The sequence below is a fragment of the Microlunatus aurantiacus genome (genome assembly GCF_039536605.1).
In the GTDB taxonomy this organism is placed as follows: Bacteria; Actinomycetota; Actinomycetes; order Propionibacteriales; family Propionibacteriaceae; genus Microlunatus; species Microlunatus aurantiacus.
The window spans coordinates 343,099-398,089 of the sequence record NZ_BAAAYX010000013.1 but is presented as its reverse complement, the minus strand read 5'-3'; the positions used below and the strand labels follow the sequence as shown (position 1 = coordinate 398,089).

Below are 54,991 nucleotides of genomic sequence, written 5' to 3'. Positions count from 1 at the left end.
CTCGAACTCCTGACGGTTCTTCACCGGCACGTCGAAGGTCAGGATGACGGGCATCCCCACGCCGACCTTGCTGCCCTTCAGCGGTTGCAGCTGGGCGAACGTCTGCTGCTTCAGGGTGAGGTCCTGGGTCTTGAAGCTGGACTTGGTGGTGACCGCGGTCCCCTCCGGGTTGGTCCCGGTGACGGCCAGGGTGTACGTGGCCGACGGCTCGAGCCGCTCGCCTGCGGTCCAGCCCGACTTGTCCTTCGCGAGGGTCCCGTCGACCGTGCCCGAGACAGCCCTGCCCTTGGTGTCCTTGCCCGCGTAGCTGAGCTTGACCTTGGCCACCGTCCCGTTGGCGGCGGCCACCGAGACCAGGGTGCTGACCTTCACGTTCTTGGCGCCGTCCTTCACGTTCGGAGTGAGCGTAACGGGATCCGGGGTCGGGGTGCTGGTGGGAGGTGCGCTCTGGCCGCCGCCTTCCGACGGCTGGGCGGCCGTCGGCCCGGAGGACGATCCGGCCTGACCGCCGGGAGCGGTCGCGCCGCCGGCCTGCGGGATGGTGCCGCAGCCGGCCAGGGCGAGCGCGGCGACCAGGGCGGTCGCGGGAAGGATCCGGCGACGGTCGAGTAGGGACATGCGGGGGACCTATCCATCGGGGGAAGTCGTCGTACGGCTACGGGACCGACGACTCCGGCGGGTTCGTGCAGAAAGACACTCCCAATGTGCCACGAGCGAGGAGCGGATCCGGGATCAGGCTCCTCGCTCCATGGTCACAACTGGGCGACGACGCCACCAGATCTCCCGCGTGTCGTCCTCACCCCGTCGGTGCCTGACCGTGACCTAGGCCGCCTCCACCGGAGCCGAGGGCTCCCGGCCCTGGAGCGGACGCTCCCGCATGGTCAGGGCGATCACGAAGGCCACGGCCATGAACGGCACGGCCACCAGGAAGACGTCGTCCATCGCCTGGGTGAAGGCGGTCAGGACCCAGGTCTTGACCGGCTCCGGCAGGCCGTGGATGGCGGTGATGTCGTTCATCGACGAGGCGGCTCCACCGAGCTGGCTCTGCGCCGAGGCCGGCACGACCTCGGCGAGGTGGTGGGCCAGCCGGGTGTTGAGGATGGCCCCGAACAGCGCCGTACCGACCGCCCCGCCCATGCTGCGGAAGAACGCGACCGACGCGGTGGCAGCACCGAGGTGCTTGCGCGCCACGCTGTTCTGCACCGCGGTCACCACGACCTGCATGGTGAAGCCGAGGCCCGAGCCGAAGAGCAGCATCAGCAGGGCCAGGTGCCAGTACGGGGTGTCCACCGCGAGCCCGGACAGCAGGAAGAGCGCGGTGCCCACCAGCAGCGAGCCGGTGATCGGCATCCACTTGTAGCGACCGGTCCGGCTCATCAGCTGGCCGCTGCTGATCGAGGTGGCGAACATGCCGACCACCATCGGCAGCATGGCCAGACCCGACTGGGTGGCGGTGAAGCCCTTGACCGCCTGCAGGTAGATCGGCAGGTAGATGAGACCACCGAACATGCCGACGCCCATGATCATCGCGAAGCTGATGTTGGAGACGAAGGTCCAGTGCGTGAACAGCTCCGGGGGCAGGATCGGCTCCTTCACCCGCTGCTCGACGTACGCGAAGGCCAGGGCCAGCCCGACGAACGCGACCAGCAGACCGATGCCGATCGGGGAGGTCCAGCCCTGGTCGGGGCCGGCCCAGCTGAGGTAGAGCACGAGGCTGGTGACCGAGCCGACGATGGTGGCCGCGCCGAGGTAGTCGACGGAGGCGTCCCGCTTGACGTACGGCAGCTTGAGCGCGATCGAGGTGACGACCAGGGCGGCGATGCCGATCGGGAGGTTGATCAGGAAGATCCACTGCCAGCCGAGGTGATCGGTGAACAGGCCGCCGAGCAGCGGTCCGGCGACCGAGGAGATGCCGAAGACGGCACCGAAGAAGCCCTGGTACTTGCCGCGCTCCCGCGGCGGGATGATGTCACCGATCACCGCGAGGGCGAGCGACATGAGACCGCCACCGCCCAGGCCCTGGATGGCCCGGCCGAGGATCATCACCTCGATGTTGGGCGACATCGCACAGATGACGGAGCCGACCAGGAACACCACGATCGCGGCCTGGAAGACCGGGCGGCGACCGCGCAGGTCGGAGATCTTGCCCCACAGGGGCGTCGCGGCCGTCGAGGTCAGCAGGTAGGCGGTGACGACCCAGGACAGCTTGTCCAGACCACCCAGCTCCGAGGTGATCCGGGGGAGGGCGACACCGACGATGCTCTGGTCGAGGGCGGCCAGGAACATGCCGGCCATCAGACCGCCCATCACCACCAGGATCTGCTTGTGGCTCAGGTAGCCGTCACCGCTCGGCGTGGGGGTGCCCCCGGCGTCGGGCACGGGCGCGCCCTGCCCGGCGGGGGTCGGGAGGGTGGGGCCGGGTGGCGCGTCCTCGATCAGGGCGCGGCGAGGCGCTGGTGGCATGGTGGTCATGAGGGGTCCTTCAGGTTCTCGGAGTTGATGCCGGAGACGAACTTGGCGAGCAGCCGCTCGAACTCGGTGATGTCGGTGGTCTCCCACCCGGACAGGGTGGACTCGAGCAGGGCGCGTCGCCGCTGGAAGGCGTCGTCGAGCAGCTGCTGGCCGTCATCGCTGATGCCGACCAGCTGAGCCCGGCCATCGGCCGGGTCGGGCGTCCGGACGACGAGTCCCGTCCGCTCCAGCTGGGCCACGTGACGGGAGACGGTGGAGACGTCCAGGTTCACGGCGGTCGCGAGCTCGCTGATCCGCAGCGGACCCGTGTGGGCGATCGTCTTGATCAACCAGAAGGTGCCCGGATCGACGTGGTCGTCCGCCTGGCGCTGCCGCATCAGACGGCCCACGGTCATCAGCGCCGACAACATGGCGTCGGCCGCCGGCTGAGCTGTTTGCATACTGCAACGATACGCTTAGTTGCATGCTGCATCCAAGTGGTTGCCGGGTGACCTGAGGCACAGGCCGTCGTACCGGCGTGCGAGCGGCTCAGCCGGGGTTGAACATTCCGTCAGTCGACGAGTTCCGGTGGCCCTGTTGGGGTTGGGGGCCGGAAGATTCCGTCAGTCGACGGCATGTTCGAGCCGCTGGCGGGCCGGGTGCGCGGAAGTCGTCGAGTGACGGAATGTTCGAGCCGGGGGCCGGTCGGGCGCGCGGAAGCCGTCGAGTGACGGAATGTTCGAGTCGGTGGCGGGCCGGGTGCGCGGAAGCCGTCGAGTGACGGAATGTTCCAGCCGGAGGCGGGCCCGGCGCGCGGAAGCCGTCGAGCGACGGAATGTTCGAGTGGCCGCGGGCGCCGTGGGTCGGCGAAGCGGGCGATCAGTGGGCCCGCGGGATGCGCGGGTCAGCCCTGACTAACCCCTGAAGTCGAAAGCGAGACCTTCCATTAGTGAAAGGTCGGGTTTACGTTCGTTCCATGACCACCGATCCGCGGATGACCGCCATCTTGGAAGACCTCGCCGCCGGCCGCATGGACGCTGCAGAAGCCGCACGCCGCATCGACGCCCTCAAGGCCGAGCAGCACCACCACGAGCCCGCTACGCCGGACGCCCCGCCCGAGCCGAGCAACGAGGACCTCGCGGCCCAGGCCGCCGCCGCCGGGACCGCCGCCGGGGTCGGGACCGACGACACCGTCGTCGACCCGTGGGCCGCGAGCACCGACCGTCCGCAGCGGGCCACCCACACCACCGAGAGCTTCGCCCCGGCCGAGCACGTCACGCCCGAGCACGCTTCGTCGGACACCTCCCGGACCAAGCCGGTCAACACCAACGGGGTCGACAAGATCACCGTACGGGCGATCGGCCGCCGGGTCCGGATCGTGGGGGAGTCCTCGGTCGCCACCCTGGCCGCCGACGGTCCGCACGTGCTGCGCCGCAACGGCTCGGTGCTGGAGGTCTCCAGCGACGGTGAGCTGGGGGCGTCGCTGGACGGCTTCAGCATCCTCAAGGCGCCCCGCAACCTGGATGAGTTCCGCTCGCTGGGTCTGGGCAAGGAGCTGTTCCTGCGGGTCAACCCCGCCATCGAGGTCGACGTCGAAGTCACCGGAGGCAGCCTCACCACCGAGCGCGTCCCGCACCTGGGCAAGGTCCGGCTGACGGCCGGGTCCGCGAAGCTGCTGGACGTCGAGGAGATCAAGGACGCTCTGATCCAGGCCGGTCAGGCCACCGTGAAGGGCACCATCACCCGCGGCCGGTCGCGGATCCGGGCCGAGTCGGGCAGCCTGTCGATCCAGCTGGGTGACGCGTCCAACGTCACCGTGCGCGGGGAGTCGCAGCTGGGCAAGGTGAGCTGGTCCGGCGGTCACAGCGGTGCCGGCGACGAGGTCGTGATGGGCAACGGCAGCGCCCGCCTCGACGTCGAGGTCGTGATGGGTCACGCGTCGGTGAAGGTCGGCAGCGACCAGCCGGCCGAGGACCTGCGCTGAGCGGGGGGAGGACGATGACCACCGCCGATCGTCCCCGGTCGTCCCGCCGCCCCGCCGAGCGGGACCGCCACGAGCACCGGGCGCCGAGTGACTGCCCCGTCTGCGGCCACCACCTGGCCGTGACCCGCCTGGGGTGCGCCTCCTGCGGGAGCGAGCTCGCGGGAGTGTTCAGCACCTGCGAGTTCTGCGCCCTCAGCGACGCCGACAACGACCTGCTCCGGGTGTTCCTGTCCTCCCGGGGCAACCTGCGCGAGGTCGAGCGGCACCTCGGTGTCTCCTACCCGACGGCCCGGCTGCGCTTCGACCGCCTGCTGGAGAAGCTCGGACTGGCCGACGAGCCCGAGGACGTGCCGTTGAACCGGGAGCAGATCCTCTCCGAGGTGGCGTCCGGGGCGCTGCCGCCCGAGGAGGCCGCCCGGCTGCTCGCCGCCCTGTGAGCGGGTGAAGTCGGCCCGCACCAGGACCCGGCCCGAACAGCGACGAACCCGGCTCGATCACCGAGCCGGGTTCGTCTGCGTACGGGGGGAGGGGTCAGCTCTTGAACGGTTCGACGGCGACGATCGTGACCTCGATGGCCTTGCCGTTGGGGGCGTCGTAGCTGGCGGAGTCACCCTTCCGCTTACCCAGGATCGCCGCACCGAGCGGCGACTGCGGGCTGTAGACGTTGGTGGAGTCGACCGCCTCGTCCAGGCCGAGCAGCTCGCGCGAGCCCAGCACGAAGGTGTCGGTGTCGGACTCGTCGCCGAAGAAGGCGACGGTGACCTGGACGCCCGGGGCGACGGTGTCGACGTCGGTCGGGGACTCGCCGACCTCGGCCCGTCGGAGCATGTCCGCGAGCTGGCGGATCCGGGCCTCCTGCTTGCCCTGTTCCTCGCGGGCGGCGTGGTAGCCACCGTTCTCGCGGAGGTCACCCTCCTCGCGGGCGGCGGCGATCCGCGCGGTCACCTCGGCACGCCCAGGGCCCGACAGCTGGTCCAGCTCGGACTGCAGCTTGTCGTACGCCTCCTGGGTGAGCCAGATGACCTCTTGAACGTGTTCAGGCATCGGACAAGCCTAGCAAGACCCCGCCCGGCCGACGAGGGCTCAGGGCCGTCAGGCCGGTGAGCACTCCCGGATGACGGCGGTGGTGGCCCGGCGCAGCGTGGTGATGGAGACGTCGACGTTGACCACCCGGTCGGTCGTGGCCTCGACCGGCAGGTTGAGCTCACCGACGGGCTGGAAGTCCTCCGCCTGAGCCGAGACCCGGCACACGACCGGTACGGAGGGGTCTGTGCGGTCGATGGTGACGGTCGCGTCGATCCGGCGGTCGGACACCACCGTGTACGCCGCCACGTTCGCCGACACCACCGGTCGGGCGTGGATCAGGCCGGTCCAGATCAACCAGGTCAGCGAGGCGGCCGCCACCACCGCGACGATCGCGATGAGGGCCGGACGGGGCAACCGCGGTGCCGGGTAGCGACGGGCCAGGCGCTCCCGGTCGGCGATGCTGAGCTCCGGTCGCGTGGAGTCGCCCCGGGGTCGCATGGTGACCATTGTGGCCGAGGCGCCTCCGAACACCGATTCGTCGTGGCGGCGCAGTGCCCCCACCGCCCTCGCGCCCTCCCCGGACGCCCGTCCGTCTCGCCGGACCGGGCGGTGGTCGGCGGAACGGTCGGGTCAGTGGCAACATGGGCGCCCATGGAACGACCCCCGCTGCGGTTGGACGCCGCCGGCGAGCGCCTGCGACTGCTGCACGTCCACGCCCATCCCGATGACGAGTCGAGCAAGGGGGCGGCGAGCACGGCCAGGTACGTGGCCGAAGGGGTCGAGGTGATGGTGGCCACCTGCACCGGTGGCGAACGCGGCTCGATCCTCAACCCGGCCATGGACCGCCCCGACATCCTGGCCAACATCGGTGAGATCCGGCGGGCCGAGATGGACCGGGCCCGCAGCATCCTCGGCATCGAGCAGGTCTGGCTCGGCTTCGTCGACTCGGGACTGCCCGAGGGCGACCCGCTGCCGCCGCTGCCGGAGGGCTGCTTCGCCCTGGTCGACCTCGACGTCGCGGTGGGGCGGCTGGTGGAGGTGATCCGCCGCTTCCGCCCGCAGGTGATGACCACGTACGACGAGAACGGCGGCTATCCCCACCCCGACCACATCCGCTGCCACGAGATCAGCGTGGCGGCCTTCGACGCGGCCGCCGACCCCGAGCGCTATCCCGAGGCGGGGGAGCCGTGGCAGGTCGCCAAGCTCTACTACCACCTGTCGTTCCACTGGCACCGGTTCGCGGCGCTCAACCACGCGATGATCGAGGCCGGTCTGGAGTCGCCGTACGCGGAACGGCTGGCGACCTGGGAGCGCAAGCCCGAGGACGAGCAACGGCTCACCACCCGGGTCGAGTCCGCCGACTACTTCGCCGTCCGCGACCAGGCGCTGCTGGCCCACGCCACCCAGATCGATCCGGAGGGCCCGTGGTTCTCGGTGCCGCTGGAGATCCACCGACACGCCTGGCCGACCGAGGACTACCAGCTCGTCCGCAGCGTCGTGGACAGCCCCCTGCCCGAGGACGACCTGTTCGCCGGGGTGGCGGTCTCCGCGGACGGCAGGGTGCCGTCGGCCGCGAGTAGGGTGCCCACATGATGTTGCTGGAGGTCGATCCCAACCTGGTGCGGCCGGGGTGGACCCCGCTGGTGGTCATCGTGCTGCTCGGCGTGGTGCTGTTCTTCCTCGGGCGCAGCATGATCAAGCAGTTCGGTCGGATCGACGTGCCCGACGCAGCCGACGTCGACCCGGACCCGACCGGTCCGGCGACCGGGACCGGGGTGCCGACCGCGGTCGACCCGGATCCCTCCACCCCCGCTCGCGACTCCGACGGGGCGGCCCCGCGTGAGGCCGGTCCGCCCGCCGCGAGCGCCCCCGGCCCGAGGATCCCCGACCTGCGGTCGCGGACCCACGAGGGCGGGCGCACGGCTCCGCCGGATCAGCGCTGAGTCGCCGGTGAGCGCGGCGCGACCGCCCGGGATGCACGACGTCGCCAGAGTGGCCGGGGTGTCCCACCAGACGGTGTCGCGGGTGCTGAACGACCATCCGAGCGTGCGTCCGGAGACCCGGGAGCGGGTCCAGTCCGCGATCAGCCAGCTGGGATACCGGCGCAACCCGTTCGCCCGGGCCCTGGTCACCCGCCGGACCCACACCATCGGGGTGCTCGCTCCGGCCTCCAACCTGTTCGGGCCGTCCTCCCTGGTCATCGCCGTCGAGCAGGCCGCTCGCAGCCGCGGGTGGTACGTGTCCCTGGCCAGCCTGTCCGACTTCGACCCGGGCTCGGTGGCGGCAGCGATCGACCACTTCCTCGGTCAGCAGGTCGACGGGTTGGTGGTGGTCGCGCCCGTGCCGAGCGCGGTCGAGGCGTGCTCGGACGCCGCCCTGGGGGTGCCGACGGTCATGGTGGCGACGGACGCCACGCCGGCCGACGGCTTCGACGTGGTGGCCATCGACCAGGAGCAGGGGGCCCGGGCAGCCGTCCGGCACCTGCTCGACCTCGGCCACGACAGCATCGCCCACCTGGCCGGCCCCATCGACTGGCTGGACGCGGCGGCGCGGTTGCGGGGCTGGCGGCTCGAGCTGTCCGAGTCCGGTCTCGCGGTCCCCGACGTGCTGGCCGGCGACTGGTCGGCGGCCAGCGGCTACCGGGTCGGCCAGGAGCTGGTCGCAGGCGGTGACCTGCCGACAGCGGTCTTCGCGGCCAACGACCTGATGGCCATCGGACTCATCCGGGCGCTCACCGAGGCCGGGGTGTCGGTGCCCGACCAGGTGTCGGTGGTCGGCTTCGACGACATCGACGCGGCCGGCTTCACCCTGCCGCCGCTGACCACCGTCCGGCAGGACCTGGTCACGCTGGGCCGGCTCGGGGTGGACCGGCTGCTGGCCCGGATCGACGGCGCCGACCCGGCCGACCCCGTACGCCAGCCGCCCGAGCTCGTGATCCGGGCGAGCACCGCACCCCCTCGCTGATCCCGGGCCGTCCGAGGGTCGGCGTGTAGCCAGCCGTGACGCCGACTCGACGGCCTGTTACCGTTAACACGCCGTCGGAGGTCCCGCTCCGAGCCGTCCGGATCGGAGGAACACGATGAGTCTGACCGCCGAGGTCGACGCCACCATCCGGCGTCTGCGCGTGGAGGTCGCCGCCCTGCACGCCGAGCTGCCCCGCAACGAGCTGGTCGTCTGGACCGCCGGCAACGTGTCCGCCCGGGTCCCCGGCCGCGACCTGCTGGTGATCAAGCCGTCCGGGGTGAGCTACGACGATCTGACCCCCGAGTCGATGGTGGTCACCGACCTGCAGGCCAACCTGGTGGAGGGTGACCGGGCGCCGTCGTCGGACACCGCCGCGCACGCGTACGTCTACGCCCAGCTGCCCGAGGTCGGCGGGGTGGTGCACACGCACTCCACGTACGCGACCGCCTGGGCCGCGCGCGGCGAGGAGGTGCCCTGCGTACTCACGATGATGGCCGACGAGTTCGGCGGGCCGATCCCGATCGGGCCGTTCGCGCTGATCGGAGACGACTCCATCGGCCGCGGCATCGTGGAGACCCTGCGCAGCAGCCGGTCCAAGGCCGTGCTGATGCGCAACCACGGCCCGTTCACGGTGGGCGCCGACGCCAAGGCCGCCGTCAAGGCCGCGGTGATGGTCGAGGAGGTGGCCCGCACGGTCCACATCTCCCGCCAGCTGGGCGAGCCGATCCCCATCCCGCAGGCCGACATCGACCGCCTGTACGACCGCTACCAGAACGTCTACGGACAGTCCCGAGGAGAGAAGCGATGAGTGGTTCACCGGTGTGCTGGTTCCTGACCGGCAGCCAGGGTCTCTACGGCCCCGAGACGCTGGACCAGGTGGCCGACCAGTCCCGGACCGTGGTCGAGGGCCTGAACGCCGCCCTCGACACGACAGTGGTCTGGAAGCCGGTGCTGACCGACTCCGACGCCATCTACCGGCTGATCCTCGAGGCGAATGCCGATCCCGACTGCATCGGCGTGATCGCCTGGATGCACACGTTCTCGCCGGCCAAGATGTGGATCCGCGGTCTGGACGCCCTGCAGACCCCGTTGCTCCACCTGCACACGCAGGCGAACGTCGAGCTCCCCTGGGAGTCGATCGACATGGACTTCATGAACCTCAACCAGGCCGCCCACGGCGACCGGGAGTTCGGCTACATCCAGACCCGGCTCGGGGTGGCCCGCAAGACCGTGGTGGGGCACGTGTCCGATCCGGCGGTCATCGGCCGGGTGGCCGCCTGGCAGCGCGCCGCCCTGGGCTGGTCGGCGATCCGCAACCTCAAGCTCGCCCGCTTCGGCGACAACATGCGCAACGTCGCGGTCACCGAGGGGGACAAGGTCGAGGCCGAGCTGAGGTTCGGGGTGTCGGTGAACACGTACGGCGTGAACGACCTGGTGGCGGTCGTCGACCAGGTCGACGACGGCGCGGTCGACCAGCTGATCACCGAGTACGGCGATCTCTACGACCTCGACCCCGTGCTCGCCCCGGGCGGCGACCGGCACGAGTCGCTCCGCTACGGCGCCCGGATCGAGGCGGGGATGCGCGCGTTCCTGACCGAGGGCGGGTTCGGCGCCTTCACCACCAACTTCGAGGACCTGGGCGGTCTCAGGCAGCTGCCGGGACTCGCGGTGCAGCGGCTGATGGCCGACGGGTACGGGTTCGGTGGCGAGGGGGACTGGAAGACCTCGGTCATGCTGCACACCCTCAAGGCGATGGCGCCCGGTGGGCCGACGTCGTTCATGGAGGACTACACCTACGACCTGACCGGGACCCCGCGGATCCTCGGTTCGCACATGCTCGAGGTCTGCCCGACCATCGCGGCCGGGCGACCCCGGATCGAGATCCACCCGCTGGGCATCGGCGACCGCGAGGACCCCGTCCGGATGGTGTTCGACTCGGTCACCGGTCCAGCGGTGGTGCTCGGGATCTGCGACGTCGGCGACCGCTTCCGGTTGGTGGCCAACGCGGTCACCGTGGTCGACCACCCGGAGCTGCCGCAGCTGCCGGTCGCCCGCGCGGTCTGGGAACCGCAGCCCTCGCTGGCCACCTCCGCGGAGTGCTGGTTGGAGGCCGGTGGCCCGCACCACACCGTCTTGTCGGCGGCCATCGGGGTGGAGGAGCTGACCGACTTCGCCGCCATGGTCGGCACCGAGCTGGCTCTGATCGACGCGGACACCACCCACCGCGCCTTCCGCAACGAGCTGCGCTGGAACGCCGTGGCGTACAGGCTGGGCCTGTAGGACTCACAGTCCGCGGGCGGCCAACCACTGCCGACCGCGGTGGGTCGACGCCTGAGCGAGCCAGGCGTCCTGGATGACCTCGGCGAGCTCGGCGTACGTCAGCTCGCCGAGCCGGCTGGCCCGGACCAGCACCGACGGGTGGCCGTCGAAGTGCGGGGTGCTGAAGAACGGGCTGGTCAGGTCCTCCACCAGGGCGAGCTTGTCGGCCTCCGAGCCGACCCAGATCATGATCACGTCGTCGTACCGTTCGCCGGTGTCGGGATCGACGGCGTCCGGTCGTGGCGTGCGGAAGAAGACGAAGGACTTGCCCCCCACCTGGTAGACCGGATTGCCCTTCGGGCCGTGGATCTCGGAGACGAAGGGCATGGCCGCAGCCACGGCATGAACGTCGGCCAGGGCCGCCTTGCGCCTCCTCATCGGGCCAGGCTAGGCCGTCGGCGAGCGTCCCGGCCCGTCGGTCACGGGCCGTCGTAGGTTGGCGGCATGCCCAACCGCCTGGCCGATGCGACCAGTCCCTACCTGCGTCAGCACGCCGACAACCCGGTGGACTGGTGGCCGTGGGGCGACGAGGCGTTCGCGGAGGCGCAGCGCCGTGACGTGCCGGTGTTCTTGTCGGTGGGGTACGCGGCCTGCCACTGGTGCCACGTGATGGCGCACGAGTCGTTCGAGGACGCCACGACCGCCGAGGTCCTCAACGGTGGGTTCGTGGCGATCAAGGTCGACCGCGAGGAGCGTCCGGACGTCGACGCGGTCTTCATGGCCGCGACCCAGGCGCTGACCGGGCACGGCGGTTGGCCGATGAGCGTCTTCCTCACCCCCGACCGCCGACCGTTCTACGCCGGCACCTACTTCCCGCCCCGGGCTGCGCACGGGCTGCCCGCCTTCACCGACGTCGTGGACGCGATCGCGGCCGCCTGGCGAGATCGGCGCGACGAGGTGCTGACCAGCGCCGATGACATCAGCGGCCAGCTGGCCGCGCGCCACGCCCCGAGGCTGCCCGGTGAGGTGTCGGTTGCCGAGCTGGACCTGGCCCGGGCCGAGCTCCGGCGGGAGTTCGACGAGGTGCGCGGGGGCTTCGGCGGGGCACCCAAGTTCCCGCCCTCGATGGTCCTGGAGGGCCTGCTCCGGCTGGGCGACGACGACTCGCTGAGCATGGTCGACGCCACCTGTCGGGCGATGGCCCGAGGAGGCCTCTACGACCAGCTGGCCGGCGGATTCGCCCGCTACAGCGTGGACGCCGGCTGGGTGGTGCCGCACTTCGAGAAGATGCTGTACGACAACGCCTTGCTGCTCGGTGTCTACACGCACTGGTGGCGGGTGAGCGGGGATCCGCTCGGCGAGCGGGTGGTCGCCGAGACCGTCGACTGGCTGACCACCGAGCTGCGGACCCCGGAGGGCGGCTTCGCGGCCAGCCTGGACGCGGACAGTCTCGATGATCATGGTCACTCGGCCGAAGGTGCCTTCTACGCCTGGGATCCCGCCCAGCTGGTCGAGGTGCTCGGAGCCGAGGACGGCGCCTGGGCCGGCGAGGTGTTCGCCGTCACCGGGACGGGCACGTTCGAGCACGGCCGGTCCACGCTGCAGCTGGTCGGTGACCCCGAGCCGGAGCGGCTGGCGCAGATTCGCTCGGCGTTGCGGGCGGCCCGCGAGGAGCGACACCGGCCCGGCCGGGACGACAAGGTGGTGGCCGCCTGGAACGGCTGGCTGATCCACTCCCTGGTGCAGGCGGCCGGCGTCTTCGGGCGCTCCGACTGGTTGGCCCTGGCCCGGGACGCTGCCACGTTGATCTGGGAACAGCACTGGGTCGAGGGTCGGCTGCGGCGGACCTCCCGGGACGGCGTGGTCGGTGACGCGCCCGGGGTGCTGGAGGACTACGCGGCGATGATCATGGCCGCGGTCGCTCTGGCGGGAGCCGAGGCGGACGGGGTCTGGTTGGAGCGGGCCGATCTGCTCGCCGCGGTGATCACCACCGAGTTCGCCGACGGCGACGGCTTCTTCGACACGGCCGCGGACGCGGAGAGCCTGTACCTGCGACCACAGGATCCCAGCGACAACGCAACCCCCTCGGGCTTGAGCACGACGGTGCACGCGCTGGCCCTGCTGGGGGAGGCGACGGGCCGGCCGGAGCTGCGCGCACGGGCCGCCCGGGCGGCCGCCACCGCCGGCGGTCTGGTGGACCGCGCTCCCCGGTTCGCCGGCTGGCTGCTGGCCGACGCGGCGAGCCGTCTGGTGCGGCCGCCGGTGGAGGTGGCCGTCGTCGGCGATGCCGTCGACGCCGCGACGACCGAGCTGGCCAGGGTCGCGTACCGCCGCGCCCCGGCCGGCTCGGTGATCATGGTCGGGTTGCCCGACACCCCGGGGCTGGCGCTGCTGGCGGATCGTCCGCTGCGCGACGGGAGACCGACCGCGTACGTCTGTCGGGGGTTCGTCTGTCGGCTCCCCGTCACCGAGCCGGCGGACCTGGCCGATCAGCTCTGAGGTGCGCCGTCCGGGAACGTGCGTTTCCACACCCGGTGCAGTTCGCACACCGTGCCCGATGGGCGAGGAGGTGGGAGAGGCGAACGCCGGTGCAGGATCAGCCGGCGAACATGGCCAGCGAGATGGCCACGAACTGGGCCGCGAAGGCCAGGATCGTGCAGGCGTGGAAGATCTCGTGGTAGCCGAACCAGCGCGGGGACGGGTCGGGGGACTTGCGGGCGTAGACGACGGCGCCACCGCTGTAGAGCAGCCCGCCGACCATGATCAACGTGAACACGGCGACCCCGCCGTTGGCCAGGATCTGCGGCAACCAGAACAGCGCTCCCCAGCCCATGGCCAGGTAGAGCGCGGTGTAGAGCCAGCGCGGGGCGCTCAGCCAGAAGAGCCGGAACAGCAGCCCGGCCAGGGCGGCCGACCAGATGATCGTGAGCAGGGTGGTCGCCGACCGTGAGCTCAGGGTCAGGACGGCGATCGGGGTGTAGCTCGCGGCGATGAACAGGTAGATGTTCGCGTGGTCCATCCGCCGGAGGACGGCATCGCCACGCGCACCCCAGGTGAAGCGGTGGTAGATCGCGCTGGTGCCGAACAGCAGGAGCGAGGCCGCCAGGTAGATCGCTGCGGCGATCCGCGCACCCTGGTCGGGGGCGAGCGCGACCAGCACGATGCCACCGGCGGTGGCCAACGGGGCCATCCCGGCGTGCAGCCAGCCGCGCAGCTTGGGCTTGACCTGGGCCACGACCTCACCCAGGGTGTCGGTGGCACGCTCACCGTCCTCGGTGGACGGACGCTGATCCGATGGGGCCACGGTGCTCATCAAACTCCTCTCTCCTGTCGGCGATCCGCGAGGGCCCGCTCGAGCGGGCCGCGCGAGGGAACTTTACTCGGCGTAAGTTACGGTGCCGTAGGTTCTAGCGTACGACCGGGCGGCCGAGAACTGAACGGCTGCCGGCTGTGAGGGTGCACACGGCGCTGCCCCCCGGCGTCGGACGGGGCGGCGTTACAGTGCCCCCATGCCCCGACTCCCTCGTGGCCGCCTCGAGCGGCTCAGAGAGGTCGCCGATCGGCTGCACCCCTCCGGGCTGCTCTACGCGACGTACGAGCACCGGCTGATCGCTGAGCTGGACCCGGAGCGGCGGCCGCAGCACGTGGCGGTCCTGGCCGACGGCAACCGGCGGTGGGCCCGAGCCAACGCTCCCGGTCAGCCGTTGGTGGCCGGCTACCAGGCGGGCGCGGACAAGCTCAAGGAGTTCGTCGAGTGGTGCGACGAGCTGGACATCCCCGTGGTCACCTTGTGGGTGCTGTCCACCGACAACTTCCAGCGCAGCGGGGCCGAGGAGATCGGGCCGCTGCTGGACGTGATCGAGGCCATGGTCACCGAGCTGGCCGCCGCGCAGCGCTGGCGGATCCACCCGGTCGGCGCCCTCGACCTGCTGCCGCCGGACACCGCTGCCGCGATGAAGGCGGCCGACGTCCAGACCGCCGGCATCGACGGGACGGTGGTCAACATCGCCGTCTCGTACGGCGGCCGGCATGAGCTCCGGGACGCGGTCCGGTCGCTGTTGGCCGAGCACGCCCACAACGGCACCTCGATCGAGGAGCTGGCCCAGACCCTGGACATCGACGAGATCGCCGAGCACCTCTACACCCGCGGCCAACCCGACCCCGACCTGATCATCAGGACCTCGGGGGAGCAGCGGCTGTCCGGCTTCTTGATGTGGCAGTCGGCGCACAGCGAGTTCTACTTCTGCGAGGCGCTGTGGCCGGACTTCCGCAAGGTCGACTTCATCCGGGCGCTGCGCGCGTACGCGGACCGGGAGCGCCGGTTCGGCGGCTGACCCGACGAGGTCCGTTCGCGGGAAATGTTGACACCAGAAGTCGATCTCATGACATCCGGCGTGTGTCGTCGGCGACGAGCCCGATCGGACGTACGTTGCGAGTGCGGGGCGTGGGGAAGCGGCCCGCACGGGAGGCGCTCCATGATCCTTCGCCAGACGAGGGGGATCCTTCGCTCCGCGAGGGAGATCCGTCACCTGACGCAGACCTGCAGACCGGTTCCGGTCTGCGCATCCCGGCCAACCACCTAGGTGTGAGGCCGGGCGCGTAGGGCGTCGCGGCCTCCAGAAGGGGACATCGCATGTCTTCTGCACACATGGCTTCGACCTCGGGCCGCCGCACCTACGTCATCGACACCTCGGTCCTGCTCAGCGATCCCCATGCGCTGCGCCGGTTCGCGGAGCACGACATCGTGCTCCCGATCGTGGTGATCACCGAGCTCGAGGGGAAACGCCACCACGCCGAGCTCGGCTACTTCGCCCGGGTCGCGCTGCGCCACCTGGACGACCTGCGGATCGAGTACGGGCGGCTGGACGCCCCCGTCCCGGTCAACGACGTCGGCGGCACGCTGCACGTCGAGCTGAACCACACCGACCCGGCGCTGCTCCCACCGGGTTTCCGGCTGGGCGACAACGACTCGCGGATCCTGGCCGTCGCGCTCAACTTCCGCGCCGAGGGCCACGACGTCACGCTGGTCTCCAAGGACCTGCCGATGCGGGTCAAGGCGTCCGCGGTGGGGCTGACCGCCGAGGAGTACCGGGCCGAGCTCGCCGTCGAGTCCGGCTGGACCGGGATGACCGAGCTCGAGGTGGGCTCGGAGCAGGTCGACGCCCTGTACGAGCACGGTTTCCTGGATCTGGAGGCGGCACGGGACCTGCCCTGTCACACCGGGGTGGTGCTGATCGGCGGCCAGGCGTCGGCGCTGGCCCGGGTGACCCCGGCCAAGGACCTCAAGCTGGTGAAGTCGGACCGGGACGCGTTCGGGCTGCACGGGCGGTCGGCCGAGCAGCGGGTGGCGCTGGAGCTGCTGCTGGATCCCTCGGTCGGCATCGTGTCGCTCGGCGGTCGGGCCGGCACCGGCAAGTCCGCCCTGGCGCTGTGCGCCGGACTGGAGGCGGTGCTCGAGCGTCGGCAGCACGCCAAGGTGGTGGTCTTCCGGCCGCTCTACGCGGTCGGCGGCCAGGAGCTCGGCTACCTGCCCGGCACCGAGGGGGAGAAGATGGCGCCCTGGGCCCAGGCCGTCTTCGACACGCTCGGCGCGGTGACCTCCAAGCCGGTGATCGAGGAGGTGCTGGAGCGGGGGCTGCTGGAGGTGATGCCGCTGACCCACATCCGCGGTCGGTCGCTGCACGACGCGTTCGTGATCGTCGACGAGGCGCAGTCGCTGGAGCGCAACGTGCTGCTCACCGTGCTGAGCCGGATCGGGCAGGACTCGCGGGTCGTGCTGACCCACGACGTGGCGCAGCGCGACAACCTGCGGGTGGGTCGGCACGACGGCGTGGTGGCGGTGGTGGAGAAGCTGAAGGGGCACCCGTTGTTCGCCCACGTGACCCTGCACCGCTCCGAGCGCTCCCCGATCGCGGCGCTGGTGACCGAGATGCTGGAGGAAGTGCCCCTGTTCTGAGGCACCCGCCCGCAACCGCCCTTGACCCGCTCTCGCTCGGGACAGCGCCTCTCGCTCGGGTTGCCACCCGAGCGAGAGGCAGCAACCCGAGCAAGGGCGGGGCCCGGGTCCGTGTGGTCTTGCTCACGAAAGGTCACGAAAGCGCCATACCAGCGCCCTCACTGGTGTGAGGTTGATTTCGTTTCGATAACGACCGCGTGGCAGAGTCGCGCTCGTGCGCCGAATCGTTCGTCATGCCATTGCCGGAGTCGCTGTGTCCGCCGTCGCCGCCGGGGTGGCGGTCACCGGACTGACCGGTGGTGCCGTCTTCGGGGCGAGCGCCCCGGTCACCGCCGCTCCCAGCACCGCGGTGAGCGTCGACACCTCCGTACGGGACCAGCGGGTGACCCGCGGCGACCTGCGGCCCCAGATGGCCACCACCGAGCAGCGCCGGCAGGCGGCCCAGCGGGTCGCGGAGCTGGGCGAGGAGGGTGCGTCGATCGAGGTCCGCGAGGCCAAGCTGGAGGCCAAGAAGAAGGCGGCGGCGAAGAAGAAGGCGCTGGCCAAGAAGAAGGCCGCGGCCGAGAAGAAGCGCAAGGAAGCCGCGGCGAAGAAGGCGGAGCTCGCGCGGATCAAGGAGCTCGGCTACGAGCCCGGCACCAGCAACCCCCGCGACATCGCCAAGCAGATCCTGAAGAACAAGTACGGCTACGGCAACGACCAGTACCAGTGCTTCAACAACATCATCATCCGCGAGAGCAACTGGGACATCGACGCCACCAACGCCTCCTCGGGTGCGTACGGCATCCCGCAGTCGCTGCCCGGCAACAAGATGGCCAGCGTCGGCGACGACTGGCGGACCAACCCGGCGACGCAGATCACCTGGGGCATCGAGTACATGAAGGACCGGTACGGCTCCCCCTGCAGCGCGTGGGGCTTCAAGAGCTCCCACGGTTGGTACTGAGCCACATCACGGGTCCCTGACCTGCAAGTAGGGTCAGCGGGCTCTCGGCGAGGGCCGACGCCCGGACAACCATCCGCCCTCGCAGGCTCGGGCTCCCGCCAGGCCCATCCACGTCCGGGCATCGTCCCTCGCCGAGATCCCGCCTCGGCGCCTGCTCGGACGACGCGTCGGTGGCTCGGTGCCGACCGGGGGAGCTGCTGGGCTGGGTGACTCGGAGTGGTGCACCACCTTCTCGCGCCTGCACCCTCCCCACGACCGCGCACCGTCTGGCCGCTGGGGCACCGTCCATGGCGGGTGCGCGTACGGCGGGCGGGTGCAGCTGGGTCGTGGTGTCAGCGGGGAAGGCCGAGGGCCTCGCGCAGGTGGCTGTCCGCCCCGTCGAGCTCGAGGGAGGCGGCGGTCCGGTCCACCGACCGCTGGGACGGCCAGACGTGCACGACGAGCAGGTTGAGCGTCACCGCTGCGCCGAACAGCACCAGGTAGAAGCCGCCGTACGTGACGAAGGACAGCGCCAGGGCGATCAGCATCGGCAGCTCGGCGACACTCATCCGGCGGAACAGCGCCGCCTGGTACGACAGCCGCGACCGGGCCATGGTGTCCGCCGACGACAGGCCGCGGGGGAGCACCACCGTGCGGTAGCCGAAGGTGCGCAGGACGACCTCCCCGACCAGGCCGAGGACGACGACCGCGATCACGAAGGGCCACGGGGTGGGGTCGGTCAAGGTGTGCCCGAGCACGAACCACATCGCGACGACGATGACCACGGGAGCAGCGAGCAGGGCCCCGACCATCACCCGCAGCTGGCGGAGGTGGTTCGCGCCCGGACCGGGCGGAGTCGACATCGTGCTCAGGCCGTCGGCGCCTTGGTCATGGCCAACACGTCCAGCGCCGCGTCGAGCTGCTCCTCGGTGAGCTTGCCCTCGGCCACGAAGCCGGAGTCGATCACGACCTGGCGGATGGTCTTGTCCTCCTTGAGCGCCCTCTTGGCCACCGCCGCGGCGTTCTCGTAGCCGAGGTACTTGTTCAGCGGCGTCACGATGGACGGCGAGGACTCAGCCAGCTGGCGGCAGTGGTCCACGTTGGCCACGATGCCGTCCACGCAGCGGTCGGCCAGCAGCCGGGACACGTTGGCGATCAGCCGGATCGACTCCAGCAGGTTGCGCGCGATCACCGGCAGCATCACGTTCAGCTCGAAGTTGCCGGCGGCGCCGGCGAAGGCCACCGCCGCATCGTTGCCGATCACCTGCGCGGCCACCATGTGGGTGGCCTCGCAGAGCACCGGGTTCACCTTGCCGGGCATGATCGAGGAGCCGGGCTGCAGATCGGGCAGGGCTATCTCGCCGAGCCCGGCCCGTGGGCCGGAACCCATCCAGCGCAGGTCGTTGGCGATCTTGTTGAGGCTGACCGCGATGGTGCGCAGGGCCCCGGACGCCTCCACCAGACCGTCGCGGGCGCCTTGGGCCTCGAAGTGGTTGCGGGCCTCGGTCAGCGGCAGCCCGGTCTGCTCGGCGATCAGACCGATGACGGCGGCGGCGAACCCGGGCGGGGTGTTGATGCCGGTGCCGACGGCGGTGCCACCCAGCGGGAGCTCGGCCACCCGCGGGAGGGCGGCCTGGACGCGTTCGATGCCGTAGCGGACCTGGGCGGCGTAGCCGCCGAACTCCTGACCGAGGGTGACCGGGGTGGCGTCCATCAGGTGGGTCCGGCCGCTCTTGACCACCTCGGCGAACTCGGCGGCCTTGGCCTCCAGCGACATGGCGAGGTGGTCGAGCGCGGGGATCAGGGCGTTGGTCAGGCTGTCGGTGGCAGCGATGTGGATCGCGCTCGGGAACACGTCGTTGCTGGACTGCGAGGCGTTGACGTGGTCGTTCGGATGCACGTCGGCACCGGCGATGGCCGTGGCCAGGGAGGAAATGACCTCGTTGGTGTTCATGTTCGACGACGTCCCCGAGCCGGTCTGGAACACGTCGATGGGGAACTCCCCGTCGTGTTCGTTACCGGCCACGGACGTGGCGGCAGCCGCGATGGCGCCGGCGGTGGCCGTCGGGAGCACCCCGAGATCGGCGTTGACGGTGGCGGCGGCCCCCTTGATCAGCCCGAGAGCCCGGATCAGGGACGGGTCGATCGGCACGCCGGAGATCGGGAAGTTCTCCACCGCCCGCTGCGTCTGCGCCTTGTAGAGGGCGGCGGCGGGCACCCGCACCTCGCCCATGGTGTCGTGCTCGATCCGGAAGTCGTCGTCGGCCATGGCGGTCATTGTGGCGCACCCGGACGACTCGTCCACACTCCGAACCCGTGTGACGTCCCAGGTCACAGGTGACGGAAACCCGACACTCGCGCGGACGACACGCCAACCGGAACCGGTTCGGGCGGGGCGAGACGCGCGTTTCCGTCACTCGGGCGGTCAGCCGGGCGCGTGGACGGTGTAGATGACGTAGGCGATCCGGTGGCGACCGCGCTGCACGACGTGACGTTCCTCCCTGGCTGTCGGCGACAGGGCCTCGAGCCGGGCGCGCAGCCCGGCGTGCGGTCCCTGGCACCAGATGGCCAGCAGGCCGCCCGGGGTCAGGCGCCGGAGGGCGGACCGCAGCACGTCGGTGCCGTAGAGGGCGGCGTTCTCGGCGTGGATGAGGAAGTCGGGTCCGTTGTCCACGTCGAGCAGGATCGCGTCCCAGGGTCCGGTCGGCCCGTTGGGCTCGACGCCGGCCCCCGGAGGTGGCGTCGCCGCGGACGGGCCCGCCGGCCGATCGTCAGTACCCGTCAGGACGGTGACCACGTCAGCCACCCACAGGCGGACACGCGGGTCGCGCGCGAGGCGACCGAGCCGTGGCGTCACCGCCTCGTACGCCCACCCGACCAGCGCCTCCTCGAGCTCGACCACGTCGACCGACGCGACCCGTTCGGCGAGGACCGCCTCGGTGGTGAAGCCGAGACCGAGACCGCCGACCAGCACCCGGGCTCCCGGCCAGGCCAGTGCAGCCAGCGCTCGTTCGGACCCGGTCTCGGCGCTGTCCATGGCGAAGGCGCCGTTCACGATCAGCTCGTCGACGGACCCGTCCTCCAGGGTCCGGCGGCGCAGCACCACCTCGCCCCGTGGTCCGGTCCGACGCGCGACGGTCTGCGGCGGCTCGTCCACGCCGGCAGTATCCCGCGCAGCCCCACTATCGTGACGCCATGACCAGCGTCAGCGGCCCCCGGGCCCGCCTGCGCCGGTTGCCGCCGGTGTTCTGGGTGCTGAGCGTGGCGGTGGTGGTGACCGGTCTGATCGCTGCGCTGGGGGGCTTCGCGTCGGCGCCGGACTCCGGGCGGCCGGCGGTGGCCGGCGAGCAGATCCTCACCACCCGTTGGCGGATCCAGGTCGACCGCGCCGCACTCGTGGACGTCGGGGTGGGGGATCCCGAGTCGCGCATCCGAGTCTGGATGCGCACCGAGTTCGTCGGCGACGAGACCCTCTGCTGCCTGACGGACGGCATGCTCGAGGTCCGGTACGCGGGCCAGACGCTGACCAGGATCTGGTCGTCGGAGGAGGATCCACGCAGCCTGCTGGGCTTCGACCCCGGGGTCCAGGTCGATCGTGTCCTGGACTTCCCGCTCGAGGAGGGGCGTGCGCCCGCCGCCCCACCGCCGGAGGTGGTGCTGGTCATCCGGGGCGAGCGACCGTCGCGGAGCGTGATCCTGACCGACTGGGAGCTGGGGTCGGCGGTGGCCGACGTCGTCCTCGCCTGCCCCGACGAGCGGACCGGCCGGTGAGCCCGCCCGAGGATGCGGATCGAGGGGGCGTGGTCGACCGCGACCCGACGGGCCCGCCCGTGACCGACAGGAGGTGGCGCCGCCCGGGACTGCTGTCGTCGGCGGTCGCTCTCGGGCTCGTGGCCCTGCTGAGCCTCACCGCACCCGATCTGCAGACGCCGCCCCGGCAGTGGTCGGCGGTGTCGGTCGGGGAGCGGGGCACGCTCCGGGACAAGTCGGTGACCGTGACCTCGGTCCGCACGACGTCGGCGTTGGAGCTGCGCACGCAGGTCCTGTCCTCGACGGGGGTGTTCGTGGTCGCCGGGGCCGAGGTCGACGCCCTCGTCACGCCCATCTACTTCCGGCGCATCCGGCTGGAGACCCGGGGCGGGCTGCGCTACGACCCGCGGTCGGAGTGGATCGAGGCCCAGCCACCGCTGCTCCAGCCCGGGTTCACCGTCACGGGGAGCTGGGTCTTCGAGGTGCCAGCCGACCGGGTCGCCGGCGCACGGCTGCTGGTCGAGAACGAGCCGCGCGAGTTCGACGGCTTCGACGAGGGTCTGCGGATCGACCTGGCACTCGACGGTGGCCCGCCCCGGCCGAGCGCGCTGCGGCTCGATCCGGCGTCCATCCGCGTGACCCGATGACCGGGAACGACACCCGGCGGCGGAACGGACTCGTCGCCCTCTGCTTGGCGGCGGTGCTGTTCGCGGCCGGGATCGGCCTGGGACAGACCCAGGCGATCCTGCAGTTCCGCCGGCCGTCGGTGGACCAGAGCCTGGGTCCGGCCGAGTCGGCGCTGGTGGAGGGTGTGCGCTACCGGCTGTCCACGTTCGACCATGGTGCGCGGCTCCCGCTGAAGCGGTCCCTCCGAGACCCAGAGTCCGGCACCGTGGTCGAGGCGCTACCCGGCGCGGAGCTCGTCCTGGTGGTGCTGAGCGTGGAGATCGTGACCTCTGGTCGGTTGGCGAGCACCGTCTTCTGCGACCTGAGCCTGACCGACGAGTCCGGTCGCACCTGGCGGGGCGACGGCACGATCGGCTATCGGGTCGAGGCGCCCGAGAACGGTTCCTGCTCCGGGGGTGACCCGCCGCCGCAGCCGGGGCAGCCGTACGACGTGGCGACGGTGTTCCAGCTCCCCGCCGACGCTGTCGACCACGTGACCGTCAGGGCGCGGCTGTCGGGCGGGCAGGTCCCGTGGCTGCTCGAGCTTCGTCCCCGGTGACGTCGGGACGCATCGTCCGGCGGGCCGCCGCCGCGTAGACGGCCACCGCGACCGGTGTGAGAACGGCACCGACCAGCAGGTCCTCGGCCCAGGACCAGGCGAGGGCGGCGTACGGGTCGCGGGGGCCGAACAGCCTGGCCAGGCTCAGCTCGACCCAGGCGCGCAGGGTGGAGACGACCGTGGCCACGACCAGGTACGCCGCCAGGAAGGCCGGACCGGCGGCCCAGAGCAGCCGGAAGGCGTGCAGCACGGGCAGGTACTTCGTCCGCAGATCTCCGGTGAGCAGCAGCCCGGCCCGGTGCAGGAGGGAGCCCCAGGGGTTCGAGGACCAGCGGTCCGGCAGCTGTACGAGACCGGTCCCCTCGGCCACCGACCGGGCGTCGAGCTCACGCTGACCGAAGACGACGGCGGCCAGGGCCAACCACACCAGGGGAAGCAGGACGGCGTTCCAGAGCCCGGGGAGGGCTGTGCCCAGCAGCCAGGCGACGACGGTCTGCAGCGCCTCCGGCAGCGTCAGATCGAACGGCAGTCGCAGGTCGGGCAGGACCGCGAGGAGCTGGTGCCAGCCGCCGACCACGCCCTGCCACAGCGCGCGTGAGGTGCCCCAGTCGAGCAACCGGCCCAGCACGGCGAGCAGGGCCAGCGCGGAGGCGAAGGTCCAGACGCCCTCCAGGACCACCCCGAGAAGCAGCAACGGACGCGTTCGATGGTGCCGGGCCAGGATGGCGACCGCCTGCCGGAGCAGCCAGGCGCCGAGGGCGAGACCCAGGTAGAGCTGCCACCACCGGAGGTTGACCGACCACTGATCCGGACCGCCCAGGCCGCTGACCGAGATGTTGGCGGCGAACAGGGCGTAGACCTCGTCGTCGACGAGTCCCCACAGCGCGTAGACCGCGAGGAACGGACCGATGGCCAGGGCGGCCACGTCGAGCGCCGACTCCCGGTCGCCCGGCGGCCGGCACAACCACAGCATCAGCACCAGCGCCCCGACCTGAGCCAGCACCGCGAGCACGAACACCAGCGTGGCGAGGACCTGGTGCCCCGGCCCGAGGGCGACCGAGAGCCGCAGACCGAGCAGGTGCAGGGCGAACCCGACGACGTACGCGGTGATCAGCGGCAGCAGGCGGGTCCACCAGAGCGCGGCCGCGTCCGAGAGGAGTCGGATCCCCTCCGTCGCCGCGCGCATGGCGCATTGTCACCCGGACCAGGGGGGACCCGACCGGCGGCCGTCGGTTCCACCGGGGTGTTCGCTCCGGACGGGCACAATGGCCCGGTGGCGCGTAACAAGAAACCGGCGAGCAGTGGGGACATGGTCCGCACGCTGCTGGTCATCCTGGTTCCGCTGGTGATCATCACCGTCTTCTTCAGCCGGTACCTCGACGACTACCCGGTCCAGGAGGTCGACTGGCAGTCGGTGCTGGCCCAGGCGCGGGAGCAGGCGCCGTACCCGGTGCTGGCTCCGAAGGGGCTGCCCGGCAGCTGGCGCCCGACCCAGGTCACCTGGGTGAAGACGGGACAACCACACCTGAACGACCAGCCCTCCGCGCGCAACCTGTGGCAGATCGGCTACCTCGACCCGAGCGATGTCTACATCTCGGTGAACCAGGGCGACGCACGGCCGGAGGACTTCATCAGCGACACGACCAGGGACGGAGTGGTGGACGGCCGCAGCGCCGTCGGCGACCAGAGCTGGGTTCGGTACGTGAGCGACGACGAGCGCACCCGCTCGCTCGTCTGGTCCACTCCCGAGGTGACGACCATCGTCGTGGGAGACACCACGTACGAGGCGCTGGAGGCGTTCGCCGGCACGCTCAGTGCGACCTGAGGCGCGGCGCCGAGCGGTGGAACGGCACCGCTGAACCTGCGGCATCGAGCAGCGTGCTGAGCCGGCGGGGGCCGCGTACCGCGCGCTGGGCGGTGGCGGTGAGCTCGTCGGCCACGCGCTGCCGGTCTCGGTCGGTGGCGACGTCGGCGCCGGGGCGCCAGGGCGTCCGAGCCCGGTGGTGAGCGGGGGAGAGAGCAGCGATCAGCAGGGCGACCGCGGCGATGACGATCAGGATTCCGGTCATGGCAAGAATCTTGCTCTCATCGATTCCTTGCCAACAGTGGCACGATAGTCACCATGCAAAGGAATCCTGCCAGTAGGCTGGCACGATGACCCTGCACAGCGTGAGCGTCATCGTGCTGGAACCGATCGCCGTCTTCGAGTTCGGCCTGGCCGTCGAGGTGTTCGGTGTCGACCGGACCGACGAGGGGATCGCGCCCTTCGACTTCCGGGTCTGCGGTCTCGAGCCGGGAGCCCCGCTGAGCACCAAGAACGCGGACGGGTTCACCATCACCCCCCAGCTGGGGCTGGACAGCGTCCGCGGCACGGACCTGGTGATCGTGGCGGCCACGCTGCCGCGGGCGGACGACGGCTACCCGCCGGAGGTCCTCGAGATGCTCCGGCAGGCGCACGCAGACGGCGCGACGATCCTCAGCCTGTGCTCCGGGTCGTTCATCCTGGGTGCGGCGGGGCTGCTCGACGGCCGGCGGTGCACGACGCACTGGAAGTACGCCGAGGACATGCAGCGCCGCTTCCCGTCGGCCGACGTCGACCCCCGGGTGCTGTTCGTCGACGACGACCGGATCGTCACCAGCGCCGGCACGGCGGCCGGTATCGACGCCAGCCTGTACCTGGTCCGCAAGGAGCTCGGGACGGCCGTCGCCACCACGATCGCCCGCCGGATGGTGGTCCCGCCGCAGCGTGACGGCGGTCAGCAGCAGTACGTCGACATCCCCATCCCCGCGTGCCGGGCCGACAGCCTCGGCGGTCTGCTGACCTGGGTGCTGGAGCACCTGGACGACGAGCACACGGCCGCCTCGCTGGCCGCACGGGCGATGATGAGCGAGCGGACGTTCGCCCGCCGGTTCGCGTCGGAGACCGGCGCGACCCCGCACAAGTGGCTGACCCAGCAGCGCATCCTGGCCGCCCGCAGCCTGCTGGAGGAGAGTGACCTGCCGGTCGAGCAGATCGCGACCCGGGTGGGCTTCAACTCCCCGGTGGTGCTGCGCGAGCACTTCCGGCGCACCGTCGGCGTCTCGCCGAGCGACTACCGCCGCCGGTTCGGGACGACCGAGCTCAGCGCCTGAGCCCCGGACGGGCGCCACGTCTCTCGGCCCGGCCCGGGGCATGTCAGGGGTCTGTGGCGCGGAGTGGCGCGGCGCGGAGTGGCGGGTCAGGGTCCGCGTTGCGGAGGGTGCGGCGGTCTCAGGACTGCGCGTTCCGACCGGCCGACTTCGGCTCGCGGTTCATCCACCAGCGCTTGATGATCAGGGCGCCGAGGATCCAGGTGCCCAGGGCGGTGATCAGCCAGACCACCAGCGGGGTGACGATCCACGCGGTCAGCCCCTGGATCTGCAGACCCCCCGGGAACAGCGTCGCCACGAACAGGGCGAGCATCGTGGACACGATCCCGATGCCGCCGAGGATCGCCGAGGCGTACTTGCGGGCCATGGAGAACACGAACGGGGCCAGCAGAGCCTGGGCCAGCGCGAAGACGAGCACCGCGACGATGAAGCCCGCCGCCTGGACGCGCACACCGTCGACCACGGCCGCGGCGACCAGGAGCGCGAGGGCGGCCGAGACGACGCTGATGCCCAGCGACAACAGGAAGCGGATCATGGGCTCATCCTGGCGCGACGTTCCCGGCTTGTCAGGGCACCGCGCGGTCTGTGGCCCGTCGGCGTCGAGGACGTGGTGATCGACCGCCCGCCGTTGCGGTCCGCAACCGGGTCGAGCTCAGGGGCGGGCCGCGTCGATCTTGGCCTGGGCCCCGTCGAGCCAGCGTTGGCAGACCTGAGCCAGCCGCTCGCCGCGCTCCCAGAGCGCGAGGGACTCGTCCAGGGGCACGCCGCCCGACTCGAGCTGGGTGACCACCTCGATCAGCTGCGCCCGGGCGCTCTCGTAGCTCAGCCCGGCCACGTCAGCGCCGGGCTCGGCGTCCTCGGTCCCGTCCTCGGGGGTGGTGTCACTCACAGGGGTGCTCCTTCCTCGCGGACGACGACCTCGCGGACGTCGACCCGCAGCTGACCGTCGTGCAGGTACGCCAGCAGGGGCTGGCCGACCTCGACCTCGCCGGCGGAGTCGACCGCGTGGCCGTCCTCGTCGACCACGATCGCGTAACCGCGCTCGAGAGTGGCTTTCGGCGACATGGCGCGGACCCGGGCCAGGGCGTGCTCGACCCCGGTCGCCTCCTGCCGCAGCCGAGCCCGTACGGCCCGCTCGGCCCGACCACGCAGCTCTGTCACCTCGGTCGCGCGCAGGGTGAAGGTGGCTCCCGGGTCCGCCAGCACGGGACGCGCCCGGAGGTGGCCGAGCCAGTCCCGCTCGCGGCGGACCAGCGTCTCGACTCCGCGCCGCAGTCGGTCCCGTGCCTGCTGCACCCGTTCCTGCTCCTCGGCGACGTCCGGCACCACCCGCTTGGCGGCGTCGGTGGGCGTGGACGCCCGCAGGTCGGCCACCAGATCCAGGATGGGCAGGTCGCTCTCGTGACCGATCGCGCTCACCACGGGCGTACGGCAGGCGAAGGCCGCCCGGACCAGACCCTCGTCGGAGAACGGCAGCAGGTCCTCGAGCGAACCGCCCCCGCGGGCGACGACGATCACGTCGACCTCCGGGTCGCGGTCCAGCGCCGCCAGGGCCAGCATCAGCTGCTCGGCGGCGTCGCGGCCCTGGGTCAACGCGTACCGGGTGACGATCCGGACGGCCGGCCAGCGCCGACGGGCGTTCTCGACCACGTCACGCTCGGCGGCGCTGCCCTCGCCGGTGATCAGGCCGACGGCGCGCGGCAGGAACGGGAGCGCCTTCTTGTGGTGCCGTTCGAACAGTCCCTCGGCCTGCAGCAGCCGCTTGGTCTGCTCCAGCCGGGCCAGCAGCTGACCCTCGCCGATGGGGGTGATCGAGTCGCAGTAGAAGGAGAAGCGCCCGTTCTGCTCGTAGTAGGAGGGCTTGAGCCGGGCCACCACGGTGGCTCCCTCGGTCAGCGGGGCCGACGCGGCGTCCAGCGTGGCCGGGGACAGCGTGACCGAGGCCGACACGTTCGCCAGCTTGTCGCGCATCGTGACGAAGATCGTCCGGCTGCCGGCGCGCCGGTTGATCTCGATCACCTGCGCCTCGACCCAGACCGCTCCGAGCCGGTCGATCCACCCGCGGACCGCTGACGTGACGACCCGCAGCGGCTGCGGATGGTCCGGCGACGACTCCAGGGGCACGGCCCGAAGGCTACTGGGCGGTGCGGACAGTCGTCGGCCGTGTGCGCTGTGCCGGGTGATCGAACTTTCCGTCAGTCGACGGGTTCTGTGCGCGGGTATCAGCGCCAGGGCCGAACTTTCCGTCAGTCGACGGCTTCTGTGGCGGGAACCGGCCGGCGCGAGCGAACTCTCCGTCGGTTGACGGGTTCTCCGGCCCGTGACCGGCACCGCGGATGAACATTCCGTCAGTCGACGGGTTCTACGGCCGCCAAGGCGCCAGCCGACCGGGAACTCCGTCGACTGACGGAATGTTCGAGCTCCCGGGATCACCTCTGGGCAGACTCAGGCGGCATCGGGGTGGGCGAAGCCACACGGGCCGCCGGCCGGCGACACCTAGACTGGCCGCATGGCTGACAAGCGAGTGGTGGTGGCTGCGCCCCGGGGGTACTGCGCCGGGGTGGATCGGGCCGTCATCACGGTCGAGAAGGCCCTGGACACGTACGGGGCGCCGGTCTACGTCCGCAAGCAGATCGTGCACAACCGGCACGTGGTGGAGAACCTGCAGCAGCGTGGGGCGATCTTCGTCGAGGAGCTGGACGAGGTCCCGGTCGGCGCGACGGTCGTGTTCTCTGCTCACGGGGTGTCCCCGGCGGTGCACACGGAAGCGGCCGACCGGCAGCTCAAGACGATCGACGCGACCTGCCCGCTGGTCACCAAGGTCCACCACGAGGCCCGACGCTTCGCCCGCGAGGACCGCGAGATCCTGCTGATCGGCCACGCCGGTCACGAGGAGGTCGAGGGCACCGCCGGGGAGGCGCCGGAGCACATCACCCTGGTCGAGTCGCCCGAGCACGTGGCCGACGTCCAGGTGAAGGACCCGAGTAAGGTCGCCTGGCTGAGCCAGACCACGTTGAGCGTCGACGAGACCCTGGCCACGGTGTCCAAGCTGCGGGAGAAGTTCCCGCTGCTGATGGATCCGCCGAGTGACGACATCTGTTACGCCACCCAGAACCGGCAGCTCGCGGTGAAGCAGATCGCGGCGCACAGCGACCTGGTGATCGTGGTCGGTTCGGCGAACTCCTCCAACTCCGTACGCCTGGTCGAGGTCGCCCTGGAGGCGGGGGCGAAGGCCTCCTACCGCGTGGACGACGCCGGTGAGATCGACGAGGCGTGGCTCGAGGGGGTGTCGTCCGTCGGTGTCACCAGCGGCGCGTCGGTGCCGGACGACCTCGTCCGGGGCGTGCTGGACTTCCTGGAGGAGCGGGGTTTCCCGCCCGCCACAGAGGAGCGGTTGACCGAGGAGAACCTCGTCTTCGCCCTCCCACCCGAGCTGCGGCGGGACCTCCGCAAGGGCGCCGTCAACGACTGAACCCCGGGTCGAGGGTCGACCGCTGATCGTTAGGTGGACGTCGTAAACCGCTGATACCTTGCTGGCGCGTCCGGTCGGGGGATCCCGAACGGCGAGTCGCCACCGAACCCGGGTCAGGAGTCCTCCGTGTCCACCTCGTCGCCGCCCAGCCGTCTGCTGGCGGGTCTGGCGTCCGCGGTGGCGACGGTGGGACTCATCACGCTGCCGGCCGCGGCGTTCGCCGAGGCGACCCCCACCCCGGAGCCGAGGCATGCGGCCACCTCGTCACCGAGCCCGCGCAGCACCCCGACCGAGCCCACGGCGTCACCGACCGATCCGTCGGGCCCGGCGTCGTCGACGCCCCCGGCGTCCGAGCCCCCGGACTCGCCCGCTGCTTCACCGTCGCCCCACCAGTCTGAGCCGGAGTCGGCCGACCCCTCGTCCGATGCCGCCTCACCCAGCCCCGACGAGACCACCGGGGCGCAGGGGAGCGGTGACTCCATCACGGTGCCCGGTCCGACCGAGTCACCGGCCCCCGCGTCGGAGCTCGCCGCCCAGGCCGTGGCGGGGCCCAGCGTCACCCTGAGCAAGTCGGTGACCCCGACCCGGGTGTCCCGCGTCGGTCAAGTGGTCACCTACACGTTCCGGGCCACCAACAACGGCAGTGTCGCCCTCAGCGACGTGGGGATCAGCGACGAGCTCGAGGGACTCCGCAGCACCTGCCCCACGTCCGGCTCCGTCACGGCCGCCACGCTGGCACCAGGACAAGCGGTGACCTGCACCGCGACGCTCACCGTCACCCAGGCCGTCCTCGACTTCGGTGACCTCTTCAACTTCGCCACCGTGTTCGGTAGCTACCCGGTTCCGGAGGCCCCGGACGACTACGTCGGCGCCAACGCCGCCGCGCGGGTCGTGGTCGACCAGTCGCCGTCCATCGCCCTCCGGGCCTCGGTCAGCCCCAGCGGGACCGCCGACCGCGGTGACCGGCTGCGCTACACGGGCACGGCCACCAACACCGGCAACGTGACCCTGACGGGGGCTCGTATCACGAGCAGCCTGAGCGCGCTCGACCTGGACTGCGAGCCGTCGGCCCGGGCCACCCTGGCTCCCGGCGCGACCATCAGCTGCGCCGGGTCCTACCGGGTGACCAGCGGCGACGCGCGACGCGGTCGGGTCAGCACCGAGCTGACCGCGCGGGCCGAGCGCCCGTTCGGGGAGACGTCGACCCGGTCGGACGACGTGACCGACGACGTCCGGCTGCGGGTCGCGGTGACCAAGCCGCCGGCCGCCGCCGATCACGGGCTGGCCGACACCGGTGGTCCCGCCCTGCCCCTGGGCCTGGCCGGTCTGGCCGCCGTCACCGGCGGGCTGATCCTGCTCCGCCGCACCCGCCGCACCCGCCGCACCTGATCCTGCTCCGCCGCACCCGCCGCACCTGATCCTGCTCCGCCGCACCCGCCGCACCCGCCGCACCCGCCGCACCTGGTCCTCGGTCTCATCCCGGCCGGGGCGGCCACACACCGCCGCTCCCGACCACTGTCAGGACGAGAAGCGGGCCTGACCGTCGTCCTCGACCACCCCGGTGTCCTCCACCAGCTCGAACAGCTCCGGATCGGCGCGCCGCAGCTCGTCGGACTCGGGCAGCTCGGTCCGCCGACGGGAACGCCGTTGCCGGCCGACCATCGGCTCCACCTGGACGGCGTCGTCGACCAGCTCGGGAGCCTGGATCTGACGGACCGGGTCGTCGACGCTGGTCAGCGCCTTGAGCTCGGCGTTGCTGACCTTGAGCTCGGTGAGCTGTCGCGCCTTGACCAGCACCCGGCCCTCCATCGTGGCGATCGTCTCGTTGTAGGCGATCACCGACGCCCGCACCGCCCGACCGAGCTTGTCGAAGCGGCTGCCCAGGGTGCCCAGGCGGTCGTGCAGCTCCCGGCCCAGCTGCAGCACCTCGGCGGCGTTCTCGGCCAACCTGGCCTGCTTCCACCCGTACGCCACCGCGCGGAGCAGCGCGATCAGGGTGGTCGGGGTGGCGAGCACCACGTCCCGCTCCGCGGCGTACGCGTGCAGGTCCGGCAAGATCGCGAAAGCCTCTGCGGCCAGTGCCTCGCTGGGCATGAACAGGACGACGAACTCCGGCGTCCCGGCCCCCGACTGCCAGTAGCGCTTGCCGCCGAGCTGGTCGACGTGGGTCCGGACGTTCCCGGCGAACCGGGCCATCGCCTCCTCCCGGGTCCGCGGGTCCTCGGTCTCCTGGGCGTCCAGGAACGCCGACAGCGGCACCTTGGCGTCGACGTAGACGAACTTGCCCTGGCCGAGGTGGACTTTCATGTCGGGCCGGATGACGCGGTCGTCGGCGGTGTCGGTGTGCTGGAGGACGAAGTCGCAGTGCTCGACCATGCCGGCCAGCTCGACCACCCGCTGCAGCTGCAGCTCGCCCCAGGCGCCGCGGACCTGCGGCTTGCGCAGCGCCGTGGTCAGCGCCCTGGTCTCCCGCCGCAGCTGCTCCCCGGTCTGCTGCACGGTCTGCACCTGGCTGCGCAGGTCCGCCGCGATCGACACCCGCTCCTTCTCCACCTCGGTCAACCGCTCGTGGAAGCGGTGCAGCGACTCCTTGACGGGCCCCAGCAGGGCCTCCGTCGCCTTGAGCCGGGCGTCGGCCTGCGCGTCCGCGGACACGCTCTGCCGCTCCATCGTCTCGCTCGACATCACCTTGAACTGGACGAGCATCTGCTCGCGGTCCGCCGCCAGCGCCCGGGCGTGCTCCACCGCCGCGTCCCGCTCGGCCTCGGCTCGCGCGACCGCCGCGGAGACCTCGGCGGCCTCGGCCTGCGCGGCCGAGGCCAGGGCCCGCGCCTCGGCCACGTCGGCCCGGGCCTGGGCCACCTCGGTGCGGGACTGGGCCGACTCCGCGCGCACCTGGGCCGTCTCGCTCCGGGCCTGGGCCGCCTCCGTCCGGGCCTGCGCCACGTACGCCTCCTGCCGCGCGCCGTCGGCGTCTCCTCGCGCCGCCTCCGTCTGCCGGCCGGCCCGGGTGATCAGCACGGCGGCGGCGTACCCACCGACCGTGCCGAGGATCACGCCGGCGACCAGCGCGACCGTGGTGGTGATGTCCATGCCCGCGATCCTCCACGGTGACACCGACAATCCGCCGGACCCCGCCCCCGAACGTCGGGCGTGGGCTCGCCTCAGCCGGCCCGTCGGCGGCGGAGCGCGACGACCAGCGCGCCGCCCAGCCCGACGACCAGCAGCACGAAGCAGCCGGACAAGGTGAACCACTTCGCGGCGGTGTAGACCGGGGCCAGCTGGGCCAGGACGGGGGTGCGAGCGGGGTAGCGCGCCACCACGGTGGCCGTGCACACGTTCTCGGCGTAGTCGAGCAGCACCACCAGCAACGGCAGCAGGGCGATTCGGCGCCAGCGACTTCCCGGTGCGGTCGCCCGCGCCCAGGCCCAGCTCAGCCCGGTCAGCAGGAAGATCCCGTACGCCAGCGGCCAGACGACGTCGAAGGTGACCCGCGCCCGCACGTACGCGGCCCGACCGGTCTCGCCCCACGCCTCGGCGGCGGCGTACAGGTCCGCGGAGGAGTACCAGAGCTCGGTGTCGGGGGCCGGGTGGAGCGAGGTGTAGAAGGCGCCGGCGGCGGCCTGGGCCGCCAGCACCAGCAGGATGAACCCCCCGAACAGCAGCAGACCCGCGACGGCCACCCACCACCGCACCCGACGAGCGAGCCAGCCCGCGATCCGGTCCAGCAGCGGCAGCCGTCCCGGAGTCATCGACGCATCCTAAGGTGGACCGATGAGCGCCCCCCTCGAGCACGTCCGTGACCTCGCCGCCTTCGTGACGGAGTCACCGACGTCGTTCCACGCGGCGGCCGAGGGCGCCCGTCGGCTCGTGGCCGCGGGCTTCACCGCCGTCGACGAGCGGGCCGACTTCGACACCTCCCCGGGCGGGTACGTGCTCGTCCGCGACGGCGCCGTGCTCGCCTGGCGGATCCCGGCCGCGGCGGGGCCGACCACGCCGTACCGGGTCGTCGGCGCGCACACCGACTCACCCGGGTTCGTGCTGAAGCCCCGGCCGGACATCGGGGTGGCGGGGTGGCAGCAGCTGGGGATGGAGATCTACGGTGGGCCGCTGCTCAACTCGTGGCTCGATCGCGAGCTCGGGCTGGCCGGGCGGGTGATCCTGACCAGCGGCGAGCAGCGGCTGGTCCGCACGGGGCCCCTGATGCGGATCCCGCAGCTCGCGATCCACCTCGACCGGTCCGCCAACGACGAGGGCGTCAAGCTGGACCGGCAGCTGCACACGGCGCCGGTGTGGAGCGTCAACCGGCCCGATCTGACGATCATGGAGCAGATCGCGACGCTGGCCGGCTGCGAGGTCCGCGAGATCGACGGGTCGGACCTGTCGGCGTACGCGACCACGCCGCCCGAGATCTTCGGACCGACCAGTGAGTTCCTGGCGTCGGGCCGGCTGGACAACCTGTCGAGCGTGCACGCGGCCCTGACCGCGCTGCTCGAGACCACCGACAGCGACCTGATCACCGTGGTGGCGGCGTTCGACCACGAGGAGATCGGCAGCGAGTCGCGCTCCGGCGCCGCCGGCCCGGTGCTCGTCGACCTGCTGAGCCGCATCGCGGGATCGCTGGGGGCGACGCCCGACGAGCACCACCGGGCCCTCGCCGACTCGGTCTGCCTGTCCGCCGACACCGGTCACGCCGTGCACCCGAACTACGTCCACCGGCACGACCCGGCCAACCGGCCGCTGCTGAACGCCGGGCCGCTGCTGAAGATCAACGCCAACCAGCGGTATGCCACCGACGGGGTCGGAGCCGCGCTGTGGCGGCGGGCCTGCCGGCAGGCGGGCGTGTCGACCCAGGAGTTCGTGTCCAACAACGCCGTGCCCTGCGGCAGCACGATCGGTCCGCTCACGGCCACCCGGTTGGGGATCCGCACGGTCGACGTGGGCATCCCGCTGCTCTCGATGCACTCGGCCCGCGAGCTCGCCGGCGTCGCCGACCCGCTGGCCCTGAGCCGGGGGATCGGCGCCTTCTTCGCCTCCGTCTGAGGTCGCCCCGGCATCGATCGTGGCGGGTGGGTGCCGCGGACGCCCATATGCTTGTCCGTCGTGGCACTCACCATCGGCATCGTCGGTCTCCCCAACGCGGGCAAGTCGACCCTCTTCAACGCCCTGACCCGCAACGACGTGCTGGCGGCGAACTACCCGTTCGCCACGATCGAGCCCAACGTCGGCGTGGTCGGTGTCCCCGACGCGCGGTTGGCGGTCCTGGCCGAGCTGTTCGCCTCCGAGCGCGTCGTGCCGGCCACCGTGAGCTTCGTCGACATCGCCGGCATCGTCCGCGGCGCCAGCCAGGGCGAGGGGATGGGGAACGCCTTCCTGTCCCACATCCGCGAGGCGGAGGCGATCTGCCAGGTCACCCGGGTGTTCACCGACCCCGACGTCACCCACGTGGACGGGAAGGTCAACCCCGGCAGCGACATCGAGACCATCTCCACCGAGCTGATCCTGGCCGACCTGCAGACGCTGGAGCGGGCACTGCCGCGGTTGGAGAAGGAAGCCCGGATCAACAAGGACAAGCTGGCGACGGTGCAGGCGCTCAAGGAGGCGCAGGAGGTGCTGGACAGCGGCCGGACGGTGTTCGCGGCCGGGCTCGACCCGGCCCCGCTGCGCGAGCTGTTCCTGCTCACCGCCAAGCCGTTCATCTACGTCTTCAACTGCGACTCCGACGAGCTGGCCGACGAGGCACTGCTGGACCGGATGCGGGCGCTGGTGGCACCGGCCGAGGCGATCTTCCTGGACGCCAAGATCGAGTCCGAGCTGGTCGAGATGGAGCCGGACGAGGCCCGCGAGCTGCTGGCCGAGATGGACGTGGCCGAGCCCGGTCTGGACGTCCTCGCCCGGGTCGGCTTCGACACCCTCGGCCTGCAGACCTACCTGACCGCCGGCCCCAAGGAGTCCCGGGCCTGGACCATCCCCAAGGGCGCCACCGCCCCCGAGGCGGCCGGTGTCATCCACACCGACTTCCAGAAGGGCTTCATCAAGGCCGAGGTCGTCTCCTACGACGACCTGGTCGACGCCGGTTCGATGCAGACGGCCAAGTCACGCGGCAAGGTGCGGCTGGAGGGCAAGGACTACGTGATGGCCGACGGTGACGTGGTGGAGTTCCGCTTCAACGTGTGAGTCGGGCGCCGCGCGCAGCGCACCAACGCTGGCTCCACGGGGGACGCCCGGCCGCCGGTCCGTGTGGCAGTCTGCCGTTGTGACCCTGCCCCGCCCCGAGATCGACCCCGACGGCCTGCTCGAGTACTCGGTGGTCTTCACCGACCGCTCCCTGAACCACATGTCGACCCGCTTCGTGGGGGTGATGCAGGACATCATCGACGTCCTGCGCACCACCTACCGGGCCGAGACGGTCGCGGTCGTCCCGGGCGGTGGCACGTACGGGATGGAGGCGGTCGCCCGACAGCTGGCCACCGGCAAGCGCTGTCTCGTGGTGCGCAACGGTCTGTTCTCCTACCGCTGGTCGGCGATCTTCGAGGCCGGCGGGATCCCGGGGGAGACGGTCGTCTGCCAAGCGCGGCAGACCGCTGACGAGGCGCAGGCGCCGTGGACCCCCGCGCCGGTCGACGAGGTGGTGGCCGCCGTCGAGCAGCAACGACCGGAGCTCGTGATCGCTGCCCACGTGGAGACGGCGGCGGGCATCCTGCTGCCCGACGACTACGTCCGTACGGTGGCCGCGGCAACCCACGCCGTCGGCGGGCTGATGGTGCTCGACTGCATCGCCTCGGGGGCCCTGTGGGTGGACATGAGCGACCTCGGGGTCGACGTCCTGCTCAGTGCACCGCAGAAGGGCTGGAGCGGAACCCCCTGCGCGGGGTACGTGATGTTGAGCGCGGCCGGCCGGGAGAGGGTCCTGGCCACCACCTCGACCAGCTTCGCGGTGGATCTGCGGAAGTGGCTGACGATCACGGAGGCCTACACCGAGGGCCAGACGCCGTACCACGCCACGCTGCCGACCGACGGCCTCGCCCACAACGCCGCCCTGATGCTGGAGACCCGCGAGCTCGGGCTGGAGACGCTGCGGGCTGCGCAGCTGCAGCTGGGCACCCGGGTCCGCGCCGTGCTGGCCGACCGCGGCTATCCGTCCGTCGCCGCGCCGGCGTTCGCGGCCTCCAGCGTGGTCGTCGCCTACACCGACGACCCCGAGATCCGCACTGGGGCCAAGCTCAAGCAGCACGGTCTGCAGATCGCCGCCGGTGTGCCGCTGATGTGCGGTGAGCGGGACGACTACTCCACCTTCCGGGTGGGCCTGTTCGGCCTGGACAAGCTCACAGACGTGGACGGTACGGTCGAGCGGCTCGCAGCCCGGCTCTGACAACTTGGTCTGGGCGCCGGCTCGGTCACGCGGGCGCCCACCGCTTAGGTGGCGATCTGTCACCGACATCGGTGGGCATCCTCCACTCAGTGCGGTCCGGCATCAGGACGTCGATATTGACACTGCTTCTAGGCATCAAATGGTGACATCATTGATGCATGAGAACCACGATCAACCTCGATGACGAGCTGGTGCGCGTTGCCGCCGAGCTGACCGGTCGGAGTGAGAAGAGTGCGCTCGTCAGGCTCGGTCTGGAGGCGCTGATCGTGCGCGAGTCGTCGCGGCGTCTGGCTGCTCTGGGCGGTACAGATCCCGGAGCGTCCGCGCCTCCGCGTGGTCGAACCGATCGATGATCCTGGTCGACACGGCGGTCTGGATCGACCACCTTCACTCACGTGAGCCGCGTCTGGTGTCACTTCTGCTGGACGCTGAGGTCTGCGTCCACCCGATGGTGGTCGGCGAACTGGCTCTGGGTTCCCTGCGAGACAGGTCAGGGGTGCTCGCGTTGATGCGCCATCTGCCCGAGGTGCCGACGGCAGCGCATCACGAGGTTCTCGATTTCGTCGAGACCCACGATCTCCACGGGACGGGGCTCAGTCTGGTCGACGCTCACCTGCTGGCGGCGCTCAGGCTCAGCAGGACGGATCGCTTGTGGACCCGCGATCGCCGGCTACGTCAGGCCGCGGAGCGGCTCGACGTCGTGGCTGACGACGTGGTTTGACTGCCGGACCACCTGACCCGGGCTGATCAGTCCAGGCAGAACTCGTTGCCCTGGGGATCGGCCATGGTGATGAAGCCGTTCTCCAAGGGCGGCTGCGGCTCGATCCGGTAGAGCTTGGTCGCCCCCAGGGCGACCAGCCGCTCGCACTCGGCCTCCAGCACGGCCATCCGCTTCCCGCCGGCCAGCCCGACCGCGTTGCGGACGTCGAGGTGCAGTCGGTTCTTGGCCGTCTTCGCCTCCGGCACCTGCTGGATGAAGATGCGGGGACCCACGCCGTCGGGGTCGACGATCGCCGAACGAGAGTTCCACAGCTCCTCGGGCACACCGAACGCGGTCAACGCCTCGTCCCAGGTCGCGTAGCCCTCGGGTGGGGCCTCCACCACGTAGCCCAGGGCCGCGGCCCAGAAGTCCGCCAGCGCCCGTGGATCGGTGGCATCGAAGGTGATCTGGATAGTCTTCGCCATGCCCTCACCGTGACACGAGGGTCTGACACCGAGAAGAGGGGACCGAGCAGGTGCTGGTGCTGCTGCCGCCCTCGGAGACCAAGCGCGCCGGCGGTCGGCGGGCGCCGCTGGTGCTGGACCGCCTGGCTCTGCCCGAGCTTACGCCGCAGCGGGACGCCACCATCGACGCGCTCGGTGCCCTGGCCGAAGACCCCGACGAGGCCGCTCGGGTGCTCAAGCTGAGCGTCCGGCAGCAGGCCGACGTCGCCGCGAACCTGGCCCTGCGCACCGGTCCGACGCTGCCCGCGGTCGACCGGTACACCGGTGTCCTCTACGACGCTCTCGACGCCGGGTCGCTGGACGCAGCCGCTCGCCGCTGGCTCGGTCGACACGCCCTCATCCACGCGGCCGCCTTCGGCCCGGTCGGCGCGCTGGACCGGATTCCTGCCTACCGGCTCGGTCCCGCGACGACCCTGCCCGGTCTCCCGCCGCCGCGCCGGGTCTGGGCGGACGCCGTCGCCGACGCCCTCCAGACCAAGGGGGAGCCGTTCGTCCTGGACCTGCGCTCGGAGGCGTACGTCGCCCTCGGTCCGGTGCCGGGCTCGGTGCCGTCCGCCTACGTCCGGGTCGTCACCACCTCTGCCGACGGCACCGTGCGGGCGCTCAACCACTTCAACAAGACGGCGAAGGGCCGGTTGGTCCGCGCCCTGGCCGACTCCCGCCCGGCGATCCGGTCCCTCCGCGGTCTGCTGAGGTGGGCCGGATCCGCCGGTATCCCCCTGACCCCCGCCCCGAACGGGGAGCTGCTGCTGCACGCCGGGATCTCGGCCTCATGACCTACGCTCCTGGCATGACTCTCACCGGCGGCTGGGCGCGGCTCGCCCGCGCCGGGGTGCTGGGGGGAGCCTCGCTGTTCCTGGCCACGGCCGGGCACGTCCTCGGCGGCGGCACCCTGCCCGGCGCCGGTCTGCTGGCGCTGACCGCTGTCGGCCTGGGACTGCTGGCCGTCACCTTGACGGCGCGCCGGCTGCGGTTCGGGGTGCTGCTGGCCGCTCTCGGGGTGGAGCAGCTGCTGCTGCACCTGCTGTTCCACGCCTCCACCGCCGCCGTCACCTGCGCGACGGTGGCCATGCCCGGGCACGCCATGACCGTAGGGTCCGTGTGCGGCACCGGCGCGGCGACGACCGCCGGGTGGCCGATGCTGCTCGGCCACGTCCTCGCCGTGCTGGCCACCGCGTGGTTGCTGGCCCGCGGCGAGCGCTGGCTGTGGTCGGTGGCCGACCGGATCCACCGCTGCACCGGTCCGACCGCGGCTCGGGTCCGACAACCCCGCCCTACAGTGGTGCCCGTCCTCGCGACGTTCCTGAGCCCCACCCGCTGGGTGCTCACCGGTCCCCGCGCTCCTCCGGTCCTGATCTGACCCCCCTCGGTGCCTTCACGCACCGCCGCGGTGCCTCGGCACCCGTTCCCGTACGCCCGCGTGGCGTCGTCAGATCACTTCCGCACAAGGACCTTTCGATGAACCTCTTCCTCCTCCGCCCGGCTGCGCGCCGTCGGCGGTCCCTGCTCATCGTGGCCGGCCTGGCCACCGCCGGCCTCATCCTGCTGCCGGCGGTCACCGCCTCCGCCCACGTCCGCGTCACCCCCGACAACCCGATCAGCGGAGCGTTCAGCGCGCTCACCTTCCGGGTGCCCAACGAGTCCGAGACCGCGGGAACGGTGAAGCTCACGGTCGACCTGCCGCAGGACAACCCGTTCCTCTACGTCAGCACCAAACCCGTCCCCGGGTGGACCGCGGTCGCCACCACGTCGAAGCTGGCCAAGCCGGTGGAGTCGTACGGGACGACGCTCACCGAGGCGGTCAGCCAGGTCACCTGGACCGCCGACAAGGGTGTGGCCATCGGCCCCGGGCAGTACCAGGAGTTCTCCCTCTCGGTCGGACCGCTCCCGGCAGCGGGCACCGTCGCGCTGCCTACGACCCAGACCTACAGCGACGGGAAGGTCGTCGCCTGGGACCAGCCGACCCCGGTGTCGGGGGAGGAGCCGGAGCGTCCCGCCCCCGAGCTGGAGGTCGTCGCGGCCGCCGGCGACGCCACCCCGGCCACGCCGGCCGCCCGCTCGGGTGAAGCCGCCCCCGCGGCACCGGCGGGGACGGCCGACCCGGTCGCACGTGCGCTCGGCGGTGTCGGTCTGGCCGCCGCCCTGGTGGCCCTGGTGCTCGCCGGTCTCGCCCGGCGACGCGGCACGGGTTCGGCGGCGAGCGCGTGAACCGCCGGGATCCGGGTCACGGCCACCTGTGGGCGGTGGCCATGGTGGTGGCGGTGCTGTTCACCCTGGTCGGCACGCCCCAGACCGCGTCCGCGCACAACGCCCTGGTCTCCACCACGCCCGGCGACGGAAAGACCGTCGCCGAGCCCCCGTCCTCGGTCGTGCTGACCTTCAACGAACCGGCCATCGCCACGGGGACCAAGGTGCTCGTCACCGGTCCGGACGGTGCCTCGGCGACGGACGGCGACCCGAAGCTGGTGGACAACACCGTCGAGCAGGACCTGGAGTCCCAGCTGCCGGCAGGGGAGTACGAGGTCGAGTGGCGGGTCACGTCGGCCGACGGTCACCCGATCAACGGACGGTTCACCTTCACGGTGCGGACCGGGACGGAGACCAGTGCGTCGCCGTCGGCCACTCCGACCACCTCGTCCTCGGCCAGTCCGAGCCCGTCGGTGGCGTCCTCGTCTCCCGTACCGACGGCGACCGACCTGCCGACCAACGTCGCGACGCCGGTCGCGTCGCCCGCGGACCAGACCGGGGCGTCGCGTTCGGGGTGGTGGTGGCTGCTGGCGGTCGTGCCCGTCGGTCTCGCCGCCGTCCTCGGCTACCGGTTCAACCGCCGCCGCTGAATCAGCCTGGTGCCGCTGACCGCATCGCTCCGGCCCGGATCGTCCCGTTCACGCGGGCCGGTCCGGGCCCCGGGTGGCGCGCCTGGACCAGACGGTCGACGTGGCCTGGAAACCGGTCGGTCCGTGGCGTGCGGCTGCCCACGGACAGACCGTTCCTGGCTCCGGGGCGGGATCTGGCCGCCAGGCACCCGTACGGAGGGACCGTTTCCCGCCCGGGGGTCACGAACGGTGACCTCCAGGCAGCGGCCGATCAGGTCACGCCCACCCAGAGACCTCCAACGTCCGCACCTTCCTCACCGCCGCCCCGCTCAGGATCACACCGTCTCCGGATGACGGTCCAGGTGCGCCAGCACCGCGGCGGCCAGCTCGTCGGGGCGCTCGTCGGGGATCCAGTGCGAGGCGCCGGCGAGCTCGACGAAGGTGTAGTCGCCGTCCACGAAGTCACGGGTCCGCTCGGCCGCCTCGCGGCCCAGGGCGGCGTCGCGGTCGCTCCACACGTACAGGCTGGGGACGGTGATCCGACCGGCCCCGGGCGCCCCCTTCACCCGCATCGTCCGGTACCAGTTGACCGCCCCGGTCGCGGTGGTCCGGTCGCTGAGCAGCCGCCCCATGGCCGCCGGGTCCTCCGCCCCGCTGGCGGCGAACAGGCGCGCGGCCAGCCGCCCGCCACCGGCGCCGAGGAGGGTCTCGGGGAGCCACGGCAGCTGGAAGAGCAGCATGTACCACGACCGCAACGCCTGCGGTCCCTTGAACGCCTGCCACAGGGCGGCGGGGTGCGGGGTCGAGGCGACCGAGACCGTACGGATGCGGTCGGGGTGCCGAGAACCCAGGTACCAGGCGACGGCGCCGCCCCAGTCGTGTCCGAGCACGTCGACCCGGTCCAGACCGGCGGCGTCGGCCAGCGCCAGGACGTCGCCGGCGAGCTTGTCCATCGTGTACGCCGCCACCTCGCCCGGGCGGGCCCCGACGGAGTAGCCCCGCTGCTCGGGGGCCAGCACCCGCACCCCGGCCGGGGTGAGCCGGGCCGCCACCCGCTCCCAGCTGAGCGCCGTCTGGGGGAAGCCGTGCAGGGCGATCACGGTGCGGCCGTCGGCCGAACCCCATTCGTGGACACCGAAGCGGAAGCCGTCGTGGGCGAAGCTGGTCAGCGGTGCGGTCATCGTGGCTCGTCTCGGTCGGGCTCGGTCGGGAGGGGTCGAACAGGATCTGCGAGCGGTGATCAGTAGTAGTCCCGGATGTGGAACTGCCGCCCGCCGAACAGCGTGTCCCAGACCGCGTCCTGCTCCGGTCGGCCGCCGGTCAGCAGCCCGGCCCACCGCAGGTTCGCACAGGACTGCACGCCCGCGTAGAGCAGCGCCAGACCCCGGGGATGGAAGGTGCGGTCGTCGGTGTGGTCCTCGGCCGTGCAGCCGCCGACGCCCTCGGCGACCTCGAACCGGTAGGTCCCGGCGATCCGGTTGGCACCGTCCTCGCCGACCCGGAAGCCGAGCCGGGCGGCCAGGAACCACGGGTAGCCACGTCGGGAGAGGGCGCCGGCGACGTCGATGACCGCCAGCATGTACGGGTCGCTGCCCACCGTCTCCCAGGCCTTGCCGGGCAGGAACTGCCGGATCACGTCGTCGCCCGAGGTGTCGATCTTCGTCCGCGGGGCGACCGTGGAGAAGCTCCCGATCGTGCGCAGCAGAGCCCGGTAGCCGTCGGTGGAGAGGGCGAGCAGGTCCGACACCTCGATCGTGCCGCGCTCGTCGTAGTGCTGACCGCGTTCCCAGGACGCGTAGCCGACGACGCGGTCATCGCCGTCGAGGGCCACGGTGATGCCGTCGAACTCGTCCAGCAGCTCGGTGTCGGTGGTGGGGAAGGAGACACCACGCCTGGTCAGCGGGCCGTTCTGGGCCGCGGCCCAGGTGTCGTACACCTCGCGGACGGCCGGCAGGTCGCCTTGCTCGGCGCGCCGGACGCGCACTCCGAACGGCGGCGGGACCGCCCCCAGGTCGACCGTGGCCACCGCGACGGTCCGGTAGTCACTGACCAGCTCGTAGCCGAACCGCCGGTAGATCCGGGCGGCCGTCGGGTAGAGCCCGGACACCACCGCGCCCCGCTCCAAGGCAGCGTCCAGAGCGGCGCCGAACAGCGGGGACAGGGCGCCGCGGCCCCGGTCCTCCAGCGCCACGGTCACGCCCGCGATCCCGCAGGTCGGCACCGGCACCCCACCGAACCAGGAGTCGTACGCCCGGTCGGCGAGCCGCGCCACCAGCCGGTCGCCGGCGAACGCCCCGTGGAAGGCGCGCCCCGGCAGGTCCAGCGTGGCGGGCTCGGTGGGAGGGGTGGTCGGCATCCCGAACGCCTCGAAACCGAGGGTGCGGGAGGCGTCGGCGTCGGTGCTCTCCAGGGGCCGGATGACGAGCGGCCGGGTCGGCGGCAGATCGGGTGACATGACCCCATCATTTCGCGAGCGCGGCCGGCTGTACGGGTCTACCCTTCGGCCATGAACGCTGCACCGGCGGGGCGGCTTCCGACCGTCCCCGAGGACTGGGACACCGCGCTCGCGGTGGTCGCCCATCCCGACGACATCGAGTACGGCGCGGCCTCGGCCGTCGCCCGCTGGACGGCCCAGGGCAAGTCGATCAGCTACCTGCTGGCCAGCCGCGGCGAGGCCGGCATCGACGCCATCGACCCGGCCGAGGCCGCACCGCTCCGGGAGGCCGAGGAGCGGACCGGTGCTCGGGCCGTCGGGGTGGAGACGGTCGAGTTCCTCGACCACCACGACGGGGTGATCGAGAACTCCGTGGAGCTCCGCCGGGAGATCACCCGGGCCATCCGCACCCACCGCCCGCAGGTGCTGATCACCGGCAACTACGACGTGAAGATGTTCGGCGGGATGACCAACCAGGCCGACCACCGCGCCGTCGGACTGGCCACCCTCGACGCCGCCCGGGACGCCGGCAACCGGTGGATCTTCCCGGAGCTGATCAGCGAGGAGGGTTTGGAGCCGTGGGGCGGGGTCCGCTTCATCCTGGTGGCCGGCACCGCCACCCCCAGCCACGGCGTGGACGTGACCGGCGAACCGTTGCGTCGCGGCATCGAGTCGCTGCGGGCGCACGCGCAGTACACCACCGGGCTCGGTCGGGCCTCCTTCGATCCGGAGCCGTTCCTGACCTGGTTCGCCTCCGAGGGCGGTGCGGCGACGGGGGTCGTCTCGGCGGTGCTGTTCGACGTGCACTGGATCGTGCCGCCCGGACCGCCGCCCTGGGTCTGACCGCCGCCCTGGGTCTGACCGCCGCTCCCGTCGAGACATAGGGTCGAACGGTGCCTTCCAGTGACGCAGTGTCTTCCAGCGACGCAGTGCCTTCCGACGATGGCGGCACCACCGCCCCGGCGACCCTCAGCCTGACCCGCCGCGAGGCCGAGCAGCGGGCCGCGACGATCACGGTCGAGCACACCGAGGTCACCCTCGATCTCACCCGCCACGGTCTGACCTTCGACTCGGTCAGCGTCATCCGGTTCTCGTTGACCGACGGGGCGGCGCCCGGCGCCGAGACCTTCGTCGACTTCAAGGGGGAGCAGCTCGGATCCGTCGAGCTCAACGGCGTGGCGCTCGACCCCGCCACCTGGCGGCAGGGCCGGATCCCACTGACCGGCCTGCAGCAGCACAACACCCTGCGGATCGCCGGCACGATGGCGTACTCCAGCGACGGCGAGGGACTGCACCGGCACACCGACCCCGCCGACCAGCGGACGTACCTCTACGCGATGTCCTTCCTCGCCGCGGCCCCCCGGTGGTTCGGCTGCTTCGACCAGCCCGACCTCAAGTCGACGTACGCCTTCGACGTCACCGCGCCGGTGGACTGGACCGTGCTGGGCAACGGGCCGAGCGCCGCTGTCGAACCAGGACGCTGGCAGATCCGCCCGACGGCCCCGCTCTCCACGTACTTCGTGACGCTGGTGGCCGGGCCGTACGCGTCCTGCTACCGCGAGCACGACGGGATCCGGCTCGGCTTCCACGCGCGCGCCTCGTTGTCGGCGTCGCTGGAGACCGAGGTCGCCGACCTGCACGAGGTGACGGCCGCCTCGTTCGACTACTACCACCAGCTGTTCGGGGTCCGTTACCCGTTCGGTGAGTACCACCAGGCCTTCGTGCCGGACTTCAACGCCGGCGCGATGGAGAACCCGGGCTGCGTGACGCTGCGGGACCAGTACATCTACCGAGGCCGGGCGACGCGGACCGAGCGAGCCTCCCGCGCCGGCACGGTGGCCCACGAGATGGCGCACATGTGGTTCGGGGACCTGGTCACGATGCGGTGGTGGGACGACCTGTGGCTGAACGAGTCGTTCGCCGAGTACGCCGCCCACCGCTGCTGCACCGAGGGCACGACGTACCCGCTGTGGACGGAGTTCGGGATCGTGCGCAAGGACTGGGGCTCGGTCGCCGACCAGTCCCCGTCCACCCACCCGGTGGCCGGCAACGGTGCCGTCGACGCCGAGGCGGCCCTGCAGGACTTCGACGGGATCTCCTACGCCAAGGGGGCCTCGGTGTTGAAGCAGCTCGTCGCCCACCTCGGCGACCACATCTTCCTGACCGGCCTACGTGACTACTTCACCACCCACGCGTACGGCAACGCGGCTCTGTCCGACCTCCTGGCTGCCTGGCAGCGCGCCGGGGCGACGGATCTCGAAGCCTGGGCCGAGGCCTGGCTGCAGACGTCGGGGCTCGACACCCTGACCATCGACGGCTCCACCCTCGTACGGCGAGCGCCGGCCGACGCGACCGTCGCCCGGCCCCACACGATCGCGGTGGCGGCCGTGGGACGTGACGGGCGCGAGGTCGGCCGCGAGCAGGTCACGCTCACCGGTGCCCGGGTCGACCTGGACCTGGTCGGCGACGACGCGACCGTGCTCGTTCCGGACGCCGACGACGACACCTGGGCCAAGATCCGGTTCGACGCTGACTGGGCCGCGGTGGGGGCGCTCGCGCCCACGATCCAGCGCGCGGCGACCCGGGTGGTGGTGGTCAACGCGTTCCGGGACGCCGTGCGCAGCGCCGAGGTCGACCCCGCCCTGGCCCTCGACACGCTGCTGGAGATGGCGACCGTGGACGGCGAGGACGTCGTCGTCGGTGCGGTGCTGCGGTTCTCCAGCGAGGTGCTGGCGTCCACCTTCACCCCGGTCGACCGCCGGGCGGAGCGGCTCGCCCTGGTCCACCGGACCGCCCGGACGGTGACCGACGCGGCGGACGAGGGATCGGACCGCCAGCTGCTCGGCTTCCGCTACGCCGTCGCGAGCTGTGCCGACGCGGAGCTGCTCCGGCACTGGCTGGACGGTCGGGACCTCCCGCCCGGGCTGCCGCTCGACCCGGAGCTGACCTGGGCGGTGGTCGTGCGGCTGGCCGAGGTCAGCGGCGACGACTGGCCGATCGAGCGCACCCTGCTGCGTGACCCCTCGGCCTCCGGCAGCGTCCACGCGGCCCGCGCCCGGGCCTCGCGGCCCCACCCGGCGGCCAAGGAGGCGGCGTGGCAGGCGCTGATCGGCGCATCGGAGACCCCGGCCTCGGAGCTGTACGCGGTGGCCAAGGGCTTCTTCCGGCCCGGCCAGACCGACCTCACGGACGGCTACGTGTCGCGTTTCTTCGCCGAGATGCCGGCCACCGCGGCGTTCCGCAGCGGGTGGGCCCTCGGCCAGATCGTCACCGACGCGTTCCCCCTGGTGCACGCGTCTCCGGAGACCCTGGCCCTGGCCGAGGAGACGCTCGCGCAGGACCTCCCCGCGGCCGTCCGCCGCTCCATGACCGACGGCACCGACGTGATGCGGCGCGCGGTGGCGTCGGTCCGCCGCTTCGGCTGACGGGTCGGACAGGGACTCCCGGGGCTCCCGTCGTCCGGGAACGTCGATGATGTCTCGACCATCGCCGGAGGACACGCTCCGAACTCTGACCGGTCACGAGCGCTGCTGTCGAGGTCCTCCCGCAGTCACGCCTGCTCCCGACCGAGCCGCCAGGACGACGACGAGTCCGGATCGTCGTAGCGGTGAAGCCACTGCTCGCCGTTGCAGGACATGCCGTGCAGCTCGGTCGTGGCAGAGTCTCGACTCCTCACAGGAAGTCAGGCGTGGGCGGTGGGACTGCCCGATGCTGGATCGCCGTGGCCAAGCCGAAGGACTCGATCACGGTGGCGAGGGCCTCCAGTGCGTGATCGTGATCTTGATCACCGAGCGCGTCTCGGACGCGCCGGTCGATCGCTCGCCGGGTCGCGCGAGAGGCCTCGATCGCCTGTCGGCCCTTGTCAGTGAGTTGGACCGGTCGACTCCTCCTGTCCGCGGGCTCGGGGACGAATTCGACGATTCCGAGGCCAACCAGCTCCCGGACAGCCTTCGAAACCGCTTGCTGGGTGATGCCGAGGTCTGCAGCGACCTCGGTTGCCGTGGCCGGTGCTACGAGCAACCGCTGGATCAGGTACCCGTGGCCGTGACGAAGGCCCGTGCCTTCGAGGGACTGCAGCACGACGCGACTCATGACGTCGCCGAGCAGCATCACAGCTGAGGGAAAGTCGAGCGACGGCAGCTCATCCGGTGACATACAACTATGATTGTGTATTATCGCCTCCATGCGCAGCGGCACCGCCGATGAACCAGCGGCCGACGTCGAAGAACTCGTCCGTCGTTACTTCGCCGTCGTGGCTGACCTCGCGTCAACAGCCGACGACCTCCGCCCGCTCCTCAGCGCTGACCTCCGTGTGGTCGAACACCCCAACGCGGTGACTCCGACCGGAGCCACTCGGGATCTCACCGACACGATCGCCGGCTTTCACGCCGGCAAGAGTCTGCTGCGAGAACAGCAGTTCGACATCCACGAGATCCTCGCCGTCGACGACCGAGCCGCAGTCCGAGGCACCTGGAAGGGAACAATCCGCGTCGCCGCCGGTCCGTACAGTTCGGGACAGCAGCTCGTCGCTCACGTAGCGGCCATCGTCACCACCCGCGACGGGCAGATCATTCACCATGAGTCCTTCGATTGCTACGAGCCGATCACCCCGCTGCGGTGAAGGATCCTGCTTCGTCGGCCGCTGCACCACGGTCGATGGATGGCGGATCGGACTCGACGGCAACGAGCGAGTGACGCGGCTTCGGGCGCGCAGACCTCCGAGGAGGAAGGCTCGCGAAGCTCAGGGGTGTCTGCGCTCGTAGAGCGGGGCTGCCACCGGTCTGCGATGGGCCGTCTGGGGATCCGTCGTGGACTGGGGCTGGTCGAACATGTCCGCGGTGGCTGTTGCTCCTGTGACTTGGGCGAGTCGCGCGAGCTCGGAGCCGAAGAACGGGGGTTCGCCACGGCGGGCGACGATCACCGCTCGTTGGTCGGTCGTGGGCGAGACGACGGCATGGTGGGCGTCTGCCCCTGGGATCCAATCGGGTTCGAGGGCTACTCGGTGGAGGGTGTCGAAGGGACCGAATCTTCGCAGGAGGTCGGCGTCGAGGTCGGGTGCACCCGGGGTGGCGAAGGTGACCTGTGGCGCTGCCGACACGTCGAGCAAGACGCTCCACTGGGCCCGAAAGACCAACGGAGCCGTGGACGCCAAAATCTCATCCGATCGGGAGGGATCGGCGGCGATGCGTCGGTGCAGCTCGATGTCGTACTCGATGCCGCCGCCACGTGGATAGTTGCGCACCCATTCCACCTGCACCGACTCCAGACGGTCGCAGGCCTCCACCAGGTTCTCCACCGTCTGGGTGGGCGGCAGATCCAGGATGAACTCCTCCACCTCGATGTCGCCGCGCTTCTCGACGATCTCTACCAGGTTGATGTCGGCGCCGAGCGCACCTAGTGCTGATGCCACGGCGCCCAGGGTTCCCGGCCGATTCGGCATCTGAACTCGCATGAGCAGCACTCGACAATTCTGCAGCACCTGGCATCGACGGTGGACCGACTTGCGCTGCAGCTCGCCGTCGGCGAGGTCGACTGCCGCGCCGCTGGCAGCAGACGCTCGTTGTCGTCGTCACGGACTGCGACGGCACATGCTCTTCGGCCACCGACCAGACCATGCTGTGACCACCGGGATGACAGTGACCCAGGGCTCGCGCGGCGCTGTCCGGTGGCCGTATGCGCCCTCTCGGCGCCGGATTTGGTGACGCAGACCCCGACGTCACAATCTTGTTGCGCCTCTTGCTGAGTTCTCCCCAAGAGTTGCCGTAACTGCTTTCATGGCCTAGAAAGGGTTACCGCTCGGTAATCGAGCAGCGACGTCAGCGCTATCGCGCGCCCTGACCCAGCGGGGTGGGCGCGAACTCGGAGGAGGACATTTCATGCGAGGAAGAGCTCGCGCAGTTCTCGCCGTCGGCATCACCTCGGTCGCCCTCGTGGCGGCCGCGTGTGGTGGCGGGGGAGAGACCACCCCAGCAACCGAAGACGGGGGGCAGGCCGGCGGGGAGATCGTCATCCGGAGCTGTACCCCGCAGAACCCGCTCATCCCGGCCAACACCAACGAGGTGTGTGGCGGCAACTTCTTGGACGCCGTGACGGCCAAGCTGGTGCACTACAACCCCGACACGGCGGCTCCCGAGCTGGACATCGCCCAGTCGATCGAGACCAGCGACAACCAGAACTTCACGGTGAAGCTCAACCCGTACAAGTTCCAGGACGGCACCGACGTCAAGGCCAAGAACTTCGTCGACGCCTGGAACTGGGATGCTGACGGTCGCAACGGCAACCTGAACTCCTACTTCTTCGAGCCCATCGAGGGCTTCGCCGACGTCCAGTGCGGCACGGATGCGGCAGGCGAGTCCGATTGCGCCGGCAAGGCGCCGAAGAGCGACACGATGAGCGGCCTCAAGGTCGTCGATGACACGACCTTCACCATCAAGACCACGGGCAAGGTCTCGAACCTGCCGGTCCGGTTGGGCTACACCGCTTTCGCGCCGTTGCCGGACTCCTTCTTCGCCGACCCCAAGGCCTTCGGCACCAAGCCGATCGGCGCCGGACCGTACAAGGTCGACACCATCTCCGACACCGAGATGGTGGTCAGCAAGTTCGCCGACTACTCGGGCAAGAACGCCGGCCAGGTCGACAAGGTCACCTTCCGGATCTACAACGACGACGGTGCCGCCTACAACGACGTCGTGGCCAACAACCTCGACTTCACCGACGTCATCCCGACCGACCGGCTGACCGGTGACCTGTACAAGACCGAGCTGCCCGACCGCAATGGGATCCGGGACACCGGCACGATCGCGACGAACTCGTTCTCCTCGATCGACGACAACTTCAAGAACAAGGACCTGCGGATCGCCTTGTCGATGGCCATCGACCGGGACCTGATCAACAAGCAGATCTACAACGGCACTCGGCCGGCCCTGGACGGCTTGGTCTCCCCGGTCGTGGACGGCTTCAAGGACGGCGCCTGCGGAGAGGCCTGCAAGTTCGACGCCGCCAAGGCCAAGGCCCTGTACGAGAAGTCGGGCGGCTACAAGGGTGGCCCGCTGACCATCACGGTCAACGCGGACGGTGGCCACAAGCCGTGGGCCGATGCCGCCTGCAACTCGATCAAGAACACCCTGGGCCTGGACTGCGTGTCCAAGACGACACCGGACTTCAAGACCCTGCGGGACCAGGTCAACAAGCGTGAGATCAAGGGCCTCTTCCGCTCCGGCTGGCAGATGGACTACCCGTCGATCGAGAACTTCCTGGCTCCGCTGTACGGCACCAACGCCAGCTCGAACGACACGGACTACAGCAACAAGGCGGTCGACGCCAAGCTGGCCGAGGCGGCGGCGGCCACCAGCCCGGACGAAGCCAACAAGCTCTACCAGGAGGCCGAGGCCCAGATCCTCGAGGACTTCCCGGTGATGCCGATGTGGAGCTACTCCACGACCTTCGGCTGGTCGGATCGAGTCTCCGACGTCAAGCTGACCCCGTTCGGCACGCTGGACGTCAGCTCGATCAAGGTCAAGTGATCGTGAGCCTCACGGCTCGTTGAACGGCAGTCGGCCCGCTCGGTGCATCCGGGCGGGCCGACACTATGTTGAGCACCAGCACGCTTGCCGCACCCGACCGATCCCCGGACTCGTCCGGGCTTCGCGACCCCCTGAGTCGTGGTGCAGACCCGAAGGAGTGTGTGCCTGAATGGGTAAGTACATCCTGCGCCGTTTGCTGCAGATGATCCCGGTGATCCTCGGCGTCACGTTCATCATCTTCGTGATGGTGTACGCGCTGCCCGGTGACCCGGTGGCCGGTCGCTGTGGCGAACGACCCTGTCCCGCGTCGTACGTGGCCAAGTTCCGGGCCGAGCACAACCTGGACCGGCCGTTGCTCGTGCAGTACGTGCTCTACCTCGGCAACACCCTGCAGGGTGATCTCGGCACGACCTTCACCGGTCGCGAGGTGGCCCACGAGCTCGCCATCCGGTGGCCGACGACGATCAAGCTGGCTCTGATGGCCATCGTCGTCGAGATCGTGGTGGGCATCGGCGCCGGCGTGGCCGCCGGCATGCGACGGGGCAAGTTCGTCGACAACCTGGTCACGGTCAGCACCCTGTTGCTGATCTCGATCCCGATCTTCGTGATCGGCAGCCTCTCGCAGCTCATCTTCGGGGTGAAGCTGGGCTGGTTCCCCGTCACCTCGACCCAGGGGACCTTCTACCAGCTGATGTTGCCGGCGATCGTGCTGGCGTCGATCTCGGTGGCCTACGTGGCTCGCCTGATGCGCACCAACCTGGTCGAGAACCTCCGCGCGGACTACGTGCGCACCGCCCGGGCCAAGGGGCTCTCGCACGGACGCACCATCGGCGTCCACGCGCTGCGCAACTCGCTGATCCCGGTGATCACCTACATCGGCATCGATCTCGGGGCGCTGATGGGCGGAGCCCTGGTCACCGAGCGCATCTTCAACGTCAACGGGGTCGGCAACTTCCTCTACCGGGGGATCCAGCAGAAGGACGGGTCCATCGTGGTCGGCACGATCACCATGCTGGTGCTGGTCTTCCTGTTGGCCAACCTCGTCGTCGACGTCCTCTACGGCGTCCTGGACCCGAGGATCTCGAATGACTGAGCCGTCCAGAGAACTGACGAAGACCCCGGTCGCCCCGTCGGAGCTGGACGGCACCGGTGGTCTCGGCGACGCCCTGCTGGCGAGGCCGTCGGCCCAGGGCTCCCGCTCGCTGACCGCCGACGCGTGGCGCGAGCTCCGGCACCGGCCGATGTTCTGGGTCTCGCTCGGCCTCATCGTCGTGTTCCTGGCCATGGCGGTGGCCCCCCAGCTGTTCACTCAGACGGACCCGAACTACGCCGACCTCAACAACGCGCGGATCCCCCCGTCGGGGGCGGCCTGGTTCGGTTACGACGCGCAGGGCTACGACGTCTACGCCCGGACCATCTACGGTGCCCGGGCCTCGATCAGCGTGGGCGTCCTGGCCACCGCCTTCTCCCTGGTGCTGGGGTCGGTGCTGGGCGTGATCGCCGGCTACAAGGGCGGCTGGCTCGACGCGGTCATCGGCCGGGTCAGCGAGATCTTCCTGGCCATCCCGCTGCTGCTGGGCGGCATCCTGTTCCTCTACACGTTCCCGAACGAGATCGACACCCCGTTCGCGATCGCGGTCAGCAAGGTCGCCTTCGTGATCGCCATCCTCGCCTGGCCCACGATCACCCGGCTGATGCGCTCGAGCGTCCTGCAGGTGAAGCCGAACGACTACGTGCAGGCCGCCCGGGCTCTGGGTGCCTCCCCGCTGCGGATCATCCGTTCCCACATCGTGCCCAACGCGATGGCCTCGGTGATCGTGGTCTCGACCATCAACCTGGGTGTGTTCATCGCCGTGGAGGCGACCCTGTCGTTCCTGGGCATCGGACTGCAGCCGCCGATCATCTCCTGGGGCAGCCAGATCTCCGACGCCTCGGGCATCGGGCTGATCCAGACCGCGCCGCACATGCTGATCTTCCCAAGCATCTTCCTGTCCTTGACCGTGCTCTCCTTCATCATGCTGGGTGACGTGGTCCGTGACGCCCTCGATCCGAGACAGCGATGAGCGGCCTGACCATGAGGGGGCTCCTGTGAGCAGCCAGATCGAGACGCTCGAGACCGAGAGCAGCTGGAAGCCCCGCGACGGTGTGCTGCTGGAGGTCGATGACCTGCACGTGGAGTTCCGTACCAGAGAAGGCGTCGCCCGCGCCATCAACGGGGTGTCGTTCGACCTCCGGGAGGGCGAGACGCTGGCCATCCTGGGGGAGTCCGGGTCGGGCAAGTCCGTCACCGCGCAGGCCATCATGGGCATCCTGGACACGCCGCCCGGCTTCATCACCGGCGGCGAGCTCCGCTACTGCGGCTCCGATCTGCTGACGATGACCGAGGACCAGCGCCGTCGGATCCGCGGACCCGAGATCTCGATGGTCTTCCAGGACGCGCTGTCCGCCCTCAACCCGGTCTTCCCGATCGGCTGGCAGATCGCGGAGATGTTCCGCAAGCACCGGGGGATGAACAAGACCGACTCCCTGGAGCGGGCCGTGCAGCTGATGGAGCGGGTGTCCATCCCCGCCGCCCGGCAGCGGGTGAAGGCCTACCCGCACCAGTTCTCCGGCGGGATGCGGCAACGGATCATGATCGCGATGGCCATCGCGTTGGACCCGGCCGTGCTGATCGCCGACGAGCCCACCACGGCGCTGGACGTGACCGTGCAGGCCCAGATCATGCAGCTGCTCCAGGAGCTCCAGGACGAGCGCAAGATGGGGCTCATCCTGATCACCCACGACCTGGGGGTGGTGGCCGACGTCGCCGACCGGATCGCGGTCATGTACGCGGGTCGGATCGTCGAGCGCGGTGACATCTTCGAGATCTACCGGCAGCCCGCGCACCCGTACACGAAGGGTCTGCTCGACTCGATCCCGCGGCTGGACCAGAAGGGACAGACCCTCGCGGCGATCGGTGGGCTGCCGCCCAGCCTGACCAAGATCCCCGTCGGCTGCCCGTTCAACCCGCGGTGCCGCTACGCCGAGGACGTCTGCCGCCACGACCCGCCGCCGGCCCTGCGCGAGGTGATCTACGGACGGTTCGCGGCCTGTCACTTCTCCGAGGCGCTGCTGGAGGGCAGCGAGGAGCTGAAGGTGACCCAGACCGTCGAGGACGTCCAGCGCGCCACCGAGTTCGGTGACGAGCCCACGGTCGCCGAACACGAGGGCGACGAGCCGAAGGAGAACCTGCGATGAGCGCCGAGGTCATCCTCCGGGCGGAGGGCCTGGTCAAGTACTACCCGATCAAGGCCGGCGTGTTCCGCCGGACGGTCGGCCAGGTCAAGGCGCTCGACGGCGTCTCCTTCGACCTGCACAAGGGCGAGACCCTCGGCATCGTCGGGGAGTCGGGCTGCGGCAAGTCGACGCTCGGCCGGATGCTGATGCGGCTGGAGGAGCCGACCGCCGGCAAGCTCACCTTCGACGGCGTGGACATGTACGCCCAGGAGGGTGCCGCGATGCGGCGGCTGCGGCGGGACATCCAGATCGTCTTCCAGGACCCGTACACCTCGCTCAACCCGCGGATGACCGTGGGCGACATCGTCGGCGAGCCCTTCGAGATCCACAGCGACGTGACCCCCAAGGGGGGCCGCCGGGCCCGGGTGCAGGAGCTGCTGGAGCTGGTCGGGCTGAATCCCGAGCACATCAACCGCTACCCGCACCAGTTCTCCGGCGGACAGCGACAGCGGATCGGCATCGCCCGTGGCCTCGCCCTCAACCCCAAGGTGATCGTCTGCGACGAGCCGGTGTCGGCGCTGGACGTCTCGGTCCAGGCCCAGGTGGTCAACCTGCTGGAGGACCTGCAGCGCGAGTTCGGCCTGGCGTACGTGTTCATCGCCCACGACCTGTCGGTGGTGCGCCACATCTCGGACCGGGTGGGTGTGATGTACCTCGGCACGATGGTGGAGCTGGGGGACGAGGACCAGATCTACTCCCACCCGACGCACCCGTACACCCAGGCGCTCCTGTCGGCGGTGCCGGTGCCCGATCCGACGTTGCGCAGCGTGCGGGAGCAGATCGTGCTCACCGGCGACGTGCCGAGCCCGGCGAACCCGCCGAGCGGGTGCCGGTTCCACACCCGGTGCTGGAAGGCCCAGGAGATCTGCAGCGTCGAGGATCCCGAGCTCGTCCCGCGCCCGGACGGACGGTCGGAGCACCTGTCGGCCTGCCACTTCGCCGAGGCCCGTACGGTCGTCTGATCGGGGACCGGTGTCCGTTCCGTCGTCGTGGGTGACCGGCCCGCGGTCGTGGCGCTCGACGGCCGAGCGGGCGGTGCGGCGTCGGTGGTCGGACGTAAGGTGTTCGCCGTGACCTCGGCCGATACCCCACAGCCCGCCGACGCGCGCCCCGACCGGCGCCTGATGCTGGTGCACGCGCACCCCGACGACGAGTCGATCAACAACGGCGCCACGATGGCGCGCTACGTCGAGCAGGGGGCGCAGGTC

At 71.0% G+C, this 54,991-nt stretch carries 58 protein-coding genes (2 of these 58 running past the window's edge); 36 read left to right on the top strand and 22 right to left on the bottom strand.

The features are described 5' to 3' along the window. The 3 genes from ABD714_RS15715 to ABD714_RS15705 form a co-directional block, all read right to left on the bottom strand. On the bottom strand, positions 1–618 hold the start of the coding sequence (locus ABD714_RS15715; RefSeq protein WP_344813335.1) for a L,D-transpeptidase. 654 nt of this gene lie to the left of the window's left edge; the window shows 618 of its 1,272 coding nt (coding positions 1–618); it begins with the start codon at positions 616–618; its stop codon lies beyond the left edge, outside the window. Between the two features lie 204 nt (positions 619–822). Beyond that, positions 823–2,472, bottom strand: a complete 1,650-nt coding sequence (locus ABD714_RS15710) for a DHA2 family efflux MFS transporter permease subunit (protein WP_344813334.1) — start codon at positions 2,470–2,472, stop codon at positions 823–825. Continuing rightward, on the bottom strand, positions 2,469–2,912 hold the full coding sequence (locus ABD714_RS15705; protein ID WP_344813333.1) for a MarR family winged helix-turn-helix transcriptional regulator: 444 nt from the start codon (positions 2,910–2,912) through the stop codon (positions 2,469–2,471). Before ABD714_RS15705 ends, ABD714_RS15710 begins: the two co-directional genes overlap by 4 nt. A 515-nt stretch (positions 2,913–3,427) precedes the next feature. Here ABD714_RS15705 and ABD714_RS15700 point away from each other — a divergent pair. Beyond that, complete coding sequence (locus ABD714_RS15700; RefSeq protein WP_344813332.1) at positions 3,428–4,435, top strand: hypothetical protein; 1,008 nt, start codon at positions 3,428–3,430, stop codon at positions 4,433–4,435. Positions 4,436–4,449: 14 nt separating this feature from the next. Beyond that, a complete protein-coding gene (locus tag ABD714_RS15695; RefSeq protein WP_344813331.1) occupies positions 4,450–4,872 on the top strand; it encodes a DUF2089 domain-containing protein in 423 nt (140 codons plus the stop codon). Between the two features lie 94 nt (positions 4,873–4,966). Here ABD714_RS15695 and greA read toward each other — a convergent pair whose 3' ends face one another. Both greA and ABD714_RS15685 read right to left on the bottom strand, forming a co-directional pair. Then, positions 4,967–5,479 carry a transcription elongation factor GreA gene (greA, locus tag ABD714_RS15690; RefSeq protein WP_344813330.1) on the bottom strand — a complete coding sequence of 171 codons (513 nt, stop codon included), beginning with the start codon at positions 5,477–5,479 and terminating at the stop codon, positions 4,967–4,969. A 48-nt stretch (positions 5,480–5,527) separates the two neighbouring features. Continuing rightward, positions 5,528–5,959: a DUF4307 domain-containing protein gene (locus tag ABD714_RS15685; protein ID WP_344813329.1), complete on the bottom strand. Its 432-nt coding sequence runs from the start codon at positions 5,957–5,959 to the stop codon at positions 5,528–5,530. Positions 5,960–6,112: 153 nt separating this feature from the next. On the opposite strand from ABD714_RS15685, the gene mca reads away from it, so the two are divergent. The 5 genes from mca to araA all read left to right on the top strand — a co-directional run bounded on the left by mca (position 6,113) and on the right by araA (position 10,705). After that, positions 6,113–7,054 carry a mycothiol conjugate amidase Mca gene (gene mca, locus ABD714_RS15680; RefSeq protein ID WP_344813328.1) on the top strand — a complete coding sequence of 314 codons (942 nt, stop codon included), beginning with the start codon at positions 6,113–6,115 and terminating at the stop codon, positions 7,052–7,054. Further along, positions 7,051–7,404, top strand: a complete 354-nt coding sequence (locus ABD714_RS15675) for a hypothetical protein (protein ID WP_344813327.1) — start codon at positions 7,051–7,053, stop codon at positions 7,402–7,404. The genes mca and ABD714_RS15675 overlap by 4 nt, the downstream gene beginning before the upstream one ends. A 31-nt stretch (positions 7,405–7,435) precedes the next feature. Next, a complete protein-coding gene (locus tag ABD714_RS15670; RefSeq protein ID WP_344813592.1) occupies positions 7,436–8,425 on the top strand; it encodes a LacI family DNA-binding transcriptional regulator in 990 nt (329 codons plus the stop codon). Positions 8,426–8,540: 115 nt separating this feature from the next. Continuing rightward, positions 8,541–9,233: an L-ribulose-5-phosphate 4-epimerase gene (locus ABD714_RS15665; protein ID WP_344813326.1), complete on the top strand. Its 693-nt coding sequence runs from the start codon at positions 8,541–8,543 to the stop codon at positions 9,231–9,233. After that, on the top strand, positions 9,230–10,705 hold the full coding sequence (gene araA, locus ABD714_RS15660) for an L-arabinose isomerase (protein ID WP_344813325.1): 1,476 nt from the start codon (positions 9,230–9,232) through the stop codon (positions 10,703–10,705). Before ABD714_RS15665 ends, araA begins: the two co-directional genes overlap by 4 nt. Before the next feature lie 3 nt (positions 10,706–10,708). Here araA and ABD714_RS15655 read toward each other — a convergent pair whose 3' ends face one another. Further along, on the bottom strand, positions 10,709–11,122 hold the full coding sequence (locus ABD714_RS15655; RefSeq protein ID WP_344813324.1) for an MmcQ/YjbR family DNA-binding protein: 414 nt from the start codon (positions 11,120–11,122) through the stop codon (positions 10,709–10,711). A 66-nt stretch (positions 11,123–11,188) separates the two neighbouring features. On the opposite strand from ABD714_RS15655, the gene ABD714_RS15650 reads away from it, so the two are divergent. Next, complete coding sequence (locus ABD714_RS15650; protein WP_344813323.1) at positions 11,189–13,183, top strand: thioredoxin domain-containing protein; 1,995 nt, start codon at positions 11,189–11,191, stop codon at positions 13,181–13,183. A 97-nt stretch (positions 13,184–13,280) separates the two neighbouring features. On the opposite strand, the gene trhA is transcribed toward ABD714_RS15650, so the two are convergent. Beyond that, on the bottom strand, positions 13,281–13,997 hold the full coding sequence (gene trhA, locus ABD714_RS15645) for a PAQR family membrane homeostasis protein TrhA (protein ID WP_344813322.1): 717 nt from the start codon (positions 13,995–13,997) through the stop codon (positions 13,281–13,283). 196 nt (positions 13,998–14,193) lie between these two features. Between trhA and ABD714_RS15640 the strand changes: the two genes are divergently transcribed. The 3 genes from ABD714_RS15640 to ABD714_RS15630 all read left to right on the top strand — a co-directional run bounded on the left by ABD714_RS15640 (position 14,194) and on the right by ABD714_RS15630 (position 17,583). Then, positions 14,194–15,018 carry an isoprenyl transferase gene (locus tag ABD714_RS15640; RefSeq protein ID WP_344813321.1) on the top strand — a complete coding sequence of 275 codons (825 nt, stop codon included), beginning with the start codon at positions 14,194–14,196 and terminating at the stop codon, positions 15,016–15,018. Between the two features lie 299 nt (positions 15,019–15,317). Continuing rightward, on the top strand, positions 15,318–16,640 hold the full coding sequence (gene phoH2, locus ABD714_RS15635; protein WP_344813320.1) for an RNA 5'-3' helicase PhoH2: 1,323 nt from the start codon (positions 15,318–15,320) through the stop codon (positions 16,638–16,640). A 253-nt stretch (positions 16,641–16,893) separates the two neighbouring features. Continuing rightward, positions 16,894–17,583, top strand: coding sequence for an aggregation-promoting factor C-terminal-like domain-containing protein (locus ABD714_RS15630; protein WP_344813319.1), 690 nt, complete (start codon positions 16,894–16,896; stop codon positions 17,581–17,583). A 332-nt stretch (positions 17,584–17,915) separates the two neighbouring features. Here ABD714_RS15630 and ABD714_RS15625 read toward each other — a convergent pair whose 3' ends face one another. The 3 genes from ABD714_RS15625 to ABD714_RS15615 all read right to left on the bottom strand — a co-directional run bounded on the left by ABD714_RS15625 (position 17,916) and on the right by ABD714_RS15615 (position 20,719). Further along, a complete protein-coding gene (locus ABD714_RS15625) occupies positions 17,916–18,425 on the bottom strand; it encodes a hypothetical protein (RefSeq protein WP_344813318.1) in 510 nt (169 codons plus the stop codon). A 5-nt stretch (positions 18,426–18,430) separates the two neighbouring features. Continuing rightward, the gene (locus ABD714_RS15620) at positions 18,431–19,831 is read right to left on the bottom strand and encodes a class II fumarate hydratase (protein ID WP_344813317.1); all 1,401 of its coding nucleotides are present in this window, start codon (positions 19,829–19,831) and stop codon (positions 18,431–18,433) included. Positions 19,832–19,987: 156 nt separating this feature from the next. Then, positions 19,988–20,719 (bottom strand): polyamine aminopropyltransferase, encoded by a 732-nt coding sequence (locus ABD714_RS15615; RefSeq protein WP_344813316.1) that lies wholly within the window; start codon positions 20,717–20,719, stop codon positions 19,988–19,990. A 38-nt stretch (positions 20,720–20,757) separates the two neighbouring features. Between ABD714_RS15615 and ABD714_RS15610 the strand changes: the two genes are divergently transcribed. From ABD714_RS15610 to ABD714_RS15600, 3 genes are read left to right on the top strand one after another with little or no spacing between them, the layout of a single operon-like run. Next, positions 20,758–21,333 carry a hypothetical protein gene (locus ABD714_RS15610; RefSeq protein WP_344813315.1) on the top strand — a complete coding sequence of 192 codons (576 nt, stop codon included), beginning with the start codon at positions 20,758–20,760 and terminating at the stop codon, positions 21,331–21,333. A gap of 59 nt (positions 21,334–21,392) precedes the next feature. Then, positions 21,393–21,959: a hypothetical protein gene (locus ABD714_RS15605; protein WP_344813314.1), complete on the top strand. Its 567-nt coding sequence runs from the start codon at positions 21,393–21,395 to the stop codon at positions 21,957–21,959. Beyond that, entirely contained in the window at positions 21,956–22,537 is a 582-nt protein-coding gene (locus ABD714_RS15600; protein WP_344813313.1) for a hypothetical protein, read from the top strand. Before ABD714_RS15605 ends, ABD714_RS15600 begins: the two co-directional genes overlap by 4 nt. Here the strand turns inward: ABD714_RS15600 and ABD714_RS15595 are convergent. Further along, complete coding sequence (locus ABD714_RS15595) at positions 22,479–23,723, bottom strand: hypothetical protein (RefSeq protein ID WP_344813312.1); 1,245 nt, start codon at positions 23,721–23,723, stop codon at positions 22,479–22,481. The two genes, ABD714_RS15600 and ABD714_RS15595, sit on opposite strands and share 59 nt — an antisense overlap. Positions 23,724–23,810: 87 nt before the next feature. Between ABD714_RS15595 and ABD714_RS15590 the strand changes: the two genes are divergently transcribed. Continuing rightward, entirely contained in the window at positions 23,811–24,362 is a 552-nt protein-coding gene (locus ABD714_RS15590) for a DUF4245 domain-containing protein (protein WP_344813310.1), read from the top strand. Here the strand turns inward: ABD714_RS15590 and ABD714_RS15585 are convergent. Continuing rightward, positions 24,349–24,606, bottom strand: a complete 258-nt coding sequence (locus tag ABD714_RS15585) for a hypothetical protein (RefSeq protein WP_344813309.1) — start codon at positions 24,604–24,606, stop codon at positions 24,349–24,351. The genes ABD714_RS15590 and ABD714_RS15585 overlap by 14 nt on opposite strands. Positions 24,607–24,691: 85 nt before the next feature. Between ABD714_RS15585 and ABD714_RS15580 the strand changes: the two genes are divergently transcribed. Continuing rightward, positions 24,692–25,669, top strand: a complete 978-nt coding sequence (locus tag ABD714_RS15580) for a GlxA family transcriptional regulator (RefSeq protein ID WP_344813308.1) — start codon at positions 24,692–24,694, stop codon at positions 25,667–25,669. A 118-nt stretch (positions 25,670–25,787) separates the two neighbouring features. Here the strand turns inward: ABD714_RS15580 and ABD714_RS15575 are convergent, their stop codons facing one another. The 3 genes from ABD714_RS15575 to xseA form a co-directional block, all read right to left on the bottom strand. Further along, positions 25,788–26,201 (bottom strand): phage holin family protein, encoded by a 414-nt coding sequence (locus ABD714_RS15575; RefSeq protein ID WP_344813307.1) that lies wholly within the window; start codon positions 26,199–26,201, stop codon positions 25,788–25,790. Between the two features lie 117 nt (positions 26,202–26,318). Beyond that, positions 26,319–26,555, bottom strand: coding sequence for an exodeoxyribonuclease VII small subunit (locus tag ABD714_RS15570; protein ID WP_425562402.1), 237 nt, complete (start codon positions 26,553–26,555; stop codon positions 26,319–26,321). Then, the gene (gene xseA, locus ABD714_RS15565; protein WP_344813306.1) at positions 26,552–27,790 is read right to left on the bottom strand and encodes an exodeoxyribonuclease VII large subunit; all 1,239 of its coding nucleotides are present in this window, start codon (positions 27,788–27,790) and stop codon (positions 26,552–26,554) included. The genes ABD714_RS15570 and xseA overlap by 4 nt, the downstream gene beginning before the upstream one ends. Before the next feature lie 385 nt (positions 27,791–28,175). Between xseA and ABD714_RS15560 the strand changes: the two genes are divergently transcribed. Both ABD714_RS15560 and ABD714_RS15555 read left to right on the top strand, forming a co-directional pair. Continuing rightward, positions 28,176–29,138, top strand: a complete 963-nt coding sequence (locus ABD714_RS15560) for a 4-hydroxy-3-methylbut-2-enyl diphosphate reductase (RefSeq protein ID WP_344813305.1) — start codon at positions 28,176–28,178, stop codon at positions 29,136–29,138. Between the two features lie 126 nt (positions 29,139–29,264). Beyond that, on the top strand, positions 29,265–30,527 hold the full coding sequence (locus ABD714_RS15555; protein ID WP_344813304.1) for a DUF7507 domain-containing protein: 1,263 nt from the start codon (positions 29,265–29,267) through the stop codon (positions 30,525–30,527). Positions 30,528–30,656: 129 nt separating this feature from the next. On the opposite strand, the gene ABD714_RS15550 is transcribed toward ABD714_RS15555, so the two are convergent. Beyond that, positions 30,657–32,231, bottom strand: a complete 1,575-nt coding sequence (locus ABD714_RS15550; protein ID WP_344813303.1) for a DNA recombination protein RmuC — start codon at positions 32,229–32,231, stop codon at positions 30,657–30,659. Between the two features lie 71 nt (positions 32,232–32,302). Beyond that, positions 32,303–32,890 carry a hypothetical protein gene (locus tag ABD714_RS15545; protein ID WP_344813302.1) on the bottom strand — a complete coding sequence of 196 codons (588 nt, stop codon included), beginning with the start codon at positions 32,888–32,890 and terminating at the stop codon, positions 32,303–32,305. 22 nt (positions 32,891–32,912) lie between these two features. On the opposite strand from ABD714_RS15545, the gene ABD714_RS15540 reads away from it, so the two are divergent. The 5 genes from ABD714_RS15540 (at position 32,913) to ABD714_RS15520 (ending at position 37,231) form a co-directional block, all read left to right on the top strand. After that, the gene (locus ABD714_RS15540) at positions 32,913–34,181 is read left to right on the top strand and encodes a M18 family aminopeptidase (RefSeq protein ID WP_344813301.1); all 1,269 of its coding nucleotides are present in this window, start codon (positions 32,913–32,915) and stop codon (positions 34,179–34,181) included. Between the two features lie 60 nt (positions 34,182–34,241). Further along, a complete protein-coding gene (gene ychF / locus ABD714_RS15535; RefSeq protein ID WP_344813300.1) occupies positions 34,242–35,315 on the top strand; it encodes a redox-regulated ATPase YchF in 1,074 nt (357 codons plus the stop codon). Between the two features lie 79 nt (positions 35,316–35,394). After that, positions 35,395–36,510, top strand: a complete 1,116-nt coding sequence (locus tag ABD714_RS15530) for an aminotransferase class V-fold PLP-dependent enzyme (RefSeq protein WP_344813299.1) — start codon at positions 35,395–35,397, stop codon at positions 36,508–36,510. A gap of 158 nt (positions 36,511–36,668) precedes the next feature. Then, positions 36,669–36,863 carry a type II toxin-antitoxin system VapB family antitoxin gene (locus ABD714_RS15525; protein ID WP_344813298.1) on the top strand — a complete coding sequence of 65 codons (195 nt, stop codon included), beginning with the start codon at positions 36,669–36,671 and terminating at the stop codon, positions 36,861–36,863. After that, a complete protein-coding gene (locus ABD714_RS15520; RefSeq protein WP_344813297.1) occupies positions 36,860–37,231 on the top strand; it encodes a type II toxin-antitoxin system VapC family toxin in 372 nt (123 codons plus the stop codon). The genes ABD714_RS15525 and ABD714_RS15520 overlap by 4 nt, the downstream gene beginning before the upstream one ends. Positions 37,232–37,257: 26 nt before the next feature. Here the strand turns inward: ABD714_RS15520 and ABD714_RS15515 are convergent, their stop codons facing one another. Beyond that, the gene (locus tag ABD714_RS15515; RefSeq protein ID WP_344813295.1) at positions 37,258–37,695 is read right to left on the bottom strand and encodes a VOC family protein; all 438 of its coding nucleotides are present in this window, start codon (positions 37,693–37,695) and stop codon (positions 37,258–37,260) included. A 50-nt stretch (positions 37,696–37,745) separates the two neighbouring features. Between ABD714_RS15515 and ABD714_RS15510 the strand changes: the two genes are divergently transcribed. From ABD714_RS15510 to ABD714_RS15495, 4 genes are all read left to right on the top strand, one after another. After that, entirely contained in the window at positions 37,746–38,510 is a 765-nt protein-coding gene (locus ABD714_RS15510) for a YaaA family protein (protein ID WP_344813294.1), read from the top strand. A gap of 14 nt (positions 38,511–38,524) precedes the next feature. Beyond that, complete coding sequence (locus tag ABD714_RS15505; protein ID WP_344813293.1) at positions 38,525–39,094, top strand: hypothetical protein; 570 nt, start codon at positions 38,525–38,527, stop codon at positions 39,092–39,094. A 98-nt stretch (positions 39,095–39,192) separates the two neighbouring features. After that, complete coding sequence (locus ABD714_RS15500) at positions 39,193–39,942, top strand: YcnI family copper-binding membrane protein (RefSeq protein ID WP_344813292.1); 750 nt, start codon at positions 39,193–39,195, stop codon at positions 39,940–39,942. Continuing rightward, positions 39,939–40,571 carry a copper resistance CopC family protein gene (locus tag ABD714_RS15495; protein ID WP_344813291.1) on the top strand — a complete coding sequence of 211 codons (633 nt, stop codon included), beginning with the start codon at positions 39,939–39,941 and terminating at the stop codon, positions 40,569–40,571. Before ABD714_RS15500 ends, ABD714_RS15495 begins: the two co-directional genes overlap by 4 nt. Positions 40,572–40,885: 314 nt before the next feature. On the opposite strand, the gene ABD714_RS15490 is transcribed toward ABD714_RS15495, so the two are convergent. Further along, on the bottom strand, positions 40,886–41,731 hold the full coding sequence (locus ABD714_RS15490; protein ID WP_344813290.1) for an alpha/beta fold hydrolase: 846 nt from the start codon (positions 41,729–41,731) through the stop codon (positions 40,886–40,888). A gap of 59 nt (positions 41,732–41,790) precedes the next feature. Then, positions 41,791–43,005: a GNAT family N-acetyltransferase gene (locus tag ABD714_RS15485; protein WP_344813289.1), complete on the bottom strand. Its 1,215-nt coding sequence runs from the start codon at positions 43,003–43,005 to the stop codon at positions 41,791–41,793. Between the two features lie 51 nt (positions 43,006–43,056). Between ABD714_RS15485 and ABD714_RS15480 the strand changes: the two genes are divergently transcribed. Together ABD714_RS15480 and pepN are read left to right on the top strand one after the other, a co-directional pair. Beyond that, entirely contained in the window at positions 43,057–43,827 is a 771-nt protein-coding gene (locus ABD714_RS15480; protein WP_344813288.1) for a PIG-L deacetylase family protein, read from the top strand. A gap of 86 nt (positions 43,828–43,913) precedes the next feature. Continuing rightward, the gene (gene pepN / locus ABD714_RS15475; RefSeq protein WP_344813286.1) at positions 43,914–46,409 is read left to right on the top strand and encodes an aminopeptidase N; all 2,496 of its coding nucleotides are present in this window, start codon (positions 43,914–43,916) and stop codon (positions 46,407–46,409) included. A gap of 247 nt (positions 46,410–46,656) precedes the next feature. Here the strand turns inward: pepN and ABD714_RS15470 are convergent, their stop codons facing one another. After that, positions 46,657–47,139 carry a MarR family winged helix-turn-helix transcriptional regulator gene (locus ABD714_RS15470; protein WP_344813285.1) on the bottom strand — a complete coding sequence of 161 codons (483 nt, stop codon included), beginning with the start codon at positions 47,137–47,139 and terminating at the stop codon, positions 46,657–46,659. Positions 47,140–47,167: 28 nt separating this feature from the next. Here ABD714_RS15470 and ABD714_RS15465 point away from each other — a divergent pair, with 28 nt between their 5' ends. After that, entirely contained in the window at positions 47,168–47,605 is a 438-nt protein-coding gene (locus ABD714_RS15465; RefSeq protein ID WP_344813284.1) for a nuclear transport factor 2 family protein, read from the top strand. 120 nt (positions 47,606–47,725) lie between these two features. On the opposite strand, the gene ABD714_RS15460 is transcribed toward ABD714_RS15465, so the two are convergent. Then, positions 47,726–48,445, bottom strand: coding sequence for an ACT domain-containing protein (locus ABD714_RS15460; RefSeq protein WP_344813283.1), 720 nt, complete (start codon positions 48,443–48,445; stop codon positions 47,726–47,728). A 415-nt stretch (positions 48,446–48,860) separates the two neighbouring features. Between ABD714_RS15460 and ABD714_RS15455 the strand changes: the two genes are divergently transcribed. The 6 genes from ABD714_RS15455 to mshB form a co-directional block, all read left to right on the top strand. Further along, entirely contained in the window at positions 48,861–50,507 is a 1,647-nt protein-coding gene (locus ABD714_RS15455) for a peptide ABC transporter substrate-binding protein (protein ID WP_344813282.1), read from the top strand. 169 nt (positions 50,508–50,676) lie between these two features. Further along, positions 50,677–51,600: an ABC transporter permease gene (locus ABD714_RS15450; protein ID WP_344813281.1), complete on the top strand. Its 924-nt coding sequence runs from the start codon at positions 50,677–50,679 to the stop codon at positions 51,598–51,600. Next, entirely contained in the window at positions 51,593–52,570 is a 978-nt protein-coding gene (locus tag ABD714_RS15445) for an ABC transporter permease (protein WP_344813280.1), read from the top strand. Before ABD714_RS15450 ends, ABD714_RS15445 begins: the two co-directional genes overlap by 8 nt. A gap of 25 nt (positions 52,571–52,595) precedes the next feature. Then, positions 52,596–53,744, top strand: a complete 1,149-nt coding sequence (locus ABD714_RS15440) for an ABC transporter ATP-binding protein (protein ID WP_344813279.1) — start codon at positions 52,596–52,598, stop codon at positions 53,742–53,744. Beyond that, positions 53,741–54,745 (top strand): ABC transporter ATP-binding protein, encoded by a 1,005-nt coding sequence (locus ABD714_RS15435; RefSeq protein WP_344813277.1) that lies wholly within the window; start codon positions 53,741–53,743, stop codon positions 54,743–54,745. The genes ABD714_RS15440 and ABD714_RS15435 overlap by 4 nt, the downstream gene beginning before the upstream one ends. Positions 54,746–54,853: 108 nt before the next feature. Further along, on the top strand, positions 54,854–54,991 hold the start of the coding sequence (gene mshB, locus ABD714_RS15430; RefSeq protein ID WP_344813276.1) for an N-acetyl-1-D-myo-inositol-2-amino-2-deoxy-alpha-D-glucopyranoside deacetylase. 813 nt of this gene lie beyond the right edge of the window; 138 of the gene's 951 nt are visible here — the first part of the coding sequence; its start codon is at positions 54,854–54,856; the stop codon falls past the right edge of the window.

Excerpts from the sequence above, each read along its gene's own strand:
- ABD714_RS15710 (WP_344813334.1), bottom strand. The coding sequence starts at position 2,472 with ATGACCACCATGCCACCAGCGCCTCGCCGCGCCCTGATCGAGGACGCG.
- ABD714_RS15705 (WP_344813333.1), bottom strand. The coding sequence starts at position 2,912 with ATGCAAACAGCTCAGCCGGCGGCCGACGCCATGTTGTCGGCGCTGATG.
- ABD714_RS15700 (WP_344813332.1), top strand. The coding sequence starts at position 3,428 with ATGACCACCGATCCGCGGATGACCGCCATCTTGGAAGACCTCGCCGCC.
- ABD714_RS15695 (WP_344813331.1), top strand. The coding sequence starts at position 4,450 with ATGACCACCGCCGATCGTCCCCGGTCGTCCCGCCGCCCCGCCGAGCGG.
- greA (WP_344813330.1), bottom strand. The coding sequence starts at position 5,479 with ATGCCTGAACACGTTCAAGAGGTCATCTGGCTCACCCAGGAGGCGTAC.
- ABD714_RS15685 (WP_344813329.1), bottom strand. The coding sequence starts at position 5,959 with ATGCGACCCCGGGGCGACTCCACGCGACCGGAGCTCAGCATCGCCGAC.
- mca (WP_344813328.1), top strand. The coding sequence starts at position 6,113 with ATGGAACGACCCCCGCTGCGGTTGGACGCCGCCGGCGAGCGCCTGCGA.
- ABD714_RS15675 (WP_344813327.1), top strand. The coding sequence starts at position 7,051 with ATGATGTTGCTGGAGGTCGATCCCAACCTGGTGCGGCCGGGGTGGACC.
- ABD714_RS15670 (WP_344813592.1), top strand. The coding sequence starts at position 7,436 with ATGCACGACGTCGCCAGAGTGGCCGGGGTGTCCCACCAGACGGTGTCG.
- ABD714_RS15665 (WP_344813326.1), top strand. The coding sequence starts at position 8,541 with ATGAGTCTGACCGCCGAGGTCGACGCCACCATCCGGCGTCTGCGCGTG.
- araA (WP_344813325.1), top strand. The coding sequence starts at position 9,230 with ATGAGTGGTTCACCGGTGTGCTGGTTCCTGACCGGCAGCCAGGGTCTC.
- ABD714_RS15655 (WP_344813324.1), bottom strand. The coding sequence starts at position 11,122 with ATGAGGAGGCGCAAGGCGGCCCTGGCCGACGTTCATGCCGTGGCTGCG.
- ABD714_RS15650 (WP_344813323.1), top strand. The coding sequence starts at position 11,189 with ATGCCCAACCGCCTGGCCGATGCGACCAGTCCCTACCTGCGTCAGCAC.
- trhA (WP_344813322.1), bottom strand. The coding sequence starts at position 13,997 with ATGAGCACCGTGGCCCCATCGGATCAGCGTCCGTCCACCGAGGACGGT.
- ABD714_RS15640 (WP_344813321.1), top strand. The coding sequence starts at position 14,194 with ATGCCCCGACTCCCTCGTGGCCGCCTCGAGCGGCTCAGAGAGGTCGCC.
- phoH2 (WP_344813320.1), top strand. The coding sequence starts at position 15,318 with ATGTCTTCTGCACACATGGCTTCGACCTCGGGCCGCCGCACCTACGTC.
- ABD714_RS15625 (WP_344813318.1), bottom strand. The coding sequence starts at position 18,425 with ATGTCGACTCCGCCCGGTCCGGGCGCGAACCACCTCCGCCAGCTGCGG.
- ABD714_RS15620 (WP_344813317.1), bottom strand. The coding sequence starts at position 19,831 with ATGGCCGACGACGACTTCCGGATCGAGCACGACACCATGGGCGAGGTG.
- ABD714_RS15610 (WP_344813315.1), top strand. The coding sequence starts at position 20,758 with ATGACCAGCGTCAGCGGCCCCCGGGCCCGCCTGCGCCGGTTGCCGCCG.
- ABD714_RS15600 (WP_344813313.1), top strand. The coding sequence starts at position 21,956 with ATGACCGGGAACGACACCCGGCGGCGGAACGGACTCGTCGCCCTCTGC.
- ABD714_RS15595 (WP_344813312.1), bottom strand. The coding sequence starts at position 23,723 with ATGCGCGCGGCGACGGAGGGGATCCGACTCCTCTCGGACGCGGCCGCG.
- ABD714_RS15585 (WP_344813309.1), bottom strand. The coding sequence starts at position 24,606 with ATGACCGGAATCCTGATCGTCATCGCCGCGGTCGCCCTGCTGATCGCT.
- ABD714_RS15580 (WP_344813308.1), top strand. The coding sequence starts at position 24,692 with ATGACCCTGCACAGCGTGAGCGTCATCGTGCTGGAACCGATCGCCGTC.
- ABD714_RS15575 (WP_344813307.1), bottom strand. The coding sequence starts at position 26,201 with ATGATCCGCTTCCTGTTGTCGCTGGGCATCAGCGTCGTCTCGGCCGCC.
- ABD714_RS15560 (WP_344813305.1), top strand. The coding sequence starts at position 28,176 with ATGGCTGACAAGCGAGTGGTGGTGGCTGCGCCCCGGGGGTACTGCGCC.
- ABD714_RS15550 (WP_344813303.1), bottom strand. The coding sequence starts at position 32,231 with ATGGACATCACCACCACGGTCGCGCTGGTCGCCGGCGTGATCCTCGGC.
- ABD714_RS15545 (WP_344813302.1), bottom strand. The coding sequence starts at position 32,890 with ATGACTCCGGGACGGCTGCCGCTGCTGGACCGGATCGCGGGCTGGCTC.
- ABD714_RS15540 (WP_344813301.1), top strand. The coding sequence starts at position 32,913 with ATGAGCGCCCCCCTCGAGCACGTCCGTGACCTCGCCGCCTTCGTGACG.
- ABD714_RS15525 (WP_344813298.1), top strand. The coding sequence starts at position 36,669 with ATGAGAACCACGATCAACCTCGATGACGAGCTGGTGCGCGTTGCCGCC.
- ABD714_RS15520 (WP_344813297.1), top strand. The coding sequence starts at position 36,860 with ATGATCCTGGTCGACACGGCGGTCTGGATCGACCACCTTCACTCACGT.
- ABD714_RS15515 (WP_344813295.1), bottom strand. The coding sequence starts at position 37,695 with ATGGCGAAGACTATCCAGATCACCTTCGATGCCACCGATCCACGGGCG.
- ABD714_RS15505 (WP_344813293.1), top strand. The coding sequence starts at position 38,525 with ATGACTCTCACCGGCGGCTGGGCGCGGCTCGCCCGCGCCGGGGTGCTG.
- ABD714_RS15500 (WP_344813292.1), top strand. The coding sequence starts at position 39,193 with ATGAACCTCTTCCTCCTCCGCCCGGCTGCGCGCCGTCGGCGGTCCCTG.
- ABD714_RS15490 (WP_344813290.1), bottom strand. The coding sequence starts at position 41,731 with ATGACCGCACCGCTGACCAGCTTCGCCCACGACGGCTTCCGCTTCGGT.
- ABD714_RS15485 (WP_344813289.1), bottom strand. The coding sequence starts at position 43,005 with ATGTCACCCGATCTGCCGCCGACCCGGCCGCTCGTCATCCGGCCCCTG.
- ABD714_RS15480 (WP_344813288.1), top strand. The coding sequence starts at position 43,057 with ATGAACGCTGCACCGGCGGGGCGGCTTCCGACCGTCCCCGAGGACTGG.
- ABD714_RS15470 (WP_344813285.1), bottom strand. The coding sequence starts at position 47,139 with ATGTCACCGGATGAGCTGCCGTCGCTCGACTTTCCCTCAGCTGTGATG.
- ABD714_RS15465 (WP_344813284.1), top strand. The coding sequence starts at position 47,168 with ATGCGCAGCGGCACCGCCGATGAACCAGCGGCCGACGTCGAAGAACTC.
- ABD714_RS15455 (WP_344813282.1), top strand. The coding sequence starts at position 48,861 with ATGCGAGGAAGAGCTCGCGCAGTTCTCGCCGTCGGCATCACCTCGGTC.
- ABD714_RS15450 (WP_344813281.1), top strand. The coding sequence starts at position 50,677 with ATGGGTAAGTACATCCTGCGCCGTTTGCTGCAGATGATCCCGGTGATC.
- ABD714_RS15445 (WP_344813280.1), top strand. The coding sequence starts at position 51,593 with ATGACTGAGCCGTCCAGAGAACTGACGAAGACCCCGGTCGCCCCGTCG.
- ABD714_RS15435 (WP_344813277.1), top strand. The coding sequence starts at position 53,741 with ATGAGCGCCGAGGTCATCCTCCGGGCGGAGGGCCTGGTCAAGTACTAC.